Annotated in this window: 44 protein-coding genes, 4 tRNA genes, 3 pseudogenes and 3 riboswitches; of the genes and pseudogenes, 32 read left to right on the top strand and 19 right to left on the bottom strand. The window is 36.0% G+C overall.

Annotation, left to right across the window (positions count from 1 at the left end; genetic code table 11):
- Nucleotide 1 precedes the first annotated feature (1 nt).
- From AC1DTM_RS04670 to AC1DTM_RS04610, 13 genes and pseudogenes are all read left to right on the top strand, one after another.
- Nucleotides 2-76 (top strand) — tRNA-Gln (locus AC1DTM_RS04670).
- Nucleotides 77-81: 5 nt separating this feature from the next.
- Nucleotides 82-157, top strand: a tRNA-Lys gene (locus AC1DTM_RS04665).
- 5 nt (nt 158-162) lie between these two features.
- Nucleotides 163-234: transfer RNA gene (locus AC1DTM_RS04660), tRNA-Gly, on the top strand.
- A gap of 10 nt (nt 235-244) precedes the next feature.
- Nucleotides 245-317, top strand: a tRNA-Ala gene (locus tag AC1DTM_RS04655).
- Between the two features lie 126 nt (nt 318-443).
- Complete coding sequence (locus tag AC1DTM_RS04650) at nt 444-1,589, top strand: glycerate kinase (RefSeq protein WP_016103306.1); 1,146 nt, start codon at nt 444-446, stop codon at nt 1,587-1,589.
- Between the two features lie 269 nt (nt 1,590-1,858).
- Nucleotides 1,859-2,752, top strand: a complete 894-nt coding sequence (gene rocF / locus AC1DTM_RS04645; RefSeq protein WP_002113337.1) for an arginase — start codon at nt 1,859-1,861, stop codon at nt 2,750-2,752.
- Between the two features lie 243 nt (nt 2,753-2,995).
- The gene (gene cdaA / locus AC1DTM_RS04640) at nt 2,996-3,817 is read left to right on the top strand and encodes a diadenylate cyclase CdaA (RefSeq protein ID WP_002115347.1); all 822 of its coding nucleotides are present in this window, start codon (nt 2,996-2,998) and stop codon (nt 3,815-3,817) included.
- Nucleotides 3,810-5,321 carry a CdaR family protein gene (locus AC1DTM_RS04635; RefSeq protein WP_199715523.1) on the top strand — a complete coding sequence of 504 codons (1,512 nt, stop codon included), beginning with the start codon at nt 3,810-3,812 and terminating at the stop codon, nt 5,319-5,321. The genes cdaA and AC1DTM_RS04635 overlap by 8 nt, the downstream gene beginning before the upstream one ends.
- The gene (gene glmM / locus AC1DTM_RS04630; protein ID WP_002113341.1) at nt 5,314-6,660 is read left to right on the top strand and encodes a phosphoglucosamine mutase; all 1,347 of its coding nucleotides are present in this window, start codon (nt 5,314-5,316) and stop codon (nt 6,658-6,660) included. The genes AC1DTM_RS04635 and glmM overlap by 8 nt, the downstream gene beginning before the upstream one ends.
- Nucleotides 6,661-6,945: 285 nt before the next feature.
- Nucleotides 6,946-7,131 (top strand): annotated as a pseudogene (locus AC1DTM_RS04625) (hypothetical protein).
- 12 nt (nt 7,132-7,143) lie between these two features.
- The gene (gene glmS, locus AC1DTM_RS04620; RefSeq protein ID WP_199715522.1) at nt 7,144-8,946 is read left to right on the top strand and encodes a glutamine--fructose-6-phosphate transaminase (isomerizing); all 1,803 of its coding nucleotides are present in this window, start codon (nt 7,144-7,146) and stop codon (nt 8,944-8,946) included.
- A gap of 91 nt (nt 8,947-9,037) precedes the next feature.
- A pseudogene (locus AC1DTM_RS04615) lies at nt 9,038-9,384 on the top strand (PDDEXK family nuclease); the annotation flags it as partial.
- A gap of 246 nt (nt 9,385-9,630) precedes the next feature.
- Nucleotides 9,631-11,589 carry a S9 family peptidase gene (locus AC1DTM_RS04610; protein WP_016103309.1) on the top strand — a complete coding sequence of 653 codons (1,959 nt, stop codon included), beginning with the start codon at nt 9,631-9,633 and terminating at the stop codon, nt 11,587-11,589.
- A 464-nt stretch (nt 11,590-12,053) separates the two neighbouring features.
- Here AC1DTM_RS04610 and AC1DTM_RS04605 read toward each other — a convergent pair whose 3' ends face one another.
- Entirely contained in the window at nt 12,054-12,560 is a 507-nt protein-coding gene (locus AC1DTM_RS04605; protein WP_016103310.1) for a DoxX family membrane protein, read from the bottom strand.
- A 376-nt stretch (nt 12,561-12,936) separates the two neighbouring features.
- Here AC1DTM_RS04605 and AC1DTM_RS04600 point away from each other — a divergent pair, with 376 nt between their 5' ends.
- On the top strand, nt 12,937-13,710 hold the full coding sequence (locus tag AC1DTM_RS04600) for an SDR family oxidoreductase (RefSeq protein ID WP_016103311.1): 774 nt from the start codon (nt 12,937-12,939) through the stop codon (nt 13,708-13,710).
- 48 nt (nt 13,711-13,758) lie between these two features.
- Here the strand turns inward: AC1DTM_RS04600 and AC1DTM_RS04595 are convergent, their stop codons facing one another.
- From AC1DTM_RS04595 to AC1DTM_RS04580, 4 genes are all read right to left on the bottom strand, one after another.
- A complete protein-coding gene (locus tag AC1DTM_RS04595; RefSeq protein WP_000527155.1) occupies nt 13,759-14,427 on the bottom strand; it encodes a methionine ABC transporter permease in 669 nt (222 codons plus the stop codon).
- Nucleotides 14,402-15,442: a methionine ABC transporter ATP-binding protein gene (locus AC1DTM_RS04590; protein ID WP_078180253.1), complete on the bottom strand. Its 1,041-nt coding sequence runs from the start codon at nt 15,440-15,442 to the stop codon at nt 14,402-14,404. Before AC1DTM_RS04590 ends, AC1DTM_RS04595 begins: the two co-directional genes overlap by 26 nt.
- A gap of 12 nt (nt 15,443-15,454) precedes the next feature.
- A complete protein-coding gene (locus AC1DTM_RS04585; RefSeq protein WP_016103313.1) occupies nt 15,455-16,267 on the bottom strand; it encodes a MetQ/NlpA family ABC transporter substrate-binding protein in 813 nt (270 codons plus the stop codon).
- 85 nt (nt 16,268-16,352) lie between these two features.
- Nucleotides 16,353-16,466, bottom strand: a riboswitch (SAM riboswitch).
- A gap of 80 nt (nt 16,467-16,546) precedes the next feature.
- Entirely contained in the window at nt 16,547-17,455 is a 909-nt protein-coding gene (locus tag AC1DTM_RS04580) for an NAD(P)-dependent alcohol dehydrogenase (protein ID WP_016103314.1), read from the bottom strand.
- 156 nt (nt 17,456-17,611) lie between these two features.
- On the opposite strand from AC1DTM_RS04580, the gene AC1DTM_RS04575 reads away from it, so the two are divergent.
- The 5 genes from AC1DTM_RS04575 to AC1DTM_RS04555 all read left to right on the top strand — a co-directional run bounded on the left by AC1DTM_RS04575 (nt 17,612) and on the right by AC1DTM_RS04555 (nt 23,634).
- Nucleotides 17,612-18,376 carry an outer membrane protein assembly factor BamD gene (locus AC1DTM_RS04575; protein ID WP_016103315.1) on the top strand — a complete coding sequence of 255 codons (765 nt, stop codon included), beginning with the start codon at nt 17,612-17,614 and terminating at the stop codon, nt 18,374-18,376.
- Between the two features lie 117 nt (nt 18,377-18,493).
- Nucleotides 18,494-19,930: an FAD-binding oxidoreductase gene (locus AC1DTM_RS04570; protein WP_016103316.1), complete on the top strand. Its 1,437-nt coding sequence runs from the start codon at nt 18,494-18,496 to the stop codon at nt 19,928-19,930.
- Nucleotides 19,927-20,460 carry an MFS transporter gene (locus AC1DTM_RS04565; protein ID WP_002113356.1) on the top strand — a complete coding sequence of 178 codons (534 nt, stop codon included), beginning with the start codon at nt 19,927-19,929 and terminating at the stop codon, nt 20,458-20,460. Before AC1DTM_RS04570 ends, AC1DTM_RS04565 begins: the two co-directional genes overlap by 4 nt.
- Before the next feature lie 78 nt (nt 20,461-20,538).
- Complete coding sequence (locus AC1DTM_RS04560; protein ID WP_002159579.1) at nt 20,539-22,257, top strand: DUF3981 domain-containing protein; 1,719 nt, start codon at nt 20,539-20,541, stop codon at nt 22,255-22,257.
- A gap of 117 nt (nt 22,258-22,374) precedes the next feature.
- Entirely contained in the window at nt 22,375-23,634 is a 1,260-nt protein-coding gene (locus AC1DTM_RS04555) for a multidrug effflux MFS transporter (RefSeq protein ID WP_016103317.1), read from the top strand.
- 32 nt (nt 23,635-23,666) lie between these two features.
- Here the strand turns inward: AC1DTM_RS04555 and AC1DTM_RS04550 are convergent, their stop codons facing one another.
- Nucleotides 23,667-24,113: a hypothetical protein gene (locus AC1DTM_RS04550; protein WP_002113359.1), complete on the bottom strand. Its 447-nt coding sequence runs from the start codon at nt 24,111-24,113 to the stop codon at nt 23,667-23,669.
- Nucleotides 24,114-24,378: 265 nt separating this feature from the next.
- Between AC1DTM_RS04550 and AC1DTM_RS04545 the strand changes: the two genes are divergently transcribed.
- Nucleotides 24,379-24,891 carry a hypothetical protein gene (locus tag AC1DTM_RS04545; RefSeq protein WP_002113360.1) on the top strand — a complete coding sequence of 171 codons (513 nt, stop codon included), beginning with the start codon at nt 24,379-24,381 and terminating at the stop codon, nt 24,889-24,891.
- Between the two features lie 18 nt (nt 24,892-24,909).
- Here AC1DTM_RS04545 and AC1DTM_RS04540 read toward each other — a convergent pair whose 3' ends face one another.
- The gene (locus AC1DTM_RS04540) at nt 24,910-25,125 is read right to left on the bottom strand and encodes a DUF3951 domain-containing protein (protein WP_000371385.1); all 216 of its coding nucleotides are present in this window, start codon (nt 25,123-25,125) and stop codon (nt 24,910-24,912) included.
- Between the two features lie 171 nt (nt 25,126-25,296).
- Nucleotides 25,297-25,401: riboswitch (SAM riboswitch) on the top strand.
- Between the two features lie 137 nt (nt 25,402-25,538).
- Here AC1DTM_RS04540 and AC1DTM_RS04535 point away from each other — a divergent pair.
- The 5 genes from AC1DTM_RS04535 to AC1DTM_RS04515 are packed head-to-tail and all read left to right on the top strand — an operon-like array spanning nt 25,539 to nt 30,838.
- Nucleotides 25,539-26,456, top strand: a complete 918-nt coding sequence (locus AC1DTM_RS04535) for an ABC transporter permease (protein WP_016103318.1) — start codon at nt 25,539-25,541, stop codon at nt 26,454-26,456.
- 16 nt (nt 26,457-26,472) lie between these two features.
- A complete protein-coding gene (locus tag AC1DTM_RS04530) occupies nt 26,473-27,477 on the top strand; it encodes an ABC transporter permease (protein ID WP_016103319.1) in 1,005 nt (334 codons plus the stop codon).
- Nucleotides 27,434-28,444 (top strand): ABC transporter ATP-binding protein, encoded by a 1,011-nt coding sequence (locus AC1DTM_RS04525; RefSeq protein ID WP_246907888.1) that lies wholly within the window; start codon nt 27,434-27,436, stop codon nt 28,442-28,444. Before AC1DTM_RS04530 ends, AC1DTM_RS04525 begins: the two co-directional genes overlap by 44 nt.
- The gene (locus tag AC1DTM_RS04520; protein ID WP_199715520.1) at nt 28,441-29,214 is read left to right on the top strand and encodes an ABC transporter ATP-binding protein; all 774 of its coding nucleotides are present in this window, start codon (nt 28,441-28,443) and stop codon (nt 29,212-29,214) included. The genes AC1DTM_RS04525 and AC1DTM_RS04520 overlap by 4 nt, the downstream gene beginning before the upstream one ends.
- A gap of 13 nt (nt 29,215-29,227) precedes the next feature.
- On the top strand, nt 29,228-30,838 hold the full coding sequence (locus tag AC1DTM_RS04515) for a peptide ABC transporter substrate-binding protein (protein ID WP_477000054.1): 1,611 nt from the start codon (nt 29,228-29,230) through the stop codon (nt 30,836-30,838).
- Between the two features lie 16 nt (nt 30,839-30,854).
- Here the strand turns inward: AC1DTM_RS04515 and AC1DTM_RS04510 are convergent, their stop codons facing one another.
- The gene (locus tag AC1DTM_RS04510; RefSeq protein WP_002113370.1) at nt 30,855-31,322 is read right to left on the bottom strand and encodes a YusW family protein; all 468 of its coding nucleotides are present in this window, start codon (nt 31,320-31,322) and stop codon (nt 30,855-30,857) included.
- 172 nt (nt 31,323-31,494) lie between these two features.
- On the opposite strand from AC1DTM_RS04510, the gene AC1DTM_RS04505 reads away from it, so the two are divergent.
- The 3 genes and pseudogenes from AC1DTM_RS04505 to AC1DTM_RS04495 all read left to right on the top strand — a co-directional run bounded on the left by AC1DTM_RS04505 (nt 31,495) and on the right by AC1DTM_RS04495 (nt 32,863).
- A complete protein-coding gene (locus tag AC1DTM_RS04505; protein WP_002113371.1) occupies nt 31,495-32,394 on the top strand; it encodes a helix-turn-helix transcriptional regulator in 900 nt (299 codons plus the stop codon).
- 18 nt (nt 32,395-32,412) lie between these two features.
- Nucleotides 32,413-32,604, top strand: a complete 192-nt coding sequence (locus tag AC1DTM_RS04500) for a hypothetical protein (RefSeq protein ID WP_199715518.1) — start codon at nt 32,413-32,415, stop codon at nt 32,602-32,604.
- Nucleotides 32,591-32,863 (top strand): annotated as a pseudogene (locus AC1DTM_RS04495) (hypothetical protein). The gene AC1DTM_RS04500 and the pseudogene AC1DTM_RS04495 overlap by 14 nt, the downstream one beginning before the upstream one ends.
- A gap of 47 nt (nt 32,864-32,910) precedes the next feature.
- Here the strand turns inward: AC1DTM_RS04495 and AC1DTM_RS04490 are convergent.
- From AC1DTM_RS04490 to modA, 7 genes are all read right to left on the bottom strand, one after another.
- A complete protein-coding gene (locus AC1DTM_RS04490; RefSeq protein ID WP_246907891.1) occupies nt 32,911-34,551 on the bottom strand; it encodes a peptide ABC transporter substrate-binding protein in 1,641 nt (546 codons plus the stop codon).
- 436 nt (nt 34,552-34,987) lie between these two features.
- Entirely contained in the window at nt 34,988-36,628 is a 1,641-nt protein-coding gene (locus AC1DTM_RS04485; RefSeq protein WP_246907893.1) for a peptide ABC transporter substrate-binding protein, read from the bottom strand.
- Between the two features lie 135 nt (nt 36,629-36,763).
- Nucleotides 36,764-36,868: riboswitch (SAM riboswitch) on the bottom strand.
- 154 nt (nt 36,869-37,022) lie between these two features.
- Nucleotides 37,023-37,856 carry an aldo/keto reductase gene (locus tag AC1DTM_RS04480; RefSeq protein ID WP_016103328.1) on the bottom strand — a complete coding sequence of 278 codons (834 nt, stop codon included), beginning with the start codon at nt 37,854-37,856 and terminating at the stop codon, nt 37,023-37,025.
- A gap of 1 nt (nt 37,857) precedes the next feature.
- Complete coding sequence (proC, locus tag AC1DTM_RS04475; RefSeq protein ID WP_002113376.1) at nt 37,858-38,661, bottom strand: pyrroline-5-carboxylate reductase; 804 nt, start codon at nt 38,659-38,661, stop codon at nt 37,858-37,860.
- A gap of 212 nt (nt 38,662-38,873) precedes the next feature.
- Nucleotides 38,874-39,725 carry a GRP family sugar transporter gene (locus AC1DTM_RS04470; RefSeq protein ID WP_016103329.1) on the bottom strand — a complete coding sequence of 284 codons (852 nt, stop codon included), beginning with the start codon at nt 39,723-39,725 and terminating at the stop codon, nt 38,874-38,876.
- 297 nt (nt 39,726-40,022) lie between these two features.
- On the bottom strand, nt 40,023-40,697 hold the full coding sequence (gene modB / locus AC1DTM_RS04465; protein ID WP_002151307.1) for a molybdate ABC transporter permease subunit: 675 nt from the start codon (nt 40,695-40,697) through the stop codon (nt 40,023-40,025).
- Between the two features lie 5 nt (nt 40,698-40,702).
- Entirely contained in the window at nt 40,703-41,500 is a 798-nt protein-coding gene (gene modA / locus AC1DTM_RS04460) for a molybdate ABC transporter substrate-binding protein (protein WP_088098632.1), read from the bottom strand.
- 131 nt (nt 41,501-41,631) lie between these two features.
- Between modA and AC1DTM_RS04455 the strand changes: the two genes are divergently transcribed.
- Nucleotides 41,632-42,576, top strand: a complete 945-nt coding sequence (locus AC1DTM_RS04455; protein WP_033710535.1) for a substrate-binding domain-containing protein — start codon at nt 41,632-41,634, stop codon at nt 42,574-42,576.
- Between the two features lie 63 nt (nt 42,577-42,639).
- On the opposite strand, the gene AC1DTM_RS04450 is transcribed toward AC1DTM_RS04455, so the two are convergent.
- Together AC1DTM_RS04450 and AC1DTM_RS04445 are read right to left on the bottom strand one after the other, a co-directional pair.
- A complete protein-coding gene (locus tag AC1DTM_RS04450; protein ID WP_016103331.1) occupies nt 42,640-42,741 on the bottom strand; it encodes a DUF3948 family protein in 102 nt (33 codons plus the stop codon).
- 255 nt (nt 42,742-42,996) lie between these two features.
- Entirely contained in the window at nt 42,997-43,863 is an 867-nt protein-coding gene (locus AC1DTM_RS04445) for a LysR family transcriptional regulator (RefSeq protein ID WP_016103332.1), read from the bottom strand.
- 127 nt (nt 43,864-43,990) lie between these two features.
- On the opposite strand from AC1DTM_RS04445, the gene AC1DTM_RS04440 reads away from it, so the two are divergent.
- Both AC1DTM_RS04440 and AC1DTM_RS04435 read left to right on the top strand, forming a co-directional pair.
- Nucleotides 43,991-44,959: a DMT family transporter gene (locus tag AC1DTM_RS04440; RefSeq protein ID WP_088098634.1), complete on the top strand. Its 969-nt coding sequence runs from the start codon at nt 43,991-43,993 to the stop codon at nt 44,957-44,959.
- Nucleotides 44,960-44,981: 22 nt separating this feature from the next.
- Complete coding sequence (locus tag AC1DTM_RS04435; protein ID WP_002151322.1) at nt 44,982-45,122, top strand: YrzO family protein; 141 nt, start codon at nt 44,982-44,984, stop codon at nt 45,120-45,122.
- 214 nt (nt 45,123-45,336) lie between these two features.
- On the opposite strand, the gene AC1DTM_RS04430 is transcribed toward AC1DTM_RS04435, so the two are convergent.
- A complete protein-coding gene (locus AC1DTM_RS04430) occupies nt 45,337-45,432 on the bottom strand; it encodes a DUF3948 family protein (protein ID WP_078173584.1) in 96 nt (31 codons plus the stop codon).
- 336 nt (nt 45,433-45,768) lie between these two features.
- Between AC1DTM_RS04430 and AC1DTM_RS04425 the strand changes: the two genes are divergently transcribed.
- Nucleotides 45,769-46,368, top strand: a complete 600-nt coding sequence (locus AC1DTM_RS04425) for a lysophospholipid acyltransferase family protein (protein ID WP_016103340.1) — start codon at nt 45,769-45,771, stop codon at nt 46,366-46,368.
- Between the two features lie 77 nt (nt 46,369-46,445).
- Here AC1DTM_RS04425 and AC1DTM_RS04420 read toward each other — a convergent pair whose 3' ends face one another.
- Complete coding sequence (locus AC1DTM_RS04420) at nt 46,446-46,541, bottom strand: DUF3948 family protein (RefSeq protein WP_002124767.1); 96 nt, start codon at nt 46,539-46,541, stop codon at nt 46,446-46,448.
- Nucleotides 46,542-46,665: the final 124 nt, after the last annotated feature.

The following is a 46,665-nucleotide window of genomic DNA, read 5'->3' as shown; positions in this document are numbered from 1 at the left end:
ATGGGCTATAGCCAAGCGGTAAGGCAACGGACTTTGACTCCGTCATGCGCTGGTTCGAATCCAGCTAGCCCAGCCATTTACGAGCCATTAGCTCAGTTGGTAGAGCATCTGACTTTTAATCAGAGGGTCGAAGGTTCGAATCCTTCATGGCTCACCATTTTCGCGGAAGTAGTTCAGTGGTAGAATACAACCTTGCCAAGGTTGGGGTCGCGGGTTCGAATCCCGTCTTCCGCTTAATTACTAAGGGGCCTTAGCTCAGCTGGGAGAGCGCCTGCCTTGCACGCAGGAGGTCAGCGGTTCGATCCCGCTAGGCTCCATATAAATAGGGAAAGCTTACATCAAATGATGTAAGCTTTTTTTGTGTTTAAATTCCATTTCAAAAGGAAACTTTTTCATATATCGTTTAAAATGAAAAAAGGGGATTGAATAAGGGGGAGGTAATTATGAAAGTTGTCATTGCATCGGATTCATATAAAGAAAGCTTGAAAGCTATAGAGGTATGTGAAGCCATTGAAAGAGGCTTTGCAGCAATTTTTCCTAAAGCAGAGTATGTTAAAGTACCAATTGGAGATGGAGGCGAAGGAACGGTTGAATCTCTTGTTGGCGCTACAATGGGGAGAATTATATCACTTAATGTGACAGGGCCGCTTGGAGAGAGCGTGCAAGCCTTTTATGGTATGTCTAAAGATAAGAAGACAGCATTTATTGAAATGGCGGCAGCATCAGGATTACAACACGTTCCAACTGAAAAGAGAAACCCACTTATTACAACGACAAAAGGGACAGGCGAACTTATATTACATGCATTAGATCAAGGAGCCAAACACATTATTTTAGGGCTTGGAGGAAGTGCTACAAATGATGGTGGGGCTGGTATGCTATCTGCCTTAGGCGCAAGATTTATAAATAAGAAAGGTGAGATAATAGAACCCTCTGGAGGGACATTGCATTGGATAACCACTGTTGACCTTTCTAGGATTGATTCACGCCTGGAGGATATAAAGTTAGAAGCAGCATGTGATGTAGATAACCCTTTAGTTGGACTGAGCGGGGCGTCTTTTGTATTTGCGAGACAAAAAGGTGCGAATGTAGAGATGATGAAAGAGCTAGATGAGAATTTAAAACATTATGCTAATATACTTAAACAACATGTGTCTTTTGATGTATCTGAGATACCGGGTGCGGGGGCAGCTGGAGGAATGGGAGCTGCTGTCGTTGCAGTGCTAAAGGGACAGCTAAGAAAAGGGATTGAAATTGTATTAGATTACACAAATTTTGATAAGTGTATAGAGGGTGCCGATCTTATTGTAACTGGTGAGGGAAGAATAGATGAACAAACAGCTTATGGAAAAGCTCCTGTTGGTGTCGCGAAGCGGGCGAAATGTCGTCATATCCCTGTAATTGCTATTGGTGGATCTGTATCTCCGAACTATGCAATTGTTTATGAAAAGGGAATTGATGCAGTGTTTAGTATTACAGCTAGTCCAATGACATTAGAAGAAGCATATAAAGCGGCAGAAGAGAATATCGAAATGACAGCAAAAAATATTGCAGCAGTGTGGAAACTAGCATCAGAAAAACGCTTCTAAATGTAGAAGTGTTTTTTTGTTCAGTTATTTGAGGATATTTTGTGTAATTCTAGGTGGTGATGGAGAAAAGCACTGATAAAAATATTAGCTGATAGAAAAGTTAGTTGGTTCATTAAGTTAACTTTATACATAGAATAGTTTTTAAATTGGGATTCTAACGTAAATATAAGTGAATAAAATGTATATCCATGCAGAAAAATGTCGAGTTGAGTCAGACTATATAAAAGATTTAAAATATTTAGTGAAGGCATAAAAGGGGGATACTATCTATGAAAAAAGAAATCTCAGTTATTGGAGTTCCAATGGATTTAGGACAGATGCGTCGCGGGGTTGATATGGGACCAAGCGCAATCCGTTATGCAGGGGTAATTGAAAGAATCGAAGAAATTGGATATAACGTAAAAGATATGGGAGATATATGTATAGAGAGAGAAAAAGAAATAGCTGAAAATACAAAGTTAAGAAACCTTACACAAGTTGCAACTGTATGTAATGAATTAGCAAGTAAGGTTGATCATATTATAGAAGAAGGTCGTTTTCCACTTGTATTGGGCGGCGATCATAGTATTGCTATCGGTACGTTAGCTGGTGTAGCGAAACATTATAAAAATTTAGGTGTTATTTGGTATGATGCACACGGTGATTTAAATACAGAAGAGACTTCACCATCTGGAAATATTCATGGTATGTCACTTGCTGCAAGTTTAGGATATGGGCATTCTTCACTTGTAGACTTATATGGGGCATATCCAAAGGTGAAGAAAGAGAACGTTGTAATTATCGGTGCACGTGCATTAGATGAAGGAGAAAAAGACTTTATTCGTGAAGAAGGCATTAAAGTATTCTCAATGCATGAAATTGATCGTATGGGTATGACGGCTGTTATGGAAGAAACAATTGCGTATTTATCTCATACTGATGGTGTTCATTTATCATTAGATTTAGATGGGCTTGATCCTCATGACGCACCAGGAGTTGGAACACCTGTAATTGGTGGTCTATCTTATCGCGAAAGCCACTTAGCGATGGAGATGTTAGCAGAAGCTGATATTGTTACATCTGCTGAATTTGTTGAAGTAAATACAATTTTAGATGAGAGAAACAGAACAGCAACAACAGCGGTTGCTTTAATGGGTTCTTTATTCGGTGAAAAACTGAAATAAATGTAAGAAAAGCAACTGTGAAGTTGCTTTTTTTATTGGAAAATAGGCGTATAATAACTTGTATTACACTGTGGGATAAGAAAGTTTGACATCTTACCAATTTAAGCTAAGGAGGCGTTTGTAATTGTCGTTTGTTTCATGTATGGTATAATTAACTAGTTGTTGGAAATACATACAGATAGAGCATAAAATAATATTTCAATATATGGATAGAATTGCTCGTAAGTAGGAGGAAGGGTTAGCATGCCTTTTGAAGATACGACCATTTTGAAATATCTTAGTACGGCATTAGATATTGCTGTTGTATGGTTTATTATATATAAGCTAATTCTTATAATCCGTGGCACGAAGGCTGTTCAACTTTTAAAAGGTATTACAGTTATTATTGTCGTCCGGATGATTAGTATTTTACTTGAATTGCATACGCTATATTGGCTAACGGAACAAGTATTAACGTGGGGATTCTTAGCTGTTATTATTATCTTTCAGCCAGAATTGCGAAGAGCACTTGAGCAGCTAGGAAGAGGTAGCTTGTTTTCGCGTGTAGGAACTCACGAGGACGATGAACCTGAAATTGTTGCAACAGCGATAGCGAAAGCAACGGAATATATGGGAAAACGTAGAATTGGTGCATTAATTACGTTGTCAAAAGAGACTGGGATGGGTGACTATGTGGAAACGGGTATTCCGCTGAACGCAAATGTGTCATCAGAATTACTCATTAATATTTTTATCCCTAATACGCCTCTTCATGATGGAGCAGTAATTATGCAGGGAAGTACAATTAAAGCAGCAGCATGTTATCTTCCGCTATCAGAAAGTCCGTTTATTTCTAAGGAGTTAGGAACAAGGCATCGCGCTGCAATGGGAGTTAGTGAAGTTACTGATAGTATTACAGTAGTTGTGTCGGAAGAAACGGGTCAAATTTCTTTAACGAAAAACGGTGAGTTACATCGTGATTTGAAGACAGAACAGCTGAAGGATATGTTGTTAGCTGAATTTAGTGGGAACGAAAAAACGACTTCTTCGTCTTTATGGAATTGGAGGAGAAAGCGTCATGGATAAGTTAATGGAGAATCATTGGTTTTTAAAAGGAATCTCATTACTATTGGCGTGTATGCTTTTTATGTCAGCAACTTTAACTGAAAAAAATACGACATCGAGTATATTACCTTTCGTAAATGAAACGAAAGAAACATTAACTGATTATCCTATTACCCTTAAGTATGATGAAGAGAAATATATTGTAAGTGGTATTCCAGCAGGTGGAGTCAAGGTGAAGTTGGAAGGCCCAAAATCAGCAGTTGCTACAGCAAAAGCAAAAAAACAATTTGATATATCAGTTGATTTGCGAGATAGTCCAAAAGGAACTTATGAAGTTTCTTTAAAAGCGAATGGGCTTCCAGAGGATGTGAAAGGAACAGTCCAACCAGCAACAATTAAAGTCACCCTTCATGAAAAAGCGAAAAAGTATGTTCATGTAGATTTAAAATTATCAAATGAAGACCAGATGCCAGCAGGTGCTACTCTTGAAAAATCAGTTATTAAGCCTGATACTGTTGAGGTAGTTGGGACGAAAGAAGAAATAGAAAGTATTTCATCTGCTAAGGCATATATCGATTTAAAAGGTGTTAATAAAACTGTTACAAAAACACCAGAAGTTACATTATACAATAAAGAAGGAAAACGCTTAAATGTAAGAACAAATCCATCTAAAATTAGTGTAACGTTGAATGTAGCAACGCAAGCTACAGCAAATAACGTCGAAAAAACAGTTCCTTTAACATATGCGAAAAAAGGGAATTTACCAGAAGGTTTAGCTGTTACAAATATTAGTGTTGAACCAAAAGAAGTAACGATAGCAGGTCCAAAAGACATTTTGGATAATATACAATCTATAGAGGGGGTCGAGGTAGATCTTAGTCAATTGACGGATTCTACAACATTCGATGCCTCTGTTTTATTGCCAAAAGGTGTAACAAGTGCAAAACCAAATCAAGTGAAGGTTTCCGTAGGGGTACAAAAGGTAAAACAAACGAAAAGTAAAACTATTGATGGTATCCCGATTCAAAAAAATGGAATTCCGAATGATGTTACTGCTCAGCTACTTTCGCCACAAGATGGAAAGATAAGCGTTGATATTTCAGGAGAAGCAAGTATAGTAGATAAAATAACAGCAGCTCAAATAACAGCAGCGATTAATCTGCAAAATGTATCTCCGGGGACGAAGGATGTTTCTATTCAAGTGAGCGGTCCTGGTAATATTTCGATAGAAGCAAAACAAAAAAGTGCTAAAGTCACAATTGTGAAGAAAGAAAAGCCGGATAAAGAAGTACAAGGTAATATTGAACCACCAGATTCAAAAAACAATCAAGAAAATCAAACTGAAAAACCAAAAAATCCTGAATCGGATCCAGAAAAGGATCAGGAAAAAGATAAAAATAAAGAACAAGAAAAAGATAAAGAACAAGACAAAGAAAAAGACAAAGAAAACGGCCAAGAAACGAGCCAAGAACCAACAGTAGATAATCAAAAAGAGCACGAAAAAGGAGCGAATAATAATGGGTAAATATTTTGGTACAGACGGAGTACGCGGGGTTGCAAATAAGGAATTAACACCTGAATTAGCATTCAAAATTGGACGTTTTGGCGGCTATGTATTAACAAAAGATACAGATCGTCCAAAAGTAATTATTGGTCGTGATACACGTGTATCTGGACATATGTTAGAAGGAGCTTTAGTAGCAGGTCTATTATCAACTGGAGCAGAAGTAATGCGTCTTGGTGTTATTTCTACACCAGGTGTGGCTTATTTAACAAAAGCTTTAGATGCACAAGCGGGTGTTATGATTTCTGCATCTCATAATCCAGTACAAGATAACGGAATTAAGTTCTTCGGTTCAGATGGTTTCAAATTAACAGATGAGCAAGAAGCAGAAATTGAAGCATTATTAGACAAAGAAGTTGACGAGTTACCACGTCCAACAGGTACTAACCTTGGCCAAGTGAGTGATTACTTTGAAGGTGGACAAAAATATTTACAATACATTAAACAAACTGTAGAGGAAGATTTCTCTGGTTTACATATCGCTTTAGATTGCGCACACGGTGCGACTTCTTCTTTAGCTCCATACTTATTTGCAGACTTAGAAGCTGATATTTCAACGATGGGAACTTCTCCAAACGGTATGAATATTAACGAAGGCGTAGGATCTACACATCCAGAAGTCTTAGCTGAATTAGTAAAAGAAAAAGGTGCGGATATCGGACTTGCTTTTGATGGTGATGGCGACCGTTTAATCGCTGTAGATGAAAAAGGAAACATCGTTGATGGCGATCAAATTATGTTTATTTGCGCGAAGTATATGAAAGAAACTGGTCAATTAAAACATAATACAGTTGTTTCAACAGTTATGAGTAACTTAGGTTTCTACAAAGCACTTGAAGCAAACAGTATTACAAGTGATAAAACAGCAGTTGGTGACCGCTACGTAATGGAAGAAATGAAACGTGGTGGATATAACCTGGGTGGAGAACAATCAGGTCACATTATCTTACTTGATTACATTACAACTGGTGATGGAATGTTAAGTGCACTTCAACTTGTAAACATCATGAAAATGACGAAAAAGCCATTATCTGAACTTGCAGGTGAGATGACAAAATTCCCACAATTACTAGTAAACGTTCGTGTAACAGATAAAAAACTAGCATTAGAAAATGAAAAAATTAAAGAAATTATTCGTGTTGTAGAGGAAGAAATGAACGGAGACGGTCGTATTCTTGTTCGTCCATCGGGAACAGAACCACTTATTCGTGTAATGGCAGAAGCACCGACACAAGAAATTTGTGATGGGTATGTACATCGTATTGTAGAAGTTGTGAAAGCTGAAGTTGGCGTTGAATAATTAGCCGATTTTATTTAAAAGGAGCACAAAAAGTGCTCCTTTTTCATATGTTTTATAGACAATGAAAAAAATTTCATTGACGATTTATATTGTTTGTTATACGATGGTCTTGTTCTTTTTCTCAAAGGAAATATTGTGAATTATAAAAGCGCCAGAACTACAAGTAGTGTAGTTGACGAGGTGGAGTTTATCGAGATTTCGGCGGATGACTCCCGGTTGTTCATCACAACCGCAAACTTTTACTTAAAACATTAAGGTGACTTAGTGGACAAAGGTGAAAGTGTGATGAGAGAAGAGGAACGGATGAATACTAGCTGTATAAGTATATACGGACTTTAACCCAATCGAGAGGAAGGTGAAAGCCGTTACAAGCTTACAGGGCTAGCAATATGTAATCCGTTTTTTAGTATAAATAAAAATGGTATCGGACTATGTCGTTACATGTTCGCAGAGCAGTGTAAGCATTTGTAACGGCGACTAAACATGTGTGGAATCGTAGGATTTATTGGAGAGCAAGATGCAAAGGAAATTTTATTAAAAGGTTTAGAAAAGTTAGAATATCGTGGATATGATTCAGCAGGTATTGCAGTACAAGCAGAGAACGGTGTTGTTGTATACAAAGAAAAAGGCCGTATTGCAAAACTTCGCGAAGTCGTAGAGGAGAATGTAGCAGCAAGCGTGGGAATCGGTCACACACGCTGGGCTACACATGGTGTTCCAAGCAAGCTAAACGCGCATCCGCATCAAAGTACATCAAAGCGTTTTACATTAGTTCATAACGGTGTAATTGAAAACTATGAGTTAGTGAAAAAGGAATATTTACAAGATGTAACGTTCGTAAGTGAAACAGATACAGAAATTATCGTGCAGCTTATGGAACAACAAGTGAGCACAGGACTAAGTGTAGAAGAAGCGTTCCGTAATACGCTATCTCTTTTACATGGCTCTTATGCAATCGGATTACTTGATGCTGAAAATCCAAACATGATTTATGTTGCTAAAAACAAAAGCCCGCTATTAGTAGGTGTTGGTGACAACTTTAATGTTGTGGCGAGCGACGCTATGGCGATGTTACAAGTTACAGATCAATTTATCGAGTTAATGGATAAAGAAATCGTAATTGTAACAAAAGAAAGCATTACAATTAAAAACTTACAAGGTGAAACGATTGAACGTGCACCGTTTACAGCGGAATTAGATGCAAGTGATATTGAAAAAGGAACGTATCCTCATTTCATGCTAAAAGAAATCGATGAGCAACCACTTGTAATCCGTAATATTATTCAAAAGTATCAAGGTGAAAATGGCGAGATTGAACTGGATGCAGATATCCGTAACGCAATTTTAGATAGCGATCGCATTTACATCATTGCATGCGGAACAAGTTATCATGCAGGTCTTGTTGGAAAGCAATTCATTGAAAAATTCGCGAAAGTACCAGTTGAAGTACACGTAGCAAGTGAATTCTCTTACAACATGCCATTATTAACAGAAAGACCGTTCTTCATTTACATTTCACAAAGTGGTGAAACAGCTGATAGCCGTGCAGTACTTGTGCAAACAAATGAAATGGGTCATAAAGCATTAACGATTACAAATGTACCTGGTTCTACGCTTTCTCGTGAAGCTGATTATACACTTCCGTTATATGCGGGACCAGAAATCGCAGTTGCATCGACGAAAGCATACACAGCACAGCTTGCAGTACTTTCAATCTTAGCGGCTGACATTGCAAAAGCAAAAGGTGAAGTTCTTGATTTCGATTTAACACACGAATTAGGACTTGTAGCAAATGCAATGGTAGTACTTTGTGATCAAAAAGAAGAAATGGACGCATTAGCAAAACAATTTTTAGCAACAACGCGTAACTGCTTCTTCATCGGACGTAGCGTAGACTTCTTCGTAGGTTTAGAAGGTGCGTTAAAACTAAAAGAAATCTCTTACATCCAAGCAGAAGGATTTGCTGGAGGAGAATTAAAACACGGTACAATCGCCTTAATCGAAAATGGTACACCAGTTATCGCACTTGCTACACAAGAGCACGTAAACCTTGGAATTCGTGGTAACGTGAAAGAAGTAGTAGCACGCGGAGCTAACCCATGTATCATCTCAATGAAAGGCTTAGAAATGGAAGGTGACAGCTTCGTATTACCAGCTGTACACGAAGCACTAGCACCGCTAGTAGCAGTTATTCCATTCCAACTTATTTCATACTACGCAGCGCTTCACCGCGAGTGTGATGTTGATAAGCCACGTAACTTAGCTAAGTCTGTTACGGTTGAGTAGGAAATTGGTAGAGTAACTAGTTTATTGTGGATTTAAAATAAAGTTGTGAAGCTTTGCCCTTTTGGATATTTTTATCTAAAGGGGTGTTTTTGTGTCGAAAAGAAAAAGAACAACTAAAATCGATAAGTGGCTTAAAGAGGTTAGTGAAGCAGATTATCAGCCTTGGCTTAAAATTTAAAGTGTTTCCTCATTAGGGTGTTCAACAAGATTAAAAGGTATAAAGACCGCCAGACAACAGGAATTTTTATCAGATTTGGAACGGAACTACTTTCATTTAACTGAATTTTCCGTTATCGTTTAGATATTCGTGAACAATTTCCTTTATTACCACAAGAAGAGGCGATTATTATTGCTGAAGAGCTTGGGATTAAACACCCAGCTGATCCAATTATTATGACAACGAACTTTTTATTAACAGTTAGTAAAGGTTGGGGTATTACAGTGGTGAAAGCTAAACACAGTTCTAAAGGGTTCAGCATATGGCAGAGGTTTTATCCCGCTAATTTCGGGCAGTAAGACTCCCCGAAATTCGGCGAATGCGAGGAAGTTAGGTGGGAGTCGGGCTGCCCGTAAAAACCCGATTGGTGGGGGCTAATAATCAGTGGGTGATGGAAACCATCCCCACTGATTAAAGTTTCACTTTATTGAACAAATTAGATTACTAGATATTACGAGGGGGTATTAATGAAAATGAAAGAAAAAACATATCTAAGTATAGAAGAGAGTATTTCATTACCAACCGTATCAAGTACAAACATAAGGGATGATGGCAAGAACGTAGCATTTGTTAAGAAGACGACTAACTGGAAAGACAATACATATAGGAATCATGTATGGGTATATGAAAAAGATAAGGGGCAGAGTAACCCATTAACAAATGGGGATATAGATAGTGCATGTCCATTATGGTCTCCAAATTCTAGGAACATCGCATACCTTAGCCCTGTTGGTAATGGGAAAAATCAGATCTTTGTTAAGTCGATAGATGGTTATGGCGTGGTTCAAATTACTGATGAGAAAGAAGGGGTCAGTAATTTTAAATGGGAGCCTACTGGCAAGGGTTTTTATTATGTTGCGCAGTCAAAAGAATGCGAGGAGATAAAGAAACGTAAGGAACTATATGGAGATTTTCAACATATAGGTAAGGAACACCAGAATAATTGTTTATACTACATTGAAATAGAAAAAGTGATACAAAATGATAAAGGGGAACGAGAAATTAGCGGTGTTTATCAATTAACGGAGGATAAGGATTTTTATATACATAACTTTGATATTTCAAATGATGGGACAAAGGTTGTATTTATGGCTACACCAAGCCTAAACGATCATATGAATGGTGATCTATACATAGTAGATGTTGAAGCTGAGGAACTACAAAAGATGAATGTAGATAAGTTGTTGGGCGGGAGCGTTTGCTTTTCTCCTGAGGGCAGCAAAATATGTTACTCAGCAAGCATAAGAGAGAAGGATTACTATAGAAACCATATACAAGAAAGTACATTAGAGATATATGATATGAATACTGGAGAGGTAATTCAGCCTCTAACAAACTTTGATAGTACGGTTATGCCATTACAGTGGACAGCTAAGGGGATTTTAATTAGATGGCAGGATAAAACTAACTATCGTATTGGATTGCTATGTGAGGATGGCACTGTGGAAATGTTAAGTGACAAAGTAGATGGCTTTATAATGGATGCTTCTATAACAAAGGATGGAAATCATATATCCTATAATAAAGCTATAACAAATGAAACCTTTGAAATCTATTTAGACGATAAAAAAATAACGGATGAAACTAGCTTTTTTAAAGGAAAACTGAAAAGTAACAGGGAAATAATCTCATGGAAAAGTAGGGATGGTCTTGAAATAGAGGGTGTTTTATCAACCCCAGTAGAGTTTGATGCCAATAAAAAATATCCCTTATTAGTAGTAATCCATGGTGGTCCAGCTTGGGCATCTTTTCCGATATTCTCAGACTGTTTTAATGAGAAATATCCGATTGAGCAGTTTATCGAAAAAGGTTTTATCGTTTTAGAGCCAAACTATAGAGGAAGTTCTGGTTATGGTAATGAGTTCTTAAAAGCAAACTATAGAAAACAGGGAATTGCTGACTACGATGATGTTATATCTGGAGTGGATAAACTAGTTGAAGAAGGGATTGCAGATAAAGATAGAGTAGGGGTTATGGGATGGAGCAACGGGGGATATATATCAGCTTTCTGTTCTACATTTAGTAATAGATTTAAAGCTATTTCAGTTGGAGGTGGAATTACTAACTGGAGTACCCATTATGTGAATACAGATATCCCTTACTTCATTAGGATGCATTTAGGAAATACTCCATGGAATGATCCAGAGATATATACGAAAACATCACCAATGACGTATATTAAATCAGCCTGTACGCCTACCTTAATCCAACATGGCGAAAAGGATGCAAGAATTCCAATTCTAAATGCATATGAGCTATATCAAGGATTAAGAGATATGGAAGTTGATACAGAATTAATTATATTTAAAGGAATGGCATATAGTTCTGACCAGCCAGGAATTCATGTGGCTATTATGAAGCAGAATTTGATGTGGTTTTCACACTATATTCTAGGAGAAAGTATGAAAGATTTTAGGGCTTTATAATGGATATTCTCACAGGATATATAAGGATGAAACAGTCGTCATAAGGAAGCTTTTTTCATATTTAGCTTGTGATTGTAGCTCTTGCTTCTGGTTCATCTGCAAGTATACGTATTATTAGATTTTCAGATAGCCTAACGTTTATATAAATATAAATTACTTCTATAGATAAATTTGTATTATATCGAATTGTGAATAGTTTAGGTGATTTATTGTATATCAAAAAACCGAAATCTGATTATAGATTTCGGTTTCGTTTTATCCCGCATTAACGGGCAGTAAAACTCCCACCTCAAAATTCGACTGGAGCAAAGAAGTTAGGTGGGAGTCGGGCTGCCCGTAAAAGCCCAATTGGTGAGGGCTAATAATCAGTGGGGGATGAACAAAACCCCACTGATTAAAGTTTCACTTTATGTGAGAAAATGATCGTGTTTCTTATTATTTGATATTTCAAAGATGAACTGTTCTTATGCAGTTTTACTTAATTTATATGCTTCACGGTTATTTTTTTTGAAAAGTTTTGGGAAAACATAACCATCTAATCCAATACATCCAGCATTCTGTCCTGCAACTAAAATGAACATAGTTAAAATAAGCAGGTTTGGGTTTACACTAACAGTTCCGCTTAATAAAAATGAAAGATTCATTATGATTCCGAAAAATGCAGCTGTTTTTGTTAATCCACCTAAAATCAAACCGAGACCTACTAAAATTTCTCCCCATTGAACTAAAAAGCTAAATAGGTCTGCGTTTGGAAGAACAAAATGTTGAAGGAAATCTGCCCACCAGCCTTGTACTGCAGGGTGACTACCTGATGCTTGAGCGATAGCGCCTTTTAGAAAACCACTTGCGTCAAAAGATTGTCCAAAAACTTTTCCTATTCCAGCAGCAAGCCATGCATATCCTATGTAAAGTCGTAAAAATAATAATATGAAAGTAGCCCGTTTATCAGTTCTTAAAAAATTGATAACCATTGAAATCCCTCCAGTATTCTATTTACATGTTTATTATATATCCATTGTGAATAAATTCACAATGGAGGAAATGTGAACGAAGATAGGTTGTGAGTAATTGTTTTATTTTTTGTAACATTTCATCTATTTTGGTAGACTAATAATAGAGATATATGGAGAGGGGGCAAAGACTCGATATGTGGATGAACTTGTAATGATTAGAAGTTGGATAGATGAATTTTTCTCTCTCATTAGCGAGGGTTTATTTAACTGTCTATAAATCATTCAAGGACTGCATATTTGGCTTGTACATCCCTTTTGTAAGGATAGATACCTATGTCGGGAAATTTATATCTCTCATATAAAATATGCGTCCTTTAATTTGGAGGAGTATATAATGAATCAATTAAAAAATAAAGTAGCAGTTGTTACAGGTGTTAGTCGTCTAGATGGTATTGGGGCAGCGATTTGTAAAGAATTAGCTGAAGCAGGATACGATATATTTTTTACGTATTGGACGAATTATGATAAAGAGATGCCTTGGGGCGTTGATCAAAATGAACAAATACAATTAAAAGAAGAGCTGATAAAGAACGGTGTTGAAGTATCAAGTATGGAGTTAGATTTAACTCGGAATGATGCGCCGGAACAACTTATAAATAAAGTTACTGAACAAATGGGGTACCCTGATATATTAATTAATAATGCAGCGTACTCTACGAATAATGATTTCTCCAATTTAACTGCTGAAGAGTTAGATAAACATTATATGGTAAATGTTCGCGGCACTACATTATTAAGTAGTAAGTTTGCTCAAGGATTTGATAAAAAATCCGGCGGTAGAATTGTTAATATTACTTCGGGGCAATTTAAAGGGCCTATGGCTGGAGAATTAGCGTATGCAACAACGAAGGGAGCTATCGATGCGCTCACTAGTACGTTGTCAGCAGAAGTGGCCCATCTAGGGATAACAGTGAATGCAATTAATCCAGGTCCAACTAATACAGGATGGATGACAGAAGAGATAAAGCAAGGATTAAAACCGATGTTTCCTTTTGGTAGAATAGGCGAACCGAAAGATGCAGCAAGGCTTATTAAGTTTTTAGTGAGCGAAGAAGCCGGATGGATTACAGGGCAGGTTATTCATTCAGAAGGTGGATTTAAGAGATAAATTTATAAATAAAAAGAAGGTATCTCATTTCAGTGAGATACCTTCTTTTTAATCTTTCTTCAATCTTCGTGCTATACCATTCCCTAATGACTGTAATCCTTGAACAAGAATGATTAAAATAAAGACTGTTGCATACATTACTTCAGGTTCGTAACGTAAATGACCGAATCGATATGCGAGATCACCAAGGCCTCCAGCACCTACAAGTCCAGCCATTGCTGTTGCACCGATTAAGCCAATCGTTGCGATTGTTAATCCAAGTACGAGAGATGGACGAGCTTCTTTAACCATGACGTGCCAAATGATTTTAATAGTAGAAACTCCCATCGCTTGATATGCTTCAATAACACCACGATCTACTTCTAGTAAAGCTGTCTCCATTAAACGTGCAATATAAGGGGCTGTGAAGACAACAAGTGGTACGATAACACCTTGCACGCCAATGGACGTTCCCATTAGAAACTTTGTAAAAGGTAAAATGAAGAATAATAGAATGATAAATGGAAGAGAACGAATGATATTAATAACTGTATTAAGAATAGGATAGATAATTTTATTTTCTCGCTGTCCACCAGGTCTCGTTAAAACAAGTGTGACACCGAGTGGTAATGCAATAAGGATAGATATAAGTAGTGAAATAGATGTCATTTGAAATGTTTGAATTGTTGCTTCCCATATTACGTTACCCCACTCATCCAAAAAGGACTTGTTTCCCATAATCTGTTCTACCTCCTTCTACGATAATTCCTTGTTCTTGTAAAAATGATAAGGCACGGTGTACTTCACTTTTTTCACCTTGCATATGAACGACCAGTTTCCCATATGCCTCATGTTTTAACTGCGTAATATTGCCTGATAAAATATTAGGATATACGTGGAAACGTTTTGTAGCGATAGCTAACGCGGGTTCTCCTGAAGCGGTTCCTATAAATGAAAGTGTTACGATTTCTCCAGTACTTTGTAGCTCTTTCTGTACCTCTTCTGGAATTTTAGCTGCAAATGCGCTATTTACAAATTTCTTCGTTGTTACATGTTGTGGGTTTGTAAAAATGTCCTTCACTGTTCCACTTTCAACGACAGATCCATGTTCCATTACAGCAACTTGGTCACAAATACGCTGGATGACATTCATTTCGTGTGTAATTAGCAAAATCGTAATTCCGATTTCTTCGTTGATCTTTAATAATAAATCAAGAATAGAATCGGTCGTTTCCGGATCTAATGCGCTCGTTGCTTCATCACTTAATAAAACTTCAGGCTCATGAGATAGTGCGCGAGCGATCGCTACACGCTGTTTTTGACCACCAGAAAGTTCACTTGGATAGGCATCTTTTCTATTGAAAAGATCAACAATACGTAAATACTTTTCTACCCTTTTTTCAATTTCATTTTTGGGAAGACCAGATAGACGTAAGGGTAGTGCGATGTTTTCATAAACGGTAACGGTTTTAAGTAAATTGAATCCTTGAAAAATCATGCCGATCTTTTGTCTCGCTTTTGCGAGTTCTTTTGTCGATAAGGTTGTTAAATCTTGTTCGTTTACAATGATATTTCCTGTCGTTGGTTTTTCTAATAAATTTACACAGCGAATTAATGTACTTTTACCAGCGCCGCTATATCCGATGATTCCAAATACTTCGCCCTTTTTTACTTTAAGGGAAGTTGGTTTAAGGGCCTCAACATTCCCTTTTTTTGTTGTAAATACTTTGGAGACGTTTTTTAATTCAATCATTATAGTCAGCTCCTACCAAGACGGTAAAATAGAACCATCGAATTTTTTCTCAATGAAATCTTTTACTTCTTTAGATTGATAAGCTTTCTTTAACTTATTTATAACTGCATCATCTTTATTTTCAGTACGAACAACGACCCAGTTCACATATGGTGAATCTTTTCCTTCGCGGAAAATCGAATCTTTTGCTGGACTTAATTTTGCACCTAATGCAAAGTTTGTATTAATCGCAGCTGCCTTCACTTCACCTAGCTGCGTTGGTAATTGAGATGCCTCTAATTCAACAATCTTTAAATTTTTCGGATTTTCAATTACATCTTTTGCAGTCGCTTTTTCTGTAGCTTTTGGATCCACTTTTAAAACCCCTGCTTTTTCAAATAGCTTTAAAGCACGAAGCTCATTTGTTGGATCATTTGGGACAGCAATTGCGTCGCCCTCTTTTAATTCTTTTATATCTTTTAAGTTTTTAGAGTATATACCCATAGGGAATGTTACTGTGGAAAATACTTCAGTTAATTTCATATTACGTTCAGTTTTAAATACGTCTAAATAAGATTTAGTTTGGTAGCTATTTACATCGAGGCTTTTTTCATCTAAAGATACGTTTGGTGCTACATAATCATTAAATACCTTTACATCGATTTGGAGGCCATCTTTTGCTGCAACTTCTTTCACCTTTTCAAAAATTTGTTCATGCGGTCCACCTGTTACACCAACGGTAATCTTTTTCTCATCTAATGCTTTTACCTCTTTATCAGAAGTAGCACCGCATGCGCCTAACAACAATACAGCTCCACTTACAATACTTACTAATACCTTTTTCATCTATAATTCCCCCTTAATATACGTTCCAAAATAAAAAGCACCTCTCAAAAATAAGAGAGGTGCCGAATAGACGAAATAGGTTCCTCTCTTATCTTCCAAAACGAAAATCGTTCTGCAGGAATTAGCACCTTAGCTTATACTTTATAAGCTCGGTTGCCGGGCATCATCGGGCCAGTCCCTCCGCCACTCTTGATAAGAGTATGTGTATGTAGTTTTTAAATATGGTACTAATAGTAAATCTTACAAAAAGAATTGTCAATGTTATTTTCTGAATATATTTTATTTTAAGGTAATAGAAACATTACCTTTTTTATGTCCGGTCTCTACGTACGTATGAGCCTTTGAAATTTCTTCTAACGGGTAAGTTTTATCAATAACTGGCTTTAATTTTTCTTCTTCCGTTAGCATTTTTAGTAGAAGCATATCTTCTTTGCTCACTTTTGCCATCGTTCCATTGACCGACACGTATTTACCGTTAGCGGTTAATGCTTTCTTACAATGGGATTTTTTAATTTTTCCAACTGCATCAAATATAATATCGTAGCGTTCAGCCCGCTTTGTAAAATCTTCTTTCGTATAATCAATTACGTGATTAGCTCCTAAAGATTGCACTAGTTCAAAATTTGAATTACTACAAACAGCTGTAACGGTCGCGCCAAAATATTTAGCAAGTTGTACGGCAGCTGTTCCTACTGAACCAGATGCGCCATATATAAGTACTTGTTGCCCTTTTCTTATACGTCCTTTTCTCAGGAAGTGTAATGCTGAAGTTCCGCCAAAAGGAATAACGGCAGCTTCTTCATACGTCACATTGGTAGGTTTTAATGATATCAATCCGCTTTCATGTACACATGTATATTCTGCATAACCACCGACATTAAGCTCTGTTAATGCGAAAACTTGGTCTCCTTTTTCAAATTGAGTTACATCTGTTCCTATTTCTTCGATTTCACCAGATAGCTCCACGCCGAGTATAGGTTTTCTTGGTTTTTTAAAACCTAATATAATCCGCATAGGAATCCAAAATAAAAGGGGGCTATTAAAGCCGCGCATTCTACAATCTCCAGTTGTTACACTTGTTGCGTGAATTTTAACTAATACCTCATTCTTTTTTGGAGTAGGTTTCTCTAAATCTTGAAGTTTGAGAACATTAGGCGGCCCATACTTTGTGCAAATAATTGCTTTCATAATGACCTCCTGAATTTAGTTGTTTTTATTTACAACATATTTAAGTATTTCTTTAAACATGTTGTTATTCGAGAAATAAAGTTAAATAGAAATATTAAAAATTATATAGATTTAAAAGGAAAATAGATGATACCCTTTTGGAAAGGAGGGAGAATTATGAAAAAACTTATTTTAACCTCTAGTTTAGTCCTTGCAGTTATTTTAGGTGCAGGGTGTAGTAATGAGAAAACAACAAAGACGGATGAACCGAAAAAAGAAGCCATGCAGAAAGAAAAGGAATTAGCAGCGAAGGATGTTTTCAAGAAAGCGAATGAAGCTTTTAAAAATGAAGAACATGTAACGATGGCATATGATGTAGGGATAAAAGCTGAAGGAACAGAGATGGATGTACTAAAGGCTAAAATGCAATTAGAGCCAAAGAAAAAGAATTCGCGTTCTGAAATGAATGTTTCTGGTACAGATGTTGTAGTGTATGCTGTGGATGGTAAAGTTGCTGGTCAGGTGAAAAATCCTAAAACAGGAGAAGTTATATCTGTACCGGAGGAGCAATTAAATGCTGGCGGGATGAAAGTCACTCAAGATATTATAGATAATTTAGAAGTGCCAGCAGTAGTTTTAGATAAAATGAAGATGGAGAAAAGCGGAGATAAATATAAGCTGAAGTTTATATTAAAAGGGCAAGAAACAGAGAGCATGCTAGCTAGCATGGATGAAACGCAGAAGAAAATGCTACAAGCACAAAATGCAAAGATAGAAGAAGTGGATGCAGAATATATCATTACAAAAGATTTTAAATATGAATCAGCGAAGATAGATATGATTATGAGTAGTAATGGTGAGGATAAGGCACACATTATTACGAATGCAAAATATACATCGTACGAAAAGTTTGAGCCAATACAGCTGCCAGCAGCAAAGTAACAGTCTTGATGAGGGAGGGACCTAAAATAAAGGGTCGCTCTCTTTTTTGTTAATACTTTTTTAAAGGAAAATAGGTAAAATATGAAGAGGAAGAACGTTAGAAAAGGAGAGTGCCATTTGAAAAAAAGAAAGATAGCAGTTGTCATTGTAGTATATACAGTGTTGCTCGCGACTTCTATATATACATATAAAGAGAAACTAGAACATCCTATTATGAGCGATGTAGGAAAGTTGCTTCCAACGAAAATTAAACGTGTTGAAAATGCTGAGGATGAAAGTTCATTAAAAAAGTTAGTGCAAGATGCAAATGTTTCTGGAGAGAAGATTTCTATTGCAGGTATGCAACATAGCCAAGGCGGGCAGACGTATTATCCGAACGGTACGATGCTTGATATGAAAGGGTATAATGAAATATTAGAATTCGATCCGGAGAAGAAGAGGATTAGGGTGCAAAGCGGTGTCACATGGAATGACATTCAAAAGAAAATCAATCCATATGGTCTTGCAGTTCAAGTGATGCAATCTCAAAATATTTTTACTGTTGGTGGTTCATTAAGTGTAAATGTACATGGGCGTGATATTCGTCATGAAGCATTGATTGATACAGTAGAGTCGTTCAGATTGTTAATGGCAGATGGTACAGTGCGTAATGTAAGTAGAGAAGAAAATGCTGATTTGTTTCCGTATGTAATTGGGGGATATGGATTGTTTGGTGTGATTTTAGATGTGACGCTACAGTTAACAAACGATGAATTGTATGAAACGCATACGAAGGTACTAGATTATAAAGAATACTCTTCATACTTTAAGAATAAAGTGCGAAGGGACGAGAATATACGTATGCATTTAGCACGTATTTCTGTTGCCTCAAATTCATTTTTAAAAGAAATGTATGTGACAGATTATGTACTAGCAGAAGATCAACAGAAGTTGAAAGAGTACAGCAAATTAAAAGAAGAAAATATTATAGCTGCGCCGAAATTCTTACTTGGATTATCACGTTATAGTGACTGGGGAAAGGGCGCATTTTGGGATATACAAAGAAGTTATTTTGAACGTACAGATGGTAAGTACGAAACTCGAAATAACGTAATGAGATCTGATAGTGCTTTTATGGAATACGATAATCCAAACTTGACCGAAGTTTTACAAGAGTACTTTGTACCGATAGATGGTTTTGCAGAGTATATAGATGATTTGCGAAGCGTTTTAAATGAAGAGGAATTAAACCTTCTTAACATTACAATCCGCTATGTAGAAAAGAATGAGAATGCGGTGCTATCTTATGCGAAAGATGATATGTTTGCGCTTGTGCTTCTAATTAATCAAGGGCGTTCTGAGGATGAAATAAAGAAAACAAAAGTGGTCATTCAGAAGATGATTGATGTTACTTTAAAGCATAATGGAAGTTATTATTTACCGTATTATTCTTATCCGGAAAAGGAGCAACTAAAGAAAGCGTATCCTCGCATAGAAGAATTCCTTCAGAAAAAGAAGGAAGTAGACCCAGAGGAAAGGTTTGTGAATTTATTTTATAAGGAGTATAGCAAATGACATATAGAAGATTTGTGGCCTCACAAAGCATTATTATGATGGCGGGTAGCATGGTATTTCCTTTTTATATACTATTGCTTCGAAATGTTGGAAATAGTTTCTCGCAATTTGGCTGGGCGTACGGTTTATTTGCCTTAACTTCAGCTCTAGTATATCCGTTAGTTGGAAGAACCTCTGATAGGATAGGTGATAGAAAGTTATTAATTATATACGCATGGTCCATGGCTATATTAATGCTTTGTTTCCCTATTGCAACAGAAGTTTGGCATGTATACATTCTCCAAATTTTAATGGGTATTTTAGGTGCTGTGCAGCGTAATACGGAGAAGACATCGTTAGCACGAAAGGTAGCGCATAAGGAAGCTGGTTACGAAATTGGAAAATACCATGTATGGACATCAATTGGTGGCGGAGTAGCTATAATTGCAACTGGTTACCTAGTGGATTTCTTTACGATAGGGACTATTTTTTACATTGCTTCAGTTTTATATGTAGTGAGTGGAATTGTATTAAGTAGCAAAAAAATATAATCATACCCATTTTTACCTGATTACCCTTTATTTGTTATACTTATGGAGAAGACAAAAGAAAAGGGGACATTGCCTTTGATGAAATTTATAGTTTTAGCTATTCTCACTTTATTTTTGATTCCATGGACTAGAAGCGGTAATAAAATTCGCGCGGTGGATAAAGGAGGAAATGAGAAAGTTGTAAAGGGTAAGAAATCATCTATTTTAGTTATTCCTGTTTTATTTTGGATAGGTATTGCAATCTATGAATATTTTTGGCTAATTGATGATCGAGCAGATTCTATTCTTACTCATTATTCTGTTGCAGTAGCGATTTTAATTGGGCTTGTTTTATTCTCACAAGAGCAGGTAGGGAAATTAGAAGGTACGTTAAAAGGACTTCTAATGTTTGTTTTACTCGCAAGTTACGGCTATTTTGGTTATTTGCACGATATAGTAATCTCGCAAAAGAAATATGATTCGGTCGTGAAGGTAGAGAAAGATATTTCGGAGCCATTTACTGAAAATGACCAACCGTTTACAGTTCCGCCTAAAACAGCGGAAAATAAAATGAAAAAGGTATTTGGTGATATTCCGAAAGTAGCTTATTTTGAGCTAGGGGAATTAACGCCACAAATGGTAAATGGTGAAGCCTTGTATGTAGCACCGATAGAAGTTTCGGGATTTTTTAAAGCACGTAAAGCGGAAACAATTCCAGGTTACGTAACAATGTCAGGTACAAATCCTGATGCGGAAGCGAAATTACATCTTGGATATAAAATGAAGTATGTACCAAGCATGTTTTTCGGTAATAAATTAGAACGTGTTGTTCGAAAAGCAGAGCCAGATTTAGTTTTTAAAGGGAAACCAAAATTTGAAGTTGATGATAAAGGAAAACCGTATTATACAATGACATACGGTGAGTTTATTTCAGGAAGATCAGGGTTTGAAGTAGAAGGCGTTGTCGTTGTTGATGCACAAACAGGTGATGTGAAACGATATGATAAAGGGAATGCACCTAAATTCGTTGATGGTGTATTAAATCATGAAACAGCATCTACGTTAAATACGTACTTCGGAAAATATATTCACGGATTTTGGAATACGAAATTCTCACAAACTGACATGAAGATTCCGACTGAGTGGGGGACGAAGGAAGGCGTTACGCCAATCTTCGGAAAGGATGGTAAACTGTATTACTTTACAGATTTCACCTCTCCGAAAGAAGGAGTAGATTCTGCCCTCGGTTACTCATTAGTTGATGCACGTACAGGAAAGTTGTATTACTATAACGGAAAAGAAGTGAAGGGAATTATGGACGGTTCGGCTGCTACAGAAGTAGTGGATAATTCCTTTAAGAGAGAGAAATGGCATGGAACAATGCCGGTTATTTATAACGTATATGGTAAGCCTTCTTGGATTGTACCGGTTATTGATGACGGGGGATTAGTACGTGCTCATACTGTTATATATGCTTCTAATGCAAAAGTGTTTGCAACAGGTTCAACGCAAAAAGAAGCACTTGAGAATTATAAAAATGCGCTGAGTGGAAGTGGTGATTCATTTAGACCGACTTCAAATGGGAAAGAAGCGCAAAAAGAAGGTACTGTACAACGTGTGTATAAAGAAAAATCAGGTGAAAATACGATTGTGTACGTACTATTAGAAAACGAGCAAAAAGTATTCATGGTACCGGCGAAGAAATTCCCATATGCAATGTTTACAGAAGTAGGAGATCCAATTCAAATCACATATTTAGACACAGGAGAAATGATGGCATCTGTATCTAAATTTACAAATAGTAATTTGAAAAAGTAAAGCGATAGAGATTCTATCGCTTTTTTTACATTATTAAACAGGAAAATACGGTATACTTGACGTATATTTATGTTGTAACTATAATTGTTACGGTTAAGTAGTTATATGAAAGGGTGAATGGAAAAAGTGAATGAAGTTAATCACGAAGTATATAAACCTGTAAAAACAAACAGGTTATGGATGATTCTTGTATTAGGGACACTTACGGCAATTGGGCCATTATCTATTGATATGTATTTGCCTTCTTTACCAAAGTTAACGGATGATTTACAAACGAGTGCATCCCTTGCGCAGCTTACATTAACTGCTTGTCTGCTTGGGCTTTCAGTGGGACAGTTATTTGTTGGTTCAATTAGTGACATTTACGGAAGACGCAAACCTCTTATTATCGCTCTTATTATTTATGTTGCTTCTTCTTTACTTTGTGCTGTTGCACCATCTATTTGGAGTTTAGTACTTTTACGTTTCTTACAAGGTGCTTCAGGATCTGCTGGTATCGTTATATCACGTGCAATGGTACGTGATATGTATTCGGGTTCTGAAATGACGAAGTTTTTCTCACTGCTTATGCTAGTAAACGGAGCAGCACCTATTTTGGCACCGATTATTGGAGGGCAATTATTACAGTTCACATCATGGCGCGGCGTTTTTATCGTTCTTGGAGCAATTAGTGTATTCATGCTAATATCATCTACTTTCGTATTACGTGAAACATTACCTCCTGAAGAAAGAGAGACAGGTGGTTTGTCGGGAACGCTGGCGACATACGGAAAGCTTCTGAAAGATCGTTTATTTATGGGTTATGCATTGTCGCAAGGATTAGTAACAGCTGCAATGTTTGCTTATATTTCTGGTTCACCGTTCGTGTTGCAAAATATATACGGGGCATCACCACAACAGTTTAGTTTGTTCTTTGCAATTAACGGTATCGGTATTATTATTGCTAGCCAAGTTACTGGCCGCTTAGCAGGGAAAGTGAATGAGAAGACATTATTTGTTTCCGGTATTGTTATTGCGGCTGTTGGCGGTCTATCGTTACTACTTACAATCGTATTAGGAATAGGTCTAATCGGTGTTTTATGCTCGCTATTTCTCGTTGTATCAAGTGTTGGGGTTGTATCAACAACTGGCTTCTCGTTAGCGATGAGAAATCAAAAACAAGCAGCAGGAACAGCATCAGCTTTACTAGGTTTATTACAGTTCATTTCAGGAGCGCTTGTTGCACCGCTAGTAGGTATTGGCGGAAGTAATACAGCACTTCCTATGGGTGTTGTTATAGCTCTTTGTGAAATTGGTGCTGTGTTATGCTATTTATTCATGGCAAAAAGAAGTGAGCAGCAGTTTGAACTGCAACAAAAACAAAATTTAGAGGCTTAACAAAAAAGAGCTGATTCAAACATTTCTCTGAATCAGCTCTTTTTTTCATTTCTTTGAAATAACTCATACATATTATTCATGATCGCATCATATAAGAAAGCAAGTTTATCCCATACCCAGCGGTTACTGTCGACCTCTTTCTCCCCGCAGTCAATAATATCAGTATGATCTGTAATTCTATATGCCCTCTCAACGATAATAGGAGCAATCTTCGGTATGCGTGGAATTTCTTTTAAGACATCTGCAAAATTTCCAATGTAGACATGACCGATAATCTCGATTGTTAATGATTTATCCGATATATTTAGCACAGTATGAAATTGATTTGTATGTTGTTGTTTTAAATATTGGGCTAACTTAAATGGAGCATGTTGCTTTTTTAATACGCGGCGAAGGTTTTCTGTGTTTTCAATATGAAGTGATCTTTCACGAATAAGGACACGAATATCTTCTCCCATAAAAGGTATTGTATTGTACATAGGTGATTCTCCTTAAAAACTTAACTACGCTTGCGTTATGCATATGTAAGTCTAGCATGGTTTGTTCTCTATGTGTGCTTACAGTTTTGTAAGGTAGAGTGGTGAAGTTACTTGCATAAAGTGACGATAATGTGACAAAAATGTGTGTATATTTATTAAGAGATCATCTTAAGTGCAAAATTTAGGACGTTCTCGGTATAATAAAACAAGTGGAGATAAGAGAAACTGTAATTCGTAGTAGATGTAGATAAAAGGAGAATAAGAGATGAAGAAGGTTTTCGGTATTGCAATGCTTGGGGGTATGCTCCTTCTAGCGGGATGTAATGGAAATAAAGACACGAAAGATACGAAGGAACCGAAAGAAAAGGTAGAGCAATCTACTGAACAGACAGAAGATACGAAAGTGTATCGTGAGGTACATGAAAAGTATGATGCGAAGATGAACAAGGAAATTAATAAAGCGTTACAGTTATTTGAAGTGGCAAAAGAAAAGGGCGGTAAGGAAATAACTAATGCTAAATTTAAGGAAGACGTGCAAAATGTAACAACGGGCATGTTAGAAGATATAGATCATATGCGTAAAGAAATTCATGTACCGAAGTCGAAAGAACAAGAACATGAAATGTATGTTGGTTTCTTAAATGAATCAGAACAAGCGATGAAAAAATTACAGAAGTTAGCTAAAGAAGAAGATTCATCGTTGATTCGTGATATAGAAATTAATTTTTCAACAGCATCGACATACTATAAACGTTTTCAAACAGAAACGAAAAAATAACCTTGCGCATGCGCAAGGTTATTTTTTCTTCTTACCATCTCCGTCTTCATCCTCGCATACTAATACCTTCTGCTCTTCGTGAAATTCTGAAATTGTTTGTCCAGTAATATTATCGAAGGGTGTATAAAAAGAAGTGATACGTTTCTTTTTAATGAAGAGTTTATAGAAACCAATGATAACGAGTATGACAATTGTTAATGGCAATCCTATAGTAGCCAGAAGTAAGGGATCCATCTTATAACTCCTTTAAAGTAATTACCTTTATTATAAGTTAAAGTAGTGATTTTAAGAAATAATGCCATCAAAAACTGATTTTTCTAAATATATCCAATTAGATTGACTTTTCATTTTTTCAGAATTATAATTCAAAATATACAATTTGAACCAAATAATAATATAGCAATTTACTTATCCAGAGAGGTAGAGGGACTGGCCCTATGACACCTCAGCAGCGGGTTCTGTAATAGAACACCGTGCTAATTCCAGCAAGCAAGGCTTGAAAGATAAGTGATGGGCATAGTTTTATTAAGCCTTGATCTTATTTTTTAAGATCAAGGCTTTTTGTGTTTTAAGAAGTGGAAAAGGAGTAATAGGAACAAATATGTCAATAAAACAAAGTAAATTCATTTGTTTAGGGGGTTATCGAAGTGTATGTTATTAAAAAACTATCGGTTATGGTGTTTACGCTATGGGTCATTACGACAGTAACATTTTTAATTATGCATATTATTCCAGGGGATCCATTTTCGTCAGATGCGAAAATCTTTCCTGAAGAAGTGATACAAAACATGAGAGCTAAGTATCACCTGGATGAACCGTTATGGAATCAGTATGTTGCTTATTTGGATGGGGTAGTTCATTTTGATTTTGGTGAATCTGTTCAATCAACAGGTCAAGGTGTATCGGAAATTATAACAACTGGTTTTGGACCATCGGCAATTATTGGTTTACAAGCACTTGTTATTTCATTGTTAGTCGGAATTGCCGCAGGTACATTTGCCGCGCTATATCATGGGAAAGTGATTGATTATAGTGTGAGCTTGCTTGCGATTCTCGGTATTTCTATTCCTAGTTTTATTTTAGCGCCACTATTTATACAAGTGTTCGCCATCCAATTTGAATTACTACCAGTGGCGTCGTGGGGAACGTTTGAGCATACTGTATTACCTTCTTTCGCATTAGCGCTCGGGCCAATCGCAGTTATTACAAGATTTGTTCGCTCTAATATGATTGAAGTGTTGCAGAGTGATTATATTAAGCTAGCGAGAGCAAAAGGTATACCAATTAAGAAAATCATTATAAGACATGCTCTTCGAAATGCAATTGTTCCGGTACTTACATTTGTTGGCCCATTAATGGCTGGACTTTTAACAGGAACTTTCATTATTGAAAAAATCTTTTCAATTCCTGGTTTAGGAAAATATTTTGTAGATAGTATTTTTAACCGAGATTATCCGGTAATTATGGGAACAACCATTTTCTATAGTTCGCTATTAATTGTATGTATTTTTATTACAGATATCATTCATCGTATTGTTGATCCGCGTATTCGTTCTATTACGTAAGGAGGGGAATGTTTAAATGGGGGCTTATGAAATTAATGACCAGTTATTAACGAATGAAGAGAAAAAAGAATTAACGATAAATAAAGATCAGCAAACGATTAGCCGAAAAAAGGAAGTGTTTCGCAAGTTTATATCAAACCCTATAGCAGTTTTAGGGGCAGTGACGTTATTACTAATTATTGTTTTCTCGCTTATTGGCGAAAGTTTAACGTCATTTACTGCGAGTGAACAAGTAAAAGAAGCAACTAATTTACCGCCTAGTAGTGAGCATTGGTTCGGAACAGACGATTTAGGGAGAGATATTTGGGCGCGTACTTGGGCTGGTGGGAAAATTTCATTAACAGTTGGATTGGTAGCGGCAGCTCTTGATATAGGGCTTGGTGTACTTATCGGAGGTTTTAGTGGATATGTGAGAGGGCGTAATCGTCTTGGAACGTTAATTGATGAGTGGATTATAAGAGGGATTGAAGTGTTATACGGTATCCCATATTTATTAATTGTTATTTTACTATTAATCGTTATGAAACCAGGACTTTTTACAATTATAATCGCCCTTGCGTTAACGGGATGGATTGGCATGGCACGTCTCATTAGAGCACAAGTCTTGTCTTTAAAGCAAAGAGAATTTGTTGTCGCAGCAGAGCGATTAGGTACACCTCATATGAAAATTATATATGGGCATTTAATTCCAAACTTAACAGGGATTATTATCGTAAATTTATCATTTACAATTCCAGCAGCTATTTTCTCAGAATCATTTTTAAGTTTTATCGGACTTGGAGTACAATCACCAGCAGCGAGCTGGGGCACGATGACGAACGATGCACTCGGGACATTACTAAGCGGAGAATGGTGGCAACTTTTCTTCCCGGCAATCATGATTGCACTAATCATGTTCGCATTTAATGCGATTGGTGATGGTTTGCAAGATGCGATTGATCCGAAAATCGTAAAACGTAATCGAAAGGAGAAAAAACATGGCACAAATCTTATCTTTAGAAAACGTAACGTTGGCCGTTGAAAAAGAGAATAGTAAGCAAGCAATTGTGAAGCATGTTTCCTTTTCTATTAACGAAGGTGAAATAGTTGCACTTGTTGGAGAAAGTGGTTCAGGAAAAAGTGTTACAGCACAATCAATTATCGGCTTAAATCAAGAATCGATTCATATTGATGATGGAAATATATCTTTCCAATCAAAGGAATTAACGGATTTACAAGAATCAGAATGGAATCAAATTCGCGGGAAAGATATTTCCTTTATCTTTCAAGACCCGCTTTCATCTTTAAATCCGACGATGAAGGTGGGAAGACAAATTACAGAAGTAATTGTGCAGCATGAAAAGAAATCGAAAAAAGAGGCAAAAGAAATTGCAGTTAACTTACTAAATGATTTAGGGATACATGAAGCAGAGAAACGCTTTGAACAATATCCGTATCAGTTGAGCGGAGGTATGAGGCAGCGTATTTGTTTAGCAATTGCGTTTGCATGTCATCCGAAGCTCGTTATTGCAGATGAACCTACAACGGCGTTAGATGTAACAATTCAAAAACAAATTATGGGGTTATTAAAAGAGCGAAAAGAAAAACAAAATACGAGTATTTTATTAATTACTCACGATTTGGCACTTGTGCGTGAAATAGCTGACCGGGTGGTAGTTATGTACGGGGGCCGTGTTGTTGAAAAAGGAACGATAGGGGAAGTAATTGGCTCTCCTAAGCATCCTTACACGAAAAGCTTATTGCAAGCAATTCCAAATATGGATGATTCAGAAAAGGTACTTAGAGCAATTGAGGGAACAACACCTTCAATTGAAACGTTAAATAGTTTTGGGTGCCCGTTTGTGAATCGTTGTCCAGTAGCGATAAAAGAATGTATTCATCGTTTCCCAGAGAGAACAACATATTCTGAGGAGCATAGTTCACATTGCTGGCAGCATATTCTGGAGCATAATAAAGCGAAATCAAAAGAGAAGGTGAATGCTTCATGACGACAGATTTAATAGCTGTAAAACAAGTCACAAAAACATATGGAAGTAAAAATAAAGAAATTGCGGCGCTAAAAGGTATATCACTTTCTATTCCGAAAGGAACAACTCTTGGCATTATCGGAGAAAGTGGTTCAGGAAAAACAACACTTGGTAAGCTCATAGCTGGGATTGAAAAACCAACGTCTGGTGAAATTGATTATAACGGTCAAGTTGTTCACACGCTGAAGTCAGCTAATAAGCGGAATTTCTTACAGAAAGTACAGTTTATTTTTCAAGATTCCACAGCTGCATTAAATCCGCGCTGGAAAGTACGCGATAGCGTAACGGAAGGATATATTTCATTCAGTTTAGGCGATAAAGGATTGAAAGATAAAGTCGCAGGTGATGCACTAGAGCGTGTTGGATTAGATAGACGATATATTGATCGTTATCCCCACGAATTTAGCGGTGGACAACGTCAACGTATTGCCATTGCAAGAGCGCTATTATGTGAGCCAGAAGTATTAATCCTTGATGAACCAATTTCAGCATTAGATGTTTCACTGCAAATCCAAATTGTACATTTGCTGCAAAAGATTCAAAAGGAACAAGGCTATACATATTTATTTATCGCACATGATTTACCGATGGTTCACTATTTATGTGAAAAAGTGGCTGTCTTATACAAAGGAGAACTTGTTGAATTTGGAAATACGGAAGAAGTATTCCGTAATCCACAACATTCTTATACAAAAACATTATTAGCATCAACACCAAAAATTTCAGGTTAAAGGAGAATATAGGATGAAGAAGTTTTTACTGTTTGTCATTATGACTGTTTTAGCAATAACTTCTGTCGCTTGCGGTAAGAAAGAGACGCAAAAGGCAAGTGCTGGTAAGGGGGAAGGAGATCGATTAGTAACGAATATTAGTAGTGATCCATATACACTTGATTCCGCTATTGCGACAGATAGCACGTCAGGTTATGTAATTGGGCAGTTGTTTTCAAGTTTATATACGCAAGATAGTGATGGGAAATATCAAAATGAATTGGCGGAGAAAGAAGAAGTAAATGCGGATGGAACTGAATATACAATTCATTTAAAGAAAGATATTAAATGGTCAGATGGCTCTTCTATTACAGCAAATGATTTTGAGTTCGCATGGAAGCGATTATTAAACCCGAAAACAGGTTCTATGAATGCGACAGAAATGTATTTTATTAAAGGAGCAGAGGCATATAATACTGGAAAAGGTGAAGAAGGACAAGTTGGTATTCAAGTCGTTGATCCTCAAACATTAAAGGTAACACTTGAGCACCCAGTTGCTTCTATTAAACAAAAATTAGCAAGTTCATTATTTATTCCATTATCTAAAAAATCAATTGATGATAATAATAAATTAAAAACGGATCCAAAAGAGTTAATTACGAACGGACCATTCACGTTAAAAGAATGGAAGCATAACCAAGCTATTACAGTACAAAAAAATAAAGAATACTATGATAAAAAGGTAACATTAAAAGAAATTGAGTTTCGTATTATTCCAGATTCTAAAACAGCGTACCAATTGTACAAATCAAAAGAATTAGATTTGCTAAGTAGCTTACCACAAGAGATGATTGAAAAAGAAAAAGGAAACAAAGAATATAAGCGCGTTGCAGGATTCTCATCTTATATTTATTCGTTTAACGTAGAAAAAGAGCCGTTTACAAATGCGAAAGTACGTAAAGCATTTTCATTAGCGGTTGATCGTAAGTTTATCGTTGAAAAACTGTATAAAAATAATGCACAGGAAGCATATGCATTCGTTCCAGAAGGGGCAAAAACACAAGGTGGTCGTGATTTCCGTAAAGAAAAAGGTGATTACGTAAAATTCGATTCAGCGGAAGCGAAAAAATTACTAGAAKAAGGTATGAAAGAACAAGGCTGGTCTACATTACCTGAAGTAACATTAAAATTCACTACAGATACACAACATAAAAAAGTAGCAGAAGCAATGCAAGAAATGTTTAAGAAAAATCTTGGTGTAGATATTAAATTAGAAAATAAAGAGTGGAAGAGTTACATCGACACATATAAGCAAAGTGATTTCCAATTAGCTTATATGGGATGGGGCGGCTCTCTATTAGATCCACTTACTAAACTAGATTTATATGCAGGTGATGGTCCGAATAACTATGCAAAATGGCATAATAAAGAATTTGATGCTTTAGTAAAAGAAGCAGAAGTTGAACAAAATGAAGATAAGCGCTTTGACTTACTGCATAAAGCAGAAGATATTATGTTTACAGATTCACCGTTAATTCCAGTTATATTCCCTTCTGATTCCTATTTACAAAAAGGATCAGTATCTGGACTTCAATATTATGTTGGATCTAAGCCAGATTTAAGATATGCAAAAATAAAGAAGTAGGCAACCGCCTACTTCTTTATTTTATTTCGCGTTTATATTCTTTTTTCGTTCCATCAGAAAAGACAACTTCTAAATCGAATTTTTGGTAGTCTTTATCAAGTTTGAACACATTTACTACTTGATCGATTACTTCTTGGTCAGGAGTATCTTTATTAAATTTCAGCTCTTGTAGAAGAGGGCTTAATTTCGTAATAGCCTCGTCACCTGTGAACTTTACATCTGTTTTATGGTCTTCAATTTTTGCTTCCATTTTCTTATCCGCGGCTACATTTTTATAATCAGCTTCGTAGTCTTTCTTCGTATCTTGATAGTCTGCTTTTAAATCAAATTCATTAAAGTTTAGTTTTAAATCTGCAGGAGCCTCATTTTTTGCTTCTTCAGTTGTCTTTTTATTAGAAGTTGTATCTTCTTTTGCAGGAGCTTTACATCCTGTTAATGCAGGTACTAGCATAAGAGCTAATAAAGCTGATAGTAAAATTCTCATTATAAATTCCTCCTTATGTAACTTCTTTCTATACAAGTTTTTCCCAATTCCATGTAATTATGTATGTGTTGAAAATAAATTATTTTCTCATAGCTTTAAGGGTTAATCCGCAATTTAAATCAAAAATGATTTGTATGTATATGGTAAATTGAAGTTGTAAGGAGGTACTGAAATGCATGAAGAATATAAAGAGATGATAAAAAAAGCGATTGAATATATAGAGAATCATTTACATGAAGAGCTTACAACAGAAAGAGTGGCATTTCACGGTGCAGTATCGATGTACCATTTTCATCGTATTTTTCAAAGTTATATCGGGATGAGTGTAACGGATTATGTTCGTAAGAGAAGATTAACTCATGCTGCACAGGCTTTAGTATCGACTGAAAGAGCAGTCATTGATATTGCAGTGCAATATGGCTTTTCCTCACAAGAGGCATTTACTAGAGCTTTTAAAAGAATGTTTCAATTACCACCAAAAAAATATCGGAAGTACTTCCAGTCATTTTATATAGAAAGAGAGGGCGTTTCAATGGAAAAAGGTATACCGAAAGGATGGGTATTAAGTGGAAGTCATCCTGCTGAATATGAGATGGGTTTAGATTACGAAGTTGTTCATCAAGGAAAAGTATCTGCATATATAAAAGGAAAAGAGAATGTTACACACGGAGGGTTTTCAACATTAATGCAAATGTTCCGAGCGGATAAATATGTAGGTAAGAGATTACGTTTAACAGCATTTATTAAGAGTGAGAGTGTAAGAGACTGGGCGGGATTATGGATGCGAGTAGATGGAAAAGATACAGAGCCACTTGCTATGGATAACATGCAAAATCGCCCAATCAAAAATACGAATAACTGGCAATCGTACTCGGTTGTATTAGATATAAAAGAAGAAGCACTTGGTATTGCATTTGGTGTTTTATTATCAGGAGAAGGTTGTGTGTGGCTAGATAGTATTCGATTTGATGAAGTGGATGAAAAAATTCCTTCAACAGATTTGGCAGAAAACTTTTATGAAACACTCCTAGAAGAGCCGGTGAATCTGCAATTTGAAGAAATAGAAAATTAAAAAGTAAGGAGAAAAGATATGCTCGAATATGTAAAACTAATAAGTATTAATTTAGTAGTATCGTCTTGTATTATGGGAATTAACTATTTAATTAGCTATCTTTGGTCAGGGCATATACCTTCTTTGACGTGGAGAACATATTTGATGTTTATGGTTATATTTATGATGAGTTTTGGTTCAATACAAAAAGAGAGCTATGAAGAGAGTTGATAATCGTCCTTTTAGTCTTCTTAGTATTAATACATATGTATTTATCACTGCATTGGAAAAACAGGTTTGCCGTTCGGGGTTATTTCCCGCAACATACGCAGCGAATGGTTATTACACAATAATATTTGGTGGAGTTAATTTAGAGAAAAATATTATTTCGTTATTATTTATTATACTAGTTACATAATTGGTAGCGGGAATCGCTATAGGTATAAAAGGAATAGTAAAGGGAAGAGGTTTTGTAGCTAAAGACGTATAAAGTAAAAAAGGTATCCTTCATGTGGATACCTTTTTTACTAGCGTTTGTTATTTTGCAACTTCTGTCCACTTGTAGTTAAATTCACCGCCGAAGTCAGTTGTTACAAGTCCTTTAATAAATCCGCGTTGTAAGTAAGAACGGCCTTGTTGGTATAAAGGAGCGACAGCACCATCTTGTAATAAGATTTTTTCAGCTTGCTTCATTGCTTCAAAGCGTGCTTTTTCATCACCAGCTAAATCAGTTTTTACTTTACGAATAAGCTCGTCGTACTCTTTGTTAGAGTATTTATCGAAGTTATAAGCACTATCTGTTGTGAATAGATCTAAGAATGTAATAGGATCCGCGAAGTCAGGGCCCCAGCCATCGATTCCGATTTCGTAATCACCACTTAATAGTAGTTTTAACTGTTGTTTACGTGGTTGAGGCTTTAAGTTCACTGTTAATCCATCTAGATTCTTTTCTAATTCACCTTTTAAATATTCACCAGTCTTTTTAGCTAAAGCATTATCACTTGTTAATAGTTCAATTGTTACTTTGTCAGTACCAAGTTCTTGTTTCGCTTTTTTCCAGTTTTCTTTTGCAGATTTCACATCATCTTTTACTAGATTTCCATTCTCTTTACGGAAGTCATTACCGTCTGGACTTTTTGCGAATTTCGCAGGAACCATTCCTTCTGCTGGGATTGCACCGTTATTTAAAATTGTTTCTACGTAAGCTTTCTTATTCATCGCTTCGTTAATAGCAAGACGTGCATGTTGATTCTTTAATACTGTATTTTTTTGATTCAGTCGTAAGAATTGAATACCTACTTCAGCGCGTTCCTTGAAGTTTGAATCGTTCTTATACTTATCAACAAACTCCGCAGTTAAAGCAACACGATCAATTTGTCCTGAATCATATAAGTTAACTTCTGTAGACTTATCTTTAACGACATTGAAGTTGATTTCTTCTAGTTTTACAGTTTTAGCATCCCGATAGTTAGGGTTCTTCTTCAATTGGAAGCTTTGTTCATGTTTCCAGTTATCTAATGTGAAAGCCCCGTTGTAAATTAGATGCTTCGTTTCTAAACCGTATTTATCACCTTGAGATTTTAAATACTCTTCATTAATTGGTAAGAATGTTGAAAATGTCGTTAAGCTTAAGAAGTAGGGAACAGGTCGCTCCAGTTGTACTTCTACAGTTTTATCATCAAGAGCTTTAACACCTAATTGATCGATCGCTGCTTCTTTTTGATTTATTTGTTTTGCATTCTTTATATCGAAGAATAAGAATGCATATTCGGCAGCTGTTTCAGGATTTACGGCACGTTGCCAAGCGAAGACAAAGTCTTTTGCTGTAACAGGAGTACCGTTTGACCATTTCGAATCACGAAGATGGAAAGTATACTTTGTTTTATCTGGACTAATGTCAACCGACTCAGCAACACCAGGAATCGGTGTATTATCTTCTCCCATTGCATATAAACCTTCAAAAACATTTCGCATTACATTCATGGATTCCCCGTCCGTTGCTTTTGCAACATCCATTGTTGGAATTTCTGAAGCAAATGATAAGTTAATCGCTTGTTTATTAGGTGCTTTATCGTTTGCTTTCGCTCCGCTTGCATTATCTTTATTTCCTCCGCAAGCTGTTAGTAGTAGACTTGCCCCTAAAACAGATGCAACAACAGGTACAACTTTTTTCTTCATTGTTCTTTCCTCCCTAAATGTGTTGTTCGTAACGTCATAATGTCCATGTCTTGAAGTGTAGCTATAGAAGAAGAGAAAACCTATTATAAATATGTGTATATAGGTAATCGGGTGTTCTATATGTATATACAAGTTGAACTATAATCTATCGTTATATGTTTCAACTTAGTAGACATTACATTTTGATGGTAAAATATTTCGTTTCTTTGATTATTTAGAATATTAACACTGGAGAGAACTATATGTCAATAATAAAAAGTGGAGTGTTAATTTCTTGGAATAATATATTAAAAAAGCAGATTTCCTCGTATTAGGGAATCTGCTTTTAATATATTTTGCTAAAAAAACAATGGGTGTGGGTGGGAACACGATGATCCAAATTGCATTTTATCCCGCATTAACGGGCAGTTGATCCCCCACTGATTAAAGTTTCACTTTATTTTTCAATTTTTGCCCATTTGAAGTTTAATTGACCAGCAAAGTCTACTTGCACAATGCCTTTTACAAAGGATCGCTCTAAATAAGATTCGCCTTTTTGGTAAAGAGGAGCGATAACAGAGTCTTTAAACAATATTTTTTCTGATGCTAGTAACGCTTCCCAGCGAGCTTTTTCATCACCAGCCAAGGTAGTTTTAACCTTTTCAATTGTGTCATCAAACTCTTTATTAGAGTAATGATCTAAGTTGTAAGGGTTATTCGTTGTAAACAATTCAAGGAATGTAATTGGATCAGCAAAGTCAGGGCTCCAACCGTCAATTCCAATTTCGTAATCACCTTTTAATAAGAGTGAAACTTGTTGTTTACGTGGTTGCGGTTTTATATTTACTGTTAAGCCATCTAAATTCTTTTCTAGTTGTCCTTTTAGGAACTCACCAGTTTTCTTTTCAAGGTCACCATCACTAGTTAATAATTCTAATGTTATCTTTTCAGAACCAAGTTCTTTTTTTGCTTTCTTCCATAATTCTTGTGCAGCTTTTGTATCAACTTTTGTTAAATCGCCGTTTACAGCACGGAAGTCTTTTCCATCAGATCCCTTTGCAAAGTTTTTTGGTACGAGACCGTAAGTTGGTGTAGATCCATCATTTAATAGCGTATTTACAAAGGATTTTCTATCGATTGTTTGATCGATTGCTTGGCGTGCAGAAACGTTTTGAAGTACTTTGTTTTGTTGATTCATACGCAAAAATTGTACGCCTACGTTCGGACGTTCTTTAAAGTTAGCATCTTTTTTATATTTATCAACGAAGTCAGATGTTAGTTTTATACGGTCTAATTGTTTAGATTCAAATAAATTTACTTCCGTTGATTTCTCTTTTACAACGTTGAAATTGATTTCTTCGAGTTTGACATTATCTTTATCCCAATAGGTAGGGTTTTTCTTAAATTTAAAGCTTTGTTCATGCTTCCAATCGTTTAGTGTAAAAGCTCCGTTGTATAAGATTTTATTATCTTCTAAAGCGTACTTATCACCTTGTGCTTTAAAGAATTCCTCGTTGATTGGTAGAAATGTTGGGAACGCCGTTAAGCTAATAAAATAGGGAACAGGACGCTCTAATTCTACTTCAAACGTATGGTCATCAACTGCTTTTACACCAAGTTGATCGGCTGGAAGCTCTTTACTATTAATTTTTTTAGCGTTTTTAATATCAAAGAATAAAAAAGCATATTCAGAGGCTGTTGCTGGATCAACAGCTCTTTGCCAAGCGAAGACAAAATCTTTCGCTGTTACAGGTGTGCCGTTCGACCATTTTGAATCTCGTAAATGGAATGTGTATTTCGTTTTATCGCCACTCACTTCATGAGCTTTTGCAGCGCCAGGAACAGGTTTATTACCTTCGCCAAGATTGTATAAACCTTCAAATACGTTTCTCATTACCTGACCAGAATCAGTATCTGTAGCACGAGCCGTATCCATTGTTCGAATCTCAGTAGGTGAAGATAAGTTTAAAACTTGTTTACTAGGTGCCTCATCTTTTGCATTTGCTCCGCTCGCTTCGTTTTTATAACTACCGCAACCAGATAATAAAATACTTACTCCTACAACTGATGCAATACCGGGTACAAACTTCTTTTTCATTTGATTTTCCTCCTAAATAGTTAATAAGATTGGATGATGATGAGGGAAATGAAAAACAAAAAATCCCTCTTTTCGTATTGAGAAAGAGGGATTTCTACGTACAAGTTATGCACCCGTATATAAACGAAGTCCCTCATTCTATCTTTCAAGCACAAAGCTTGCAGGAAGTGGCACAGTATTCAAAATGAACCTGCTGCCGAGGTTTCAAAGGGCCAGTCCCTCCACCTCTCTTGATACAATGAGTAAACAAATAAATTTTATTAATTTTTGTGTTTCTTTGATAATTCAAAATATTACACCTTAGATAATGAAGTGTCAATCGAATGAAATATAGTTTAAATTTTCAGTTTTATTAAAAATAAAAAAACCACTGCATATGGCAGTGGTTTCCTTACTAAAAGTTAAAGTTATCTGGATCTGGACCAACGCGATGATTTTCATTTAAAGCTTGAATTGCTTTCATATCATCCGAGCTTAATTCAAAATCGAAGATGTTTGCATTTTCAATAATGCGGTGTTCTTTAATAGACTTAGGGATTGTTACAACTTCATTTTGTAGATCCCAACGTAAAATAACTTGTGCAGTCGATTTATTATATTTTGTAGCGATTTCTTGTAATGATGGGTGATCAAGTAGCTGCCCCTGCATTAATGGTGACCAAGCTTCAAGTTGAATGCTATGTTCTTTACAGAAAGCATGTAGTTCTTCTTGTGCCAAACGTGGGTGGTATTCCACTTGGTTAACCATTGGTTTAATTTCTGCAATTTCAAATACGTCTTGCAGATGATGAATATGGAAATTACTCACACCGATAGCACGAACACGACCGTCTTTATAAAGTTTCTCTAAAGCTTTCCATGATTCAGTGTATTTTCCTTTTACAGGCCAATGCACTAAGTATAGATCTAAATATTCTAGACCTAATTTTTCTAATGTAGTTTCAAATGCTTGTAATGTTGACTCGTAACCTTGATCACTATTCCACACTTTTGAAGTGATGAATAACTCTTCACGAGGAATACCAGATTCGCGAATTGCCTGTCCAACGCCTTCTTCGTTTTTATATATGGCAGCAGTATCGATGCTACGGTATCCATTTTTTATAGCTGCTTTTACAGAATCAATTACTTCTGTACCATCTTCAACTTTAAAAACACCTAAGCCGAACCAAGGCATTTTCACGCCGTTATGTAATGTTGTATAGTCGTTTAAACTTGTTAAAGTCATATTAATTCCCCCTAGCTTTTTTATTGGTCGCTTCAACTGCTTGTTGAATGACTTCTGAAAAATTATTTTCATATAGAACTTTTAAGCCTTCAGCCGTTGAACCTCCTGGTGTTGTTACTTGTTCGCGGAGCATAGCTGGATCCTGATTTTGCTGGAGCATAGCGGCAGAGCCAGCAATCATTTGAATGACAAGGTGTTTTGCTGTTTCCTCATCAATACCATAGCTTTTCGTTGCTTCAATTAAACCTTCAGCAAAGTGATAGAGAAAAGCAGGTGCACTACCAGTAACTGCGGTAAGTTGGTGAACTTCCTCTTCGGTACAAAACTGTGAGGTACCAATACCTTTTAAAAGAAGTTGTAACGTTTCATGATGTCTTTCATCTACGGAATTTCCCGTCGTGTATAAGGAGATAGACTTTCCAATGCCAGCAGCTGTATTAGGCATAATCCAGGCAACAGGTGTGTTTTCTGGGAGTCTAGCTTCTAAATAAGATGGGCCAATGCCAGCAGCTACTGTTACAACAAGTTGATTTGATATTAACGGAGATAACTCTGCTAATAGCTCTTCATGTGCAGAAGGCGGCATTGCTAAAACAATCGTATCTACAGATTTAATATGCTGCTTCCAATCCGTTGTAATCGAGAGATCATATTGAGTTTGTAATTGTGTTAGTTTTTCTCTGTTACTTCGGTTGGAAACAATAATTTCTTCGATGTATTCTTTACTTGTTGTAAGTAGTCCAGCAAATATAGCTTCTGCCATACGACCGGCACCAATAAATAAAATTCGATGTTTATTAGGCATATCCTTTATTCCTTTCTGATGAGAATATGTTATAAAAAACGATACCATTTTTAAGAGAATTTTGTAAAAAGAAACGGCTTATAGTAGAGGGAATACAATTGGAGAGAGGGCAGGTTATATAAAAAGGGCTATGAAGATTATTATATTTGAAAAATAGTTATAATCAAAAATCCCTGAAGCATTTATGCTTCAGGGATTGATAAATTATAAGCTTATGCTTTCGTCATACCAAGCAATACAGCGCCGCCGATAATTAAAACACTACCTAGTGCAATAAAGATCAATTGACGTTTTGTTTTCTTTTCACCTAAGAAGACAATCGCACCGAATGTTGAGATAACGATTCCAGTTTGAGATAATGGGAAGCTTGTTGCCACTCCAACACGTGGTAATGAAAGAAGTAAGAATAAGTTTCCTGTTCCCCATAGTAAACCAGATAAAGCATTACGCATTGCATATTTGTTAAATGGTTTATGTTTAGATGTCAGTACAACCGCACCAACAAACATACCAACTGCCTGTGGTAAAATAGCAGACCAACCATCAATGTTATACCAACGAATAATAATTACATATACAAGATAACCGAAAGTAGAAACAATTAAAGTAAGAAGTCCCTTTTTCAATTGTCCTGGTGGCTGTGCATTTTCTTTATCATCTAGTGATGTGAATACAACACCAACTACGATTAATAGGATTGCAATCGTTCCCAGAACAATCGTTGTAGTAGTAGTCCACTCACGAAAAGCGATAACGCCAAAGATAGAAGTTGCAACAAGTTGCATACCAGTAGAAATAGTTACAGTAGTTGAAACACCTAGTTTTTCAACTGTTTTTAATTGGTTTACTTGTCCTAAAGCCCAGAATAAACCTGAAATAAAGCCAACAATCAAGATTGTCATTGTTAAAGTTGGTTGAGTAAATACATACATAGTTGTTGCGAAGAATAGAGCACCGATTGTCATACCTACCGTTTGGCTATATGCACCACCGCCCATTTTTACGCTTACTAATAAGATGTTTCCCCATGCGATTGCAGGAAGAAGCGCTAATAAAATGTCCATTACAAGACTCCCTTCGGTTTTCTATACCAATATAATTACATATCGTTCTAACGATCGGTAATGCCCCACTAATAGAGTAGAAGATTACCGATCGCTAAAACAGGATGAAGAATTCACGATATAAATGCGTTTTCATTTCTTCATTTTTTGAAACACTTTCATATAATAACAGGAAATTACCTATTTTAGAAAGTGAATTCAAATAAAATGTATATTTAAATAAGAGGTAAAATTCAGTCGTTAATCAAATCATTTTATTTTTCGGGAAATAAAAAGCAACTTTTGTCGAAAGTTGCTTTAAGAAGTAGTAATTCTGCTATTAATGAGTTGAATACATAGTAAGAATAGAAGGGACATACTAATCGTTATGATTACAAGTGTCCAAGCTAGTTGCATATTACTTGCATCAATAGCCATATAAATCGCCGTTGGAATCGTCTGAGTTTTGCCAGGTATATTTCCTGCAAACATTAAAGTTGCACCAAATTCACCAAGTGCGCGAACAAAGCTTAAAATCATACCACTTAGTAACGCAGGAAATGCAAGCGGGAGTGTGACATGTAGAAAAACTTGGTATTCACTTGCACCAAGATCGCGCGCGCCATCTTCAATTTGTACATTTGCGATAGAAAATCCTGTTTTTGCTGATTGGTACATGAGCGGAAATGCAACAACTGTAGAAGCAATGATAGCAGCAGTAGATGTAAACATAATGGACTGCTGAAATAATGATTCAATCCACTTTCCAATGGGACTGTTATTTCCGAAAATGATAATTAGAAAAAAGCCGATAACAGTTGGTGGAAGCACCATTGGTAATAAGAAAATAGTTTCTAGTAGTACTTTATATCGCCACGAGGAGCGCGCTAATGCTCGTCCAATAATCGTTCCCAAAATCGTAACGATAATGGTGGCGCACGCAGCTACTCGTAAAGATAGAAAGACAGGTGACAGAATTGTATCAAAGCTCATAGCAATTATGGCAGGAGTGTAAATCCATATTTCTTAAAGATAGATTGTGCATCTTTTGACTGTAAATATTCATAGAATGAAGTCGCCTCTTTCTTATGCTTAGATTCCTTTATAATACCTAAAGGATAGTGGATTTGCTCATGAGAATTAGCCGCTGCCGCCTCTACAATTTTCACCTTGTCTGAAACGAGAGCGTCTGTTTTATATACAATACCAGCATCAACATTACCTGTTTCTACATATGTTAACACTTGGCGAACATCTTTTGTAAATACGATTTTATTTTGAACGTCATTCCAAAGATTTTCATGTGTGAGAGAAGCTTTTGCATATTTTCCTGCAGGTACGGATTCGGGTGTACCAAGTGCGATTTTCTTGATTTTCTCATCTTTTAAATCTTGAAATTTTGTAAGAGAACTATCTTGTGGAACGACTAGAACTAGTTCATTTCCAAGAAGGTTTTTCCCTTCTTTTTCATTAATGAATCCTTTTTTAACAAGGGTTTGGAATTTATCTTCTGCTGCAGAGAAGAATAAATCAGCAGGCGCACCTTGTTCAATTTGTTGTTGAAGTGCACCAGAAGCACCGAAGTTAAAAGAAAGCTTAATGTTTGGTTCTTTTTCTTTATATTGCTGTTCAATTTCTTTTAATGCATCTTGTAAACTTGCAGCCGCTGATATAGTCAGCTCCACTGATTCTCCCTCTTTAGCAGCTGACTTTTCTTCGCTTGAACAAGCTACACTGAATATAAGAAGAAAAGAAAGTATAAGTACCCCAATGGATCGTAATATAAATTTGTTCATAAAAAATCCCCCTTCGTTTACTAAATTAATTATAACTAAATATAACTAATTATAACTAGTTATAATTGAATATAATTTGAACGATATAGTTGTTTTTAAAAACTAGGAGAAATATTCTTTTCTTTGTTACAATGAAGGGAGAAAGTGAGGAATCGTCTATGGATCATCATTCCTACACAACGGAAGAAGTAGCAAAGCGATTAAAAGTATCAAAATTAACTGTATACGACCTAATTAAAAAAGGAGAACTTCCTTCTTATAGGGTTGGTAGACAAATGCGTATTGATGCAGCGGATTTAGAACAATATATCAAGCAAATGAAAACAGGTAAGGTGCAATTTACTTCTGTAAAGAAGTACGAAATTAGTAGTTCGAATACACGCATCATTAGTGGTCAAGAACTAACGTTAGATATGTTGGCAAAACATATAGAAAATCGTCTGCCAAATTCTAATATATTAAGAGCATATCAAGGTAGTTTAACGAGTTTAGTGAAGATGTACCAAGGAGAAGGAAGCGTCGTTAGTTTGCATTTATTTGATGGCGAAACAGGTACATATAATGTTCCTTACGTAAAACGTATTTTAGTTGGACAACCATATATTATGATTAATTTATTAGCGAGAAATGTTGGGTTTTATGTGCAAAAAGGGAATCCACAAAATATAAAAACATGGGCTGATTTAGCTCAGTCATCTATACGATTTGTAAATCGAGAAAAAGGTTCTGGTATTAGGGTGTTAGTGGATGAGCAATTGCGAATTCAAAAATTAAGTAAAGATATTAACGGGTATGAATGGGAAGAATCGAATCATCTTGGTGTTGCCTCGCAAGTCGCGAATGGAAAAGCTGATGTTGGGGTAGGTTCAGAAAAGTTTTCCCAAATTGTGAACGTAGACTTTATTCCGATAATGAAAGAGCAGTATGATTTAGTACTTCTGAAGAATAAAGAAAATGAGGAACTTATTGAGGTTATAAAAGGGATTTTGCAATCTGAAGAGTTTCACAATGAATTAAAAGCAATTGGTGGATATGATATAAGCAAAACAGGCCAAATTATATATGAAACAAACTAAAAGGCTGCTTGTCTATAAGACGAGCAGCCTTTTCTATATAAAGGGGGTTGGGGAAACAAAGTGTTAAACAAGACTTTGAGCAAGTGCGTAAATGAAAGCCGTAAGAAGAGCTGCGCCACTTGCAAGTCCGATAAAGTCTGATTTGTTGAAAGTAATGTTGTTCATTATAATCTCTCCTTATTTGTTTAATGTAGTTGCAACTGCTTTTGCATCGATAAGTGCGGATAGCACCATGCCCATTGTATTGAAAAATTTGTTTGTTTTCATTTTGTTCATCATGCGTATCCGCTCCTTTTCGAATTTTTGTTGCCCTGCTTCATGTCTTAATTATAGGGGAGAGGATGAATTACAACTATCGAATTAGCTTACGGAAGACTTACACTTTTGTAAGAAAAAAAGACATTCGTGTAAGAATGTCTTTTAAAGCATATTGATGTGATGATGCTCTTTAATTGTTTTTAAAAAGCTTCGCATCGAATTGGTCATGTAACTATCTTTACGGCGTATGAAAACAGTTGAAATACTACCGTATTTCTCGGGAATCGGATGACAGTGTACTTTACCTGCTGTAGAAAGATGCTGAACGGCAGACTGTGGTACGAGTGTAATTCCAAGACCGAGTGCAACACTGTTTAATATTGTTTCTAATATGTTAAATTCCATAATTCTTTTTGGTAGCAAACCTTCATCTTTAAGCCATCGTTCTAGCTTGGAACGGTACCCACATCCTTGATTAAAAACGAGTAGGGGCGTCGTAGTAAATTCTTCTATATGAAAAGCTTTATTTTGTGTAACAAGCATTAATTTCTCGGTACTAACATCGTATTGTTCAATTAGTGGGTGTTTTATTGGTCCTGATATAAAAGCACCATCTAATTGATGATCGAGTACTTCTCTAATAAGTTCTTCCGTTAGACCGGCTTGTAATGATAAATCGACATTTGGATAGCTTTTATAGTAAGAAGACAAAATGGTAGGTAATGTACTTACTGTTTCGACTGTACCAATTTTTAATATACCAGATGGTGTTTCACCATCTAAAAATACTTGTTTTAGCTCGTCAACATCTTGCAAAATTTTATTAACATAGACGAGCATTTTTCTACCTTCAGCTGTTAAAGTCATGCCTCGTTTATGACGGTAAAAGAGCGGTGTTTTTAATTCGTTTTCTAACTGTTTAATACGTGCTGTTACATTTGATTGTACGTAATTTAATTCTTTTGCTGCGCTACTTACACTACCTCGGTCAGCAACGCTCTGGAAGATTTGTAAGTCTCGTAATTCCATTGTATGCTCCCCCTTGATGTTAACTATCATTATAAATGATAGTTAACATCATTTTGAATCATTTTACGTGATATATTTTTTCTTTTACAATTCTCTTTGTGCAAATAGAAAGAAGTGAGGGATTGCGGTGAGAAGAAGTCAAATGATAATAGGTGCGTTGGCATGTTTAATTGCAAGTATGTCATGGGGAGCGATGTTTCCGGTTGCTGATCATGCGCTAGAATACATAGATCCGTTTTATTTTTCGTTTATTCGTTATGGGGCGGTAGCAATTGTACTGATTGTATTATTGCTAATGAAAGAAGGAAAGAAAGCATTTCGCTTAGAAGGAAGAGGAAAGTTACTCATCTTTTTTGGAACAATGGCGTTTACCGTATACAATGTATTAATTTTTCTAGGACAAATGTTAATGGGAAAATCAGGTGTAATGGTAGCTTCTATTATGGAGGCGCTTATGCCGATGATTTCAATTTGTATTTTATGGGGATATAAAAATATAAAGCCGAAGAAGTATATGATAACGAGCATGATTATCGCGTTTGTAGGGGCTGTATTTGTTATTACGAAAGGTGATATGAGTTTCTTTTTAACATTGAAAGATGATATGTTTTCACTAGCATTTATATTTGTTGGTGTTGTAGGCTGGGTTATTTATACGATGGGTGGTCAAACGTGTAGCGATTGGTCAACATTACGTTATTCAACATTAACTTGTGTATTTGGGACAGCAGTTACAGGAATTATAACTATGATCATTACCTCACTTGGATATGTATCAGTTCCAAGTATGGGAACGATTTCTGTTGTGAAGTATGATTTGTTATTTATGATGACATTACCAGGTATCGTAGCACTACTTGCTTGGAACTACGGTGTGAAAATTTTATCATCAATTAATGGTATTTTATTTATTAACTTTGTGCCAATTACTACGTTAGTTATTATGATGATGCAAGGGTATAAAATAACAACATTTGATATTGTAGGAACATTATTTGTTATTGCAGCGCTTATTCGTAATAATGTTTGTCAGAGAAAAGAAGAAAATATAAATAAACAAGTTTTACAAGAAGAGCAATTGCGTCAAGCTGTTTAATAGGCAACTGGAGGATTTTTACATGTTAGAAAGTTTATTGTTTTTCTTTGCTGCTGGAGTTGCCTGCGAGCTTGCAGCAATTAATCGAAATGGTCGTAAGAATATAAAACAACAAGCTGAACTGATACAGCTTTTAAAAGAATTGAAGGAAAGAAAAAATTAAAAAGACGACCGGCATAGACGGTCGTCTTTTTCTATATAAAGTGAAACTTTAATCAGTGGGGATTTTGTTCATTCCCCACTGATTATTAGCCCTCACCAATCGGGCGTTTACGGGCAGTKGATCTCTCACCTAACTTCTTTGCTACAGCCGAATTTTGAGGTGGGAGTCTTACTGCCCGCAAATAGCGGGATAAAGGGGAAAGGGGACACAAAGTTTATATAAGCGTAGCAGCGTAAATAAAAGCAGTAAGAAGAATCGAGCCGCTAGCTAGGCCTAAAAAATCTAATTTGTTAAAAGTTATGTTATTCATTATAAATTCTCCTTACTTGTTTAATGTAGAAGCAACAGCTTTTGCATCGATAAGAGCGGAAAATACCATGCCCATTGTATTTAAGAAATTGTTCGTTTTCATTTTGTTCATCATATAGATCCGCTCCTTTTCAAATGGTTGTTGTTACTTTCTGACTTAATTGTATAAGATAGTGGAGGGAGTCAATATCGAATTAGCTTACAAGAAAATTACACTTTTGTAAGAATTGAAATTTAACAATAAATACTTATTTTTATTACCAACTCCTAAAACTTAGTGTTATAATCGTTATAAGAAAATGATTATACTTCGGATATTCAGAAAGGAACGAAACAAATGTATAAACTAATTACATTTTCGTTGAAATATATATTTAAAACGGCTGGGAAAGTAGAAGTACAAGGGAGAGAGAAATTACCAGAAGGTGGCCCTTACGTTGTTGCTTGCACACATACAAGCTTTATGGACGTTTTAATGTTAGCAGCAGGAATGTACCCAACCCAAATTCATTACATGGCAAAAAAAGAATTGTTTGAAGGGAAATTTAAAAATTGGTTTTTTAAAAATGTAAATGCATTCCCTGTAGACCGTGCGAATCCAGGGCCAAGCACATTGAAAATTCCATCGCGTTTATTAAAAGAAGGAAAAGTAGTAGGGATTTTCCCAAGTGGGACGAGATCATCAGAAGACGTTTCATTAAAAGCTGGGGCTGTTACGATTGCAATGCGTTCTAACGTTCCGTTAATACCGGCCGCTTATGTTGGCCCATCAAGTGTAAAAGAATTGATAAAAGGAAAAAAAGCACAATTAGTTTTTGGAGATCCAATTCAAATTGATGCTGAAGAACAAATAGATCGAAAAACGGCTATGAAAATGATGACAGATGAATTAAATGCAAAGTTTGAAGAACTAAAGGAAGTTTTACAGCCAAATTAAAAGTAAGAAAAGACGACCGGGCATAGACGGTCGTCTTTTCTATTATTATTTATATAAAGGGGAAAGGGGACACAAAGTTATATAAGCGTAGCAGCGTAAATGAAAGCAGTAAGAAGAATCGAGCCGCTAGCTAGTCCTAAAAAATCTAATTTGTTAAAAGTCATGTTATTCATTATAAATTCTCCTTACTTGTTTAATGTAGAAGCAACAGCTTTTGCATCGATAAGAGCGGAAAATACCATGCCCATTGTATTTAAGAAATTGTTCGTTTTCATTTTGTTCATCATATAGATCCGC

This window comes from Bacillus sp. P4_D3 (genome assembly GCF_056401855.1).
This window is presented reverse-complemented; position numbering and strand designations above follow the sequence as displayed.

Excerpts from the sequence above, each read along its gene's own strand:
- AC1DTM_RS04520 (WP_199715520.1), top strand. The coding sequence starts at position 28,441 with ATGACGACAGATTTAATAGCTGTAAAACAAGTCACAAAAACATATGGA.
- AC1DTM_RS04510 (WP_002113370.1), bottom strand. The coding sequence starts at position 31,322 with ATGAGAATTTTACTATCAGCTTTATTAGCTCTTATGCTAGTACCTGCA.
- glmM (WP_002113341.1), top strand. The coding sequence starts at position 5,314 with ATGGGTAAATATTTTGGTACAGACGGAGTACGCGGGGTTGCAAATAAG.
- AC1DTM_RS04490 (WP_246907891.1), bottom strand. The coding sequence starts at position 34,551 with ATGAAGAAAAAAGTTGTACCTGTTGTTGCATCTGTTTTAGGGGCAAGT.
- modB (WP_002151307.1), bottom strand. The coding sequence starts at position 40,697 with ATGAGCTTTGATACAATTCTGTCACCTGTCTTTCTATCTTTACGAGTA.
- cdaA (WP_002115347.1), top strand. The coding sequence starts at position 2,996 with ATGCCTTTTGAAGATACGACCATTTTGAAATATCTTAGTACGGCATTA.
- AC1DTM_RS04435 (WP_002151322.1), top strand. The coding sequence starts at position 44,982 with ATGTTAGAAAGTTTATTGTTTTTCTTTGCTGCTGGAGTTGCCTGCGAG.
- AC1DTM_RS04600 (WP_016103311.1), top strand. The coding sequence starts at position 12,937 with ATGAATCAATTAAAAAATAAAGTAGCAGTTGTTACAGGTGTTAGTCGT.
- AC1DTM_RS04455 (WP_033710535.1), top strand. The coding sequence starts at position 41,632 with ATGAAGGGAGAAAGTGAGGAATCGTCTATGGATCATCATTCCTACACA.
- AC1DTM_RS04550 (WP_002113359.1), bottom strand. The coding sequence starts at position 24,113 with ATGTACAATACAATACCTTTTATGGGAGAAGATATTCGTGTCCTTATT.
- AC1DTM_RS04635 (WP_199715523.1), top strand. The coding sequence starts at position 3,810 with ATGGATAAGTTAATGGAGAATCATTGGTTTTTAAAAGGAATCTCATTA.
- AC1DTM_RS04505 (WP_002113371.1), top strand. The coding sequence starts at position 31,495 with ATGCATGAAGAATATAAAGAGATGATAAAAAAAGCGATTGAATATATA.
- AC1DTM_RS04540 (WP_000371385.1), bottom strand. The coding sequence starts at position 25,125 with ATGGATCCCTTACTTCTGGCTACTATAGGATTGCCATTAACAATTGTC.
- AC1DTM_RS04530 (WP_016103319.1), top strand. The coding sequence starts at position 26,473 with ATGGGGGCTTATGAAATTAATGACCAGTTATTAACGAATGAAGAGAAA.
- AC1DTM_RS04470 (WP_016103329.1), bottom strand. The coding sequence starts at position 39,725 with ATGGACATTTTATTAGCGCTTCTTCCTGCAATCGCATGGGGAAACATC.
- AC1DTM_RS04420 (WP_002124767.1), bottom strand. The coding sequence starts at position 46,541 with ATGAATAACATGACTTTTAACAAATTAGATTTTTTAGGACTAGCTAGC.
- AC1DTM_RS04595 (WP_000527155.1), bottom strand. The coding sequence starts at position 14,427 with ATGGGAAACAAGTCCTTTTTGGATGAGTGGGGTAACGTAATATGGGAA.
- AC1DTM_RS04500 (WP_199715518.1), top strand. The coding sequence starts at position 32,413 with ATGCTCGAATATGTAAAACTAATAAGTATTAATTTAGTAGTATCGTCT.
- AC1DTM_RS04590 (WP_078180253.1), bottom strand. The coding sequence starts at position 15,442 with ATGATTGAATTAAAAAACGTCTCCAAAGTATTTACAACAAAAAAAGGG.
- AC1DTM_RS04565 (WP_002113356.1), top strand. The coding sequence starts at position 19,927 with ATGACATATAGAAGATTTGTGGCCTCACAAAGCATTATTATGATGGCG.
- glmS (WP_199715522.1), top strand. The coding sequence starts at position 7,144 with ATGTGTGGAATCGTAGGATTTATTGGAGAGCAAGATGCAAAGGAAATT.
- AC1DTM_RS04480 (WP_016103328.1), bottom strand. The coding sequence starts at position 37,856 with ATGACTTTAACAAGTTTAAACGACTATACAACATTACATAACGGCGTG.
- AC1DTM_RS04555 (WP_016103317.1), top strand. The coding sequence starts at position 22,375 with ATGGAAAAAGTGAATGAAGTTAATCACGAAGTATATAAACCTGTAAAA.
- AC1DTM_RS04545 (WP_002113360.1), top strand. The coding sequence starts at position 24,379 with ATGAAGAAGGTTTTCGGTATTGCAATGCTTGGGGGTATGCTCCTTCTA.
- AC1DTM_RS04445 (WP_016103332.1), bottom strand. The coding sequence starts at position 43,863 with ATGGAATTACGAGACTTACAAATCTTCCAGAGCGTTGCTGACCGAGGT.
- rocF (WP_002113337.1), top strand. The coding sequence starts at position 1,859 with ATGAAAAAAGAAATCTCAGTTATTGGAGTTCCAATGGATTTAGGACAG.
- AC1DTM_RS04525 (WP_246907888.1), top strand. The coding sequence starts at position 27,434 with ATGGCACAAATCTTATCTTTAGAAAACGTAACGTTGGCCGTTGAAAAA.
- proC (WP_002113376.1), bottom strand. The coding sequence starts at position 38,661 with ATGCCTAATAAACATCGAATTTTATTTATTGGTGCCGGTCGTATGGCA.
- AC1DTM_RS04610 (WP_016103309.1), top strand. The coding sequence starts at position 9,631 with ATGAAAATGAAAGAAAAAACATATCTAAGTATAGAAGAGAGTATTTCA.
- AC1DTM_RS04575 (WP_016103315.1), top strand. The coding sequence starts at position 17,612 with ATGAAAAAACTTATTTTAACCTCTAGTTTAGTCCTTGCAGTTATTTTA.
- AC1DTM_RS04485 (WP_246907893.1), bottom strand. The coding sequence starts at position 36,628 with ATGAAAAAGAAGTTTGTACCCGGTATTGCATCAGTTGTAGGAGTAAGT.
- AC1DTM_RS04430 (WP_078173584.1), bottom strand. The coding sequence starts at position 45,432 with ATGAATAACATAACTTTTAACAAATTAGATTTTTTAGGCCTAGCTAGC.
- AC1DTM_RS04560 (WP_002159579.1), top strand. The coding sequence starts at position 20,539 with ATGAAATTTATAGTTTTAGCTATTCTCACTTTATTTTTGATTCCATGG.
- AC1DTM_RS04605 (WP_016103310.1), bottom strand. The coding sequence starts at position 12,560 with ATGGTTATCAATTTTTTAAGAACTGATAAACGGGCTACTTTCATATTA.
- AC1DTM_RS04450 (WP_016103331.1), bottom strand. The coding sequence starts at position 42,741 with ATGAACAACATTACTTTCAACAAATCAGACTTTATCGGACTTGCAAGT.
- AC1DTM_RS04425 (WP_016103340.1), top strand. The coding sequence starts at position 45,769 with ATGTATAAACTAATTACATTTTCGTTGAAATATATATTTAAAACGGCT.
- AC1DTM_RS04580 (WP_016103314.1), bottom strand. The coding sequence starts at position 17,455 with ATGAAAGCAATTATTTGCACAAAGTATGGGCCGCCTAATGTTCTCAAA.
- AC1DTM_RS04585 (WP_016103313.1), bottom strand. The coding sequence starts at position 16,267 with ATGAAAAAGGTATTAGTAAGTATTGTAAGTGGAGCTGTATTGTTGTTA.
- AC1DTM_RS04650 (WP_016103306.1), top strand. The coding sequence starts at position 444 with ATGAAAGTTGTCATTGCATCGGATTCATATAAAGAAAGCTTGAAAGCT.
- modA (WP_088098632.1), bottom strand. The coding sequence starts at position 41,500 with ATGAACAAATTTATATTACGATCCATTGGGGTACTTATACTTTCTTTT.